We start from the raw sequence: 57,671 nt of genomic DNA on the forward strand, positions 1-57,671 counted from the left end.
AGGCGGTGGGCTTTTATCTTGCCCGCTTTGGTTTCTACGGTAGCCACGCCGCGGTAGGTAATGTTCATGTCAAAGACTTCATCGCCCAGAAAGCCCTGTACCCTGATGGTTTGGCCATTCCGGAAATCATCCAGGTTAAGGGCGCGCAGGTAATAGAAGCCGCTCACCATGTCCTGCACATTGTCTGGCACCTTATGGGTCACGTTCTTCTGGTTCTTGCGGCTGTCATTGACAATGACCTTGTTACTGATGTGGTCAAAGTCAGTGGTTTCCTTGCGCCGGTAGTTGCCTTCCTCAATGTTACGGTGAAACCGCAGCGGGAGCAGGGAGGCGGTGTCTATGTAAGAGGTCCAGGTGTCGCGCACGCGGTGGAAGAAGTCAAAGGAGCCGGTGGTCTTGCCAGACACAGTGGTCTGGAAGGTAGGCCGGTTGTTGATGCGGTGCAGGCTAGGAGATACCTGAATGGTGGCCTCGCCGGCATTAATGACGCCGTAGTGCACTTTGTATTGGAGCACCTCGCCGGTGCCGAAGCTCTCGTTTTTCACGGTACGCATGGTGTCATTGATGGCAAAGCCGCTCAAGACCAATCCTAACAAGGGTATAAGAAGTAGTAGTTGATGTTTTACACGCATAAGCCAGTCTTTCCAATATTCCTGAGGCCATTCAAATGTCGTACCAAACCTAACGGAGAAAGGAACGTGTACAAATTAATGTTTTTTCAGGAGGAACTCAACTTAAACAGAAACGGCACCTTAAAAGGTGCCGTTTTGTAGAAATTATATGAGTAATTATTCTCCGGTGTCTTCCAGAACGGCCGCCACTTTCTCTGGCTCGCCTTTCACAATTGCCCGGATTTTGTCTTCAATCTCTTGCATGAGCTCCTCGTTGTCCAGCAGGAACTGTTTCACGGCATCACGGCCCTGACCTAAACGGTCACCGTTGTAAGAGAACCATGAACCAGATTTCTGCACTACGCTCAGCTCCACCCCAAGATCCAGGATCTCACCTACCTTGGAGATACCCTCGCCGTACATGATGTCAAACTCCACTACTTTGAACGGAGGTGCCACCTTGTTTTTCACCACTTTTACTTTGGTGCGGTTACCGGTAATGCTGTCCGGGCCTTCTTTGATCTGCCCAATACGGCGGATGTCCAGACGAACCGAAGCGTAGAATTTAAGGGCGTTACCACCGGTAGTGGTTTCTGGGTTACCAAACATCACCCCAATCTTCTCACGCAACTGGTTAATGAAGATACACAAGCAACCTGTTTTGTTGATGGTACCGGTCAGTTTACGTAAGGCCTGAGACATCAAGCGTGCCTGAAGACCCATTTTGCTGTCACCCATGTCGCCTTCCAGTTCGCCTTTAGGCACCAGCGCGGCTACGGAGTCAATCACAATGATGTCAATGGCACCAGAGCTGATCAAATGGTCAGCGATCTCCAGGGCTTGCTCCCCGTTGTCTGGCTGCGCAATGAGCAGGTTCTCTGTGTCAATGCCTAATTTCTCTGCGTATGCTTTGTCAAAAGCGTGCTCAGCGTCAATAAACGCGGCAATACCACCTTTTTTCTGGGCCTCGGCTATGCAGTGCATGGTAAGGGTAGTTTTACCGGACGATTCTGGTCCGTAAATCTCTACCACCCGTCCGCGGGGAAGACCACCAATCCCCAGGGCAATGTCTAGGCCCAGTGAACCAGTAGAAATGGCGGGGACGTCCACTACCTGCGTATCATTCAGCTTCATGACAGTACCTTTACCATAGGTTTTGTCCAGCTTGTCGATGGTAAGTTGGAGCGCTTTTAATTTCTCGCTTTGTACACTCATGTTTGTGTTTTCTTTGCTTTTAATTTGTTGAATTTACAACTTCCTGAGCCAATCTGCAAACGCTTGCCGCGGCGTTTCAGCTGCTTTCCAGACTCATTCCGGAGGCGTATAAAGGAAACACCCAAAGTACCGGATTTGTGCCAAGAATTACTATTTTTTTTAGTTATTTTTTATCCCCAAGTGCTATTAAAAATAGCAAAAAGGTAAAGGGAAGAGAAGCAGGTAGTTGTAGCAATCTTTGCCCTCCAAGTCTCTTTTTCTCTCTTCTCTTGCAACAACATTTCCCGCGTTTTAGTTACAGGCAGGGCAGGTATTTCCCAAGATTTTAAGGGCGTTCCTTTTAAACCCGTTTTTGCCTACCTTTCGGTTTAGGGCAATAGCGGTTGGCAGAGGCAGATACCTTTTCGTGAGTTTTCATAGCGGCAACGCAAACCTTGTTCTATGCCTAAGAAGTGGCTATTACTGGCGACAGGCGCCTTTTTCCTGAGTCTATCGGGCTTTGCCCAACTAAGCAATACCGCCTTTGAAACCCGGAGGCCGGTAAAACCAGACCAGACCGGCGAGCTGCAGCTGGGCCTGAACGTGCTGGGCTACCAGAAAAACAACGAGTATTTCAATGACATCGCCGAAGGCTACACGCTGTTTGGATACCATCTTAACCCCCGGCTTATTTACCATGCCTCGCCCACGGTGCGGCTAGACGTTGGTGTACAGGTGCAGAAAGACTTCGGGACCAAAAAATACTCCCTGGTGCAGCCCACCTTCACGCTGCGCTACGAGGAAAACGGCAAGGCCCTGCTCCTGGGTACGCTGGAAGGCCACCTGAACCACGGCTATATTGAGCCCCTATATGACTTTGAGCGCGTGATCACCAACCGCCTGGAAAACGGCCTGCAGTTCCTGCTGAACAAGCCCGGGGCCAAAGTAGACGTCTGGATTGACTGGCAGCGCTATCTGCGGCGCCTGGACCCGTTCCAGGAAGAAGTGGCCGGGGGCGTGTCTTCAGAGATCACGCTCTACCGCACGCCGGTTTCGCTGGGTTTTTCTGAAAACACCTCTAAAACGGAAACCTACATTGGTTTGCCGCTGCAGTTCACGGCCCAGCACCGCGGCGGTCAGATAGATGACACCAACCTGCCCCTAGTCACGTTGGCCAACGCGGCGGCGGGTTTGGTGCTGCGCAAAACCTACGGCAAGAAAGTACTCAAGGCATTACATTTTCAGCCGTACGTGGTGGGTTGGAAGGATTTCTCCAATGAAAAGAACCGGGCCTTTCAACAAGGCGGGGGGCTGTACCTGAACGCAGGCGTAGATACCAAATACCAAAACGTGATGCTGAGCTACTGGCGCGGCAACGGCTATTACTCAGAGCTTGGGGGCAAGCTGTTTCCGTCGGTTTCCTCTAACTTCAAGACGGCAGACTATACCCAGAAAAACCGGCAGCTGCTCATTCTGCGGCTCATGCATGACATAAAACTCATGGACGGTCTGGACCTGACCCTTCGGCTGGAGCCTTACTATGACCTGGACCACCCCAAGCTGGAGTTCTCCAACAGCCTTTACCTTAACTTCAACTCTGATTTCTTCCTGGCCCGGCCCAAAAAGAGATAACCCCGTTTTGGGTCTGTTTTCTGAAAAACGGCTTTAAAACGCCTACCACAGCTGGGCTGCTTTATGGTCATGGCGCAGGAGCCGGTACACCTTTATGGGGCGCGAAGGAAGGTCTGGGGCTTCCTGTACCACAGGCGTATAGGTTCTGGAATACGAAAAACCGCAGCGCTCCGCCACACGCATGCTCCGGTCATTGCCCTCCGCGCAGCGCACGTTCACGCAGTCCATGCGTAGCACCTGAAACGCGTAGCGCAGCACGGCCTTCAGGGCCTCGGTGGCATAGCCCTTCCCTTCGGCTGCTTCGCTTAAGTAGTAGCCCACCTCGGCAAAAAGCTTTCCGCGGGCCAGGCGCCTGAGGGTGATATCCCCAATGTAATCTTGTTCTTCCTGGCGCCAGATGCCAAAGCTGTAGAGGTCGCCGGCCCGCAGTTGCAGGGCTATGAGCCTGAGGCGGCGTTCGGCATCTTTCAGGGTCTGCACGGCAGTGGTACGGTCTGGGAAATCTGATTTCAGGCGGGCGCGGTTTTGGTCCAGCAGCTGCCAGAATTCCTGGGCCATGCCGGGGCCGTAGGGCTTAAGGATAAGCCGGGCGGTGGAAAGCTCTGTGTGGGCAGCCGTGGAAGAAGATAGTTGCCGCATAAAGTTCTAATTCGTCTGGATAATGTGTACGAGGCAGGCCCGGCGCAGGTGCGCCAATTTCTGGTTTTTGTCTCAGTATTTCCCATATTATAGGTGCTCCGTATTTCTACTGGCGTTGGCTAAGTGGTTTTAGCAGGGGGTAGATAAACTCTGGCTTCGGGTTTGCCGTTAAGCACTTAGTTTAAAAGCACATGCAGGAAAGAACCATAGCAGAGTCATTGCAGGAATACGGCCGGGGTATTATTGGAGGCTTGCTCTTCAGTCTGCCCATGCTCTATACCATGGAGGTGTGGTGGACCAGCTTTCATATAGTGCCGTGGCAACTGGTGCTGTATATTTTGGTCACTTTTGTGCTGCTGCTGGCCTACAACACCTATGCCGGCCTTAGGCCATCTGCCTCCTGGAAAGAAGTGGCTATTGACTCTGTGGAGGAATTAGGGATTGGCCTGGTGTTATCCTTTCTTCTGCTATGGCTTTTAGGTCGCATTGATTTTGAGCAGATGCCCCTGGAGCGGATAGTGTACAAGGTGGTGGTAGAGGCCATGACCGTAGCCATTGGCGTGTCTGTGGGTACGGCCCAATTGGGCACCTCTGGGGAGGAAGAAGAGGAGGAAAGTAAGGAATCAGAGTCAGCGTCTGAGAGCCGATCCCTGGGGCCTAAGCAAGCCTCTACCCTGGAAGCCGTGCTGCTGGCCACCTGTGCCGGTATGCTGTTCGCAGCCAATATATCACCCACCGACGAAGTGGTAATAATTGCCGCCTCTGTGACTCCCCTGCAATTGCTGCTCATGTTTCTGGCCTCTCTGGGACTGTGTACGCTGGTGCTTTTCTACATTGGGTTTAGAGGCACATATGAGACCCCGGCCAATGAAAAACCCAAGCTGATGGAACTGCTCTGGAGCGTGAGCATTACCTACGCCACCGCTTTCTGCGTGTCTGCGGGTGCGCTGTGGTTTTCAGGGCGGTTTAATGATGCGGGCCTGGAGTTTTGCCTGGCGATGACGGTGGTGTTAGCCGTGGTCTCCTCTTTGGGCGCCTCGGCGGGCAGGTTCTTGTTTGACCAGGAATATAAAGAAGATCATGAAAAAAAATCTGCTTGAGTGGTCTGTCTTCGGGGCGAGTTTCCTCCTGATTCTGGCCTTGCTGGGATACCTGGCGCTAAAGTCCTTCACCTATAAAGATAGCCCACCAGACCTGAAGGTGGCCATTCAACCAGAGCCGGGCCGGCAGGACCAGAACATCTACCGCCTGGAGCTCAGGAACTATGGTGACCAGGCCGCCGAAAATATTCAGGTGGAAGTGGCCCTGGTTGTGCAAGGGCAGGAGCTGGAGACCGCCCAGGCCCTGTTCCCTTTAGCCCCCCATGAAAGCACCATGAAAGCCTGGGTCACGTTCAGAAGCCCCAGAGACAGCGGCCAGCAGGTAAAGGTGCACGTGTTGGGGTATAACCAGCCTTAGCGCATCATTCCCCATATATAAAGCAGAATCGCCGGCCTTATCTTTAAAAGATAGGGCCGGCGATTTTTTATACAAGGGAAGGTAAGCCCAGGGGCAAACTCCGCCAGGCTATTGGTTGAGGAACGGATAATTGTATTGCAGTGGGCTGTGCAGCTGCTGCAGGCGGGCAATCACCTCCATAGAGTGGGCAATCTCATTGAAGTACTCCAGCCGTCTAATAAGTTGCTCTTTCAGCAGCACGGTGCCTTCAGGGGTACGCAGGTAGGCCCGCTTGTTTTCCAGGATCTTGTGCAATACGTCCTGCACCTGCTTTCCTTCGCGCATGTACAGGTCATGGAACTCTACCAGCGACTCAAAACCGGGTTTGGTTACTTTACAAGGCAACCCGCCATGGGATAATACATCGCAAAGCAGATTCACCTCTAGCGGCATGGTGATCTCATAGGGCGTGGTGCGTACATCCAGTCCTTTTTTGATGTAGGAGAAGATGGTTTCCAGGTTTTGTTCAAAGCGTTGGTAAAGGGCTGCGGCTTCCATGCAAGTTTGGTTTTAAAGGAATCAGGGGCAAAAGTACACAATGCGTTACTCTTTTTCACCACTTGGTGTTATCTGCCAGTGCAAAGGCTTTCTGTTTTAGGCCTGTTTTCTGAAAAACAGGCCTAAAACAGGTGCAAAATTTCCTGGCTCAGGGCCTGGGCCTGTTCCCGGAGTTCTGGAACAGCGTTAGATTCCCAGAGTTCGCCGCGCAAGGCCGCCCCCAGTGTGAAAAGACCCGGACAGGGTTGCCCGTTGGCTTGCAGCACGCGGTAATGCTTATCGGCGCGCAGGCCCATGCCCATGGGGTGAGGCAGGAGCAGTTCTTGTGCCAGCATGGACTGCACCAGCGGGTCTGGCAAGGCGGCATACTGTAGTTGGGGGCCGGTACAGTTAACCACGCGGTCCGCCAGCACTATCTGGTACTGGCCTTGGGAGGTTAGCTGCACTTCCACCTGGGTGTCTTGCACCTGCAGTTGCTGAATGCGGCCCGGCATGATCTGTAAAAAACCGTCTTGCATGGCCTGCTTAATTTTGGCGTGTACCTGTGGCGGAAGCCGGTGCCGCGCCACTGCCCACAGGGAGCCCAGCTTCTGGCTGAACCGCTTTTTGTCTGCGTCTGAAAAGCGTTGCCACAGCGCCTGGGTTTGGCTGCGTACCCCATTGATCAAAGGCTCCCAGTGCTCAGCCCCTTTCTCTTGCAGCGCTTTCTTGAACAGACCTACCACCTGGCGCAGAGAAGAAGCCCCGGCAATCTGCACGCTGAACTCCAGGTCATGCGCCGAGCTGCGGTACGGGTAAGGAAGGTAGCCATTGGAAGAGATAGCGGTAATGGTGCCCGTAAACCCCTCAGAGCGCAAGGCCAGAATAATATCAATGCTGGTAAGCCCGGTGCCAATAAGAAGCAGGTGGGCCTTGGGCGGAAGGTTTTGCCAGGCCTCGGGCTTCCAGGGGTTATGGTAATACAGGGGTGGTGCCAGTTGCGGGCTGGTGCCGCGCAGCGGCGAAGGCTGGAAATTGCCCAGGGCCAGCACCACCTTGTGCGCAGGAATCTGTTGCCCATCCTGTAGTTGCAGCTGATAGGGGAATTCTGCCTTTTTTGTATGCTGGAGGTCCACCACGCGCTGATGTAGTACCTGGGCCGTGTTTTGCCCGGCCGGCTGGGCCAGGGCCTGGGTGAGCTGCTCTTCCAGGTACTGGCCGTAGACTTTTCTGGGCATGAAGGTCTTTTCCAACTCGTCTGGAGGCGTGGCCGCATACGCAGGTTGTTGGCGTAACCAATCCACAAAGTGGTGGGGCTGGTCTGGAAAGGCGCTCATGCGACCGGCATACACATTCAGCAAAAAGAGATCTGTGTTAGGGGAGTAGGCCACGCCTTTGCCTGTGGGGTAACCCTCATTCAAGAGTACCACATGCACGGGTGTCTGCTGTTGCCGGAGCAAGTGCACGGCCACCATGGTCCCACTGAATCCTGCTCCTACAATAGCAATTACTTGGCGCATGGCATCACTTCATTTGAAAACCAAATGGAACGGAATCGCTCCCTGACAATAGGTATCACGTGAACTGATTTTACTGAAAAAAGTTATAGGTATTGGGTGTCCGCGAAGGGAGAATTTTCTGTTTTGAGCCTGTTTTTGCGAAAACAGGCTCAAAACAGCTTATAAAAGCCCCTGGATAATCTGCTCTACAGAAACGCCTTCGGCCTCAGCCTTGAAGTTTCGCACCAGACGGTGGCGTAGAATGGGTGTGGCCACGGCCTGCACGTCTTCTATGTCTGGCGAGTATTTGCCTCTGATAAGGGCGTTACATTTGGCCCCCATGATCAGGTGCTGCGAGGCCCGGGGACCGGCACCCCACTCCAGGTACTGGGTAGCCTGCGGGCCAGCCATGTCTGTGTTAGGGCGGGTTTTGTGTACCAGGCTTACGGCGTATTCCACCACGTTATCGGTGACAGGTACGCGGCGCACCAGCTGCTGGAAGGCAGAGATCTCCTCGGCATGCAGGATAACGGTGGGTTTGTGCTGGAAGTCGCCGGTGGTGTTTTTGACAATCTGCAGCTCGGCCTGGTAACTGGGGTAGGAGAGAGCCACGTGAAACATAAAGCGGTCCAGCTGGGCCTCCGGTAACGGATACGTGCCTTCCTGCTCAATAGGGTTCTGGGTGGCCAGTACAAAGAAGGGCCTAGGGAGTTTGTAATGGTGCCCGGCCACGGTCACGGAGTATTCCTGCATGGCCTCCAGCAACGCAGCCTGGGTTTTAGGGGGCGTGCGGTTGATCTCATCTGCCAGTACAATGTTGGCAAACACAGGGCCTTTCACAAACTGGAACTGGCGGTTCTGGTCCAGGGTCTCAGAGCCCAGAATATCTGAGGGCATTAAGTCTGGAGTGAACTGTACCCGGTTAAAGGTAAGGTCTAGGGAATTGGCAATGGTCTGGATAAGGAGGGTCTTGGCCAACCCAGGGACCCCTACCAACAGACAGTGGCCCTGACAGAAAACGGCCGTGAGCACCAGCTTCACTACTTCCTCCTGGCCAATAATGGTTTGAGAAATTTCAGCGGTCAGGCGCTTGTAGGCCTGATGCAGGGCATCTGCGGCTTCTCTGTCAGAGGCAAAAGGAGGCATAGAGAGCGGTTTAGTCGTCTAAATTGCAGGACTTGAATTCGGGGGCCAGGTCTACAAAAACGGTGTCTTTGTTCTTCTCAAACCAGTCTGAGATGGCCCTGTTCCTTTTCTCACTCAGCGCCGCGGCCGCGATCTTCTGGTAATCGTCTTTCATGTTGGCCTGATGCGGAGGAGTCTTTGATTTAAGGTAAACGATGCGCATGGCTTCCTTGCCGTCTTCCATGCGGTAGGGCAGCGGTCTGCTGATATCCCCCACCTTTAACGTATCTGTCACAAAGAAGATGGCTGGGTCCAGCTTGTCTACCGGAATTTCGGTGGTTGGGCTGCCGGGTAGCGTGATCATGCCGCCGTTTCCTTTGGTAGACATATCATCTGAGAAGTCTTTGGCCGCCTTAGCAAACGAGGTACTGTCTTTCTGGATAAGGTTTCTAATGCTGTCTAAGAGCGCAGTGGTCTGCTGCAGGTCTACCTGGGCAGTGGCGGGTTTGATAAGGATGTGACGGGTGTTGAATTCTTCGCCGCGGCGCTCCAGCAACTGAATGATGTGGAACCCGAACATAGACTCAATCACCGGTGAGGTCTCCCCGGGTTGCAGTTTAAGGGCAGCTGCCTCATACTCTGGTACCAATTCCCGTTTTTTGAAGAAGCCCAGCACGCCACCGGCGGCGCCCGAACCAGGGTCCTGGGAGTACTGCTTGGCCAGAGTGGCAAAATCCTCGCCGGCTAATATGCGTTTTCTAATGGCTTCTAACTGCTCACGGGCTGCCTGTTTCTGGGCGTTACCAATCTGGGCGATTTTTACAATCTGGCCTACCTCTACCTCCGTGGAGAAATAGGGCAAGCTGTCATGGGGAATACGGTTGAAATACTGCTGAACCTCTTTTGGCGTTACCTTGATTTTGCCGGCAATCTCCCGCTCCATTTTCTGGGTAGTGAGCTGCTCCCGAAGGCTGCGCTTAAGATCACTTCTGATCTCGTTCATAGGTTTCTTGTAGTACTCCTCCAGCTTTTCCTCACTGCCAATCTGGGCCACGAAATTGCTGAGACGGCCTTCCAGTTCATTGTTAAGGGTAGATTCCTCCACAATCACAGAGTCCACCTCGGCACGGGCCAGCAACAGTTTGTTCTGCACCAAAGAGCGCAGAATCTCGCAACGCAGATTAGCAGACTTGTAACCCTGGCTTACCGCGTTGGCGTGCTGGAACTCCAGTTCAGAGCGCAGAATGATGTGGCTTCCTACCTTCGCCACAATATTATCTATCAGGGTGACTTGCTGGGCACGGGCGGTTTGCGTGAAAACACCTAACGCGCACAGCAGAAGAAGGCTTTTAAGGAAAGAAGAAAAGGGAATTCTGATTTTCATGGTATTCTTTATAGCGATTGCCTTTTATAGAACCGCTTCTCTTGCAAAATAGTATGGACGTGAACAGACAAAACTAGGCAAACGGCTTCATTAAAAGAAACTTCTGCCGGGCTTACTTCTTAATAAGCTTCTCTACCTCTGGCTGGTTCACGCTTACCGGGTATTTCTGGCGCAGTTCTTTGATCCATTCCTGCTCCAGATAGGTCTGGTAGTCTGAGATCACCACGCCCCGGGTTTCTGACAGTTTTTTAGGCGCCGGAGCCTCTACTTGGTCAATTTTGATCCAGAGGGAGCGACCGTCCTGGGTTACGTTGTAGGTGCCTGGTTTCCAGGTTACGCCATCCAGGGCTTTGTTTTCACCGCGCTGGAACTTGCGCGACGCAATCTGCAAGGCCAGCGGGCTGTTTTGGTTAAACCGGTCTGCCAGCGTTTGCGGATCTGTGGAATACACCTGCAGGGCGGCCACCCGGCGGGCCGGGCGGGTTTTTGGGGCTGCCGGCATTACGGTTACCTGTGCTTCTTCCACGCCTTTCTCTGCGAGATAATTCTTTACGGCCGTGGCCCGCCGCGAAGCCAAACCGGCATTCTTCTTATTGGCGGCCTCCCGGGTATCTGCGTAACCGGTCACCTCCACTACCAGGCTGGAATCTTGCTGCAGCGTAAGGGCCAACTGATCTAACTGGGCAATTGCAGCCTTGGAAAGGGCGGCGTTATCTGCAGTAAAGGTCAGGTCCTGCTGCTTTTGGCGCACCGACAGGAAGCGGCCCTGCGCCAGTTGCTCATGGGCCTGGGCCAGGATGGTAGGGTTGGCAGCACTGATGATGGTGGCCGTGGCGCGTTCTCCCCAGGTATATTTGCCGCGGTTAGCCTCAAAGAATTTTTGCAACCCTACGGTGTCTTCTACCGCCTTGGCCCAAACTTTTTCTTCCATGAGTTGGAACAGCAGGATACCGTCATGGTACTCATTCACCAGCATGCGGTAATCTGGGTGTTTTTCCTCCAGGTGGGCCCGCTCATAGTCCAGCAGGCTGGTTTCCACAAACTTGTCATAGAGCAGGTTCATGGCGTGGGCCGGGGACACGTTCTGCTTGGCGCGCTGATTGGCTTCTATATAAGTAGCAAACTGACCCACGGTATAGGGTTTGCCGTCAATGGTGAACAGGGTGGCCGCAGGCAGGTTCTTGGGCTCTGCCGGTACGGTGAACTTCCAGGTGCCGGCTGCCAGGGTAGAGTCTGCCAGTTTAAGGGTAGCCTCTTTGATAGCTGGAGTCTCCTGGAACTTGTTTTCTTTCTTGATGCGGCGCAGGAAAGCGGTCTTGTTCAGCTCTGAGCGCGAGTCTTTGGAGATACGGTTCCGGAGGGAAGTTTCCATCTCCTCATAGGGCGGAAGCTCTTTGCGCTCCAGTAATTTGATGACGTGCCAGCCGTAGGCCGTCTGCACGGGCGCAGAGATGGCGCCCGGTTTGTCTAGCGCAAAGGCGGCTTCCTCAAAAGAAGGAATCATACGGCCGGTGCCAAACCAAGGCAGTTCCCCGCCATTGTCAGCAGAGGCGGCGTCTTCAGAGAACTGGGAGGCCAATTTGTTCCAGTCTTCCTGGCGTTGCACGCGTTTGTAAATTTCGTCTATCTTCTTCTTGGCCACCAAAGAGTCTGCTTTGGGCAGCCCCTGCTGGGCGCGCACCATGATATGGGCCACCCGTATCTCGCCCTGGGCGGGGCGCACGTTATTTACCTTGATCAGGTGATAGCCAAAGCGGGTTCTTACCGGCTGCGAAATTTGCCCGGCCGGCGTGTTGTAGGCGGCATTCTCAAAAGGGTATACCATTTGCAGGGCCGTGAAATAGCCTAGCTGCCCCGCGTTGTCTCTGGCCGAAGGATCTTCTGAGAAGCGCTGGGCCAGGGTTTCAAAGGGCGTGCCACCAAGGGCCTGTTGTCTTAAGCCCATGATTTTCTGGTAGGCCGCCAGGGTGTCTTTGGGGTCTGCCTCGGGGTCAACGCTTACCAGAATATGGGTGGCGTTCACTTCCTTTTTCAGGCGCTCATAGGCTTCGCGCACCAACTGCTCGGTTACACTTTTTTCTGTGAGGTAGGGTTGGGCCAGTTGCTCCTTGTATCCGCCCAGTTCGCTTTTGAAGGCCTGCGTGGTGTCCAGGCCACGGCTTTTGGCCTCAGCTACCTTCAGTTTGAAATTGGTGTACAGGTTCAGGTACTCGTTTACGCTGGCGCTGGAGTAGGCGCTGTCTGCGTTGCTGTTGTTTTTCTCGTAAACATAGGCAAACTCAGAGGCGGGCACCTTTTCAGGGCCAATGCTAAGAAGTACAGGTTCTGTGGCTTTCTTGGGAGAAGTACACTGGAACAGGAGCAGGGCACTCAGGCCCACGTATAAGGAGGAAACTCGCATAGATGTCAGCAAAACGCAAGATGCCGGCACTTTCTCTGTGCCGACCGTATTGCAATTTTACTCATTTTTTTTGGAGAGAACAGGCTACTATCTAAAAACATAGCGCCTTAAAAGAGAACAAGGAGTAAACCATTTTCTGTTTTAGGCCTGTTTTTGGTAAAACAGGCCTAAAACAGGTTTTATTGTGCCAAGGGGCAAAAGCCTTGCCTTTTTAGGCCAATTGCTTGTACAGGCGGCAAATGTTGGTGTTGCCTTTCACAGAGTACTCTACCTTGTCCATGATCCGGTTGACCAGGGCTACGCCTACGCCGCCTTTCTTGCCGGTTCTAATGTTGTCATGGATATTGGGCTCAGTGTAATTGTCCTGCTCAAACGGGGTGCCATTATCAGCCAGCTCAAAGACAATCTCTTCCTGGTTATACTGGATGGTGAGGCAGAGGAATTTTTTGCTGTCTTCGTGGTTGGAGTGGATAATGAGGTTGGCACAGATCTCGTCTACCGCCAGAATGATCTGGTTTAACGTGATATCAGACAATTGCACAGCAGAAAGCGTATCCATCACAAACGTGCGGATAGTTTTAAGATTCTTTCTATCACAACTGACCCTAATCTTGTTAGTCATTGGCTATGGTCACGGCTTCTTCATAAGAAGAGACAATGGTCATTAACAGATCAAGGCCTAGAATCTCAAATACGTTACGCACTTTTTCCTGCATGTTGAAGAAGATCAGTTTGATCTGCGCATCTTCAAAGCGCTGCAGGTGGGAAATGAATACGCCCAGACCGGCAGACGAGATGTAGTTCAGGTTCTTGCAGTCCACCAGGATCTTGCCAAACATCATGATGCTTGGGTTGGAAAGCTCCTCGTCCAGCAGCACAGAGGAACTGGCGTCTAATTCACCATCTAAACTGATGGTGATGGTGTTGTCGGAAATGGTGTGTTTTATTTTCATCGTGGTTCTTTACGAGTCAATTTAGGTTAGGTTGACGCTGTTTAAACTTGATCACTAGTAGGGTTTGGTCATCATGCAGGATGTCGCTGGAGAAGTCAGACACGTCATTGATAATGGCGCTTTTGATGTCCTCGGCCTCCAGGTGGTAGGTCTGAGACAGCATGTATTTGAGACGCTCTTCCCCGTATTCGTCCTGGCGGGCGTTTCTGGCCTCCACAATCCCATCGGTGTAAATCACCATCACATCGCCGGGGTTATAGTCATAGTGCAACCGGTGAATGCGCTTGGCATAAGAGGCATCCCGCACAATACCCAGGCCCAACCCTTCTGTTTGGAAGTAAAACGTATCTTCCATCATAGAGTTATAGTAGAGCGTATGGCAATGGCCCGCCCGCGCAAAGGAAACCCCCTGCATTTTGTAGTCAATGATATAGAGCGCCGAGGTGATGAAGGAGGTACGCTCCAGACACCGGCTCAGGGCGCTGTTGGCCTGGATCATGAACTCATCTGGCAGTAAGTCCTGCTGCATGAGGCCATGGAAAATCCCTTTCATCTGGGCCATGTGAAACGCCGCCGAGATCCCTTTGCCGGACACATCCCCAATGATGATGGCAATGCGTGACTCACTCAGCTGCAGGTAGTCATAAAAGTCACCCCCCACTTCCTTGGCCGCCTGCGAGTAAGTACTAATGTCAAACCAGGTGTCGGCGGGAAAGTTTTTAGGGTTCAGGCGGTCCTGCACCAAACTGGCAATTTTGAGTTCTTCTTTGTAGCGCTCATTCTGCAAAGATTCCTGCATAAGGCGCAGGTTCTCAATGGTAAGCACGGTCTGGTTAGCAAACGACTGCACCACGCTTATAGTATCTGGGTCAAACCCCTGCTCTACTTCCTGCAACAGGTACAGGTGGCCGTATTTGCGTTTGGAAGAAGCCAGAGGCACCACCAACAGCGAGTTGAACGGGCTGTTGAGGCTCTTGAACTCTGGAACCAGGTGCAGTTCACCGTTCACGTAGGCGGCTTCCTTGGCCGTGGGGTTTTGCTCCACTATGAGGTTAGCCATAGACATGACCAGCGCCTGGGTCTGCTCATCTGGAGCGGTGCTTTTGTGCTGGAAGGAATTCAGGTGGGTTTCTTCACCTAGTTCCAGCCAGGCAGCGTCTGCGCCAGAGGCCTTGATGGCACTGTCAAACAACAGGTTATACACCTCTTCTTCGCTCTGCCCTTGCTGAATGTACTGGCTTAGGCGCTGGAAACTGAGCAAGTCTGCATTCTTGCGCTCAAATACCTTAGAAGTAGGCAAACTGAACAAGGCCACCAGCAAAGAGGAGAGGGCATAGAGGAAAACAAAGGCCAGCGACACCAAAATAAACGGGTTATCAGTGTAGTCTACTACCAGCTCTGGGGAGTCTGCGTACCGGAACAGGAAATTACCGAACAGCACCACGCTCAGCAGGATGGCCATGAGCAGGAAAATACTGCTCCACTTTTTATCAAGGCTTAGAAATGCCACCCACCGCAAATGAACGCACATGTACAGACTAAAGGCCAGCAAAAGAGCCAGGTCCAGAATCAGGAAGATGTGGTTCATGTACTCCACATTGAGCAGCGGCACCAGTAAAGACAGGTACACCAGAATCTCAAACCACTTCCACTGCACCTGCAGGTCTTTGGTTTTCTGGTACAGGATTAACTGCCGCCAGGTGTAGAAGGCCTTGCCCAGAAAGTACACCAGAAACCCGAACAGGAACTGATAAAAGATATCCAGCAGGTAGGGGCTGTTCACCCAGTGCAAATTCAGGCTGGGGTAGCCGATGTACAGCAGCAGACACACGTACGCGCCCATGCCCCCTTTGGCAAAGAGGGACCAGAGCGGAGTAGTAAACTCACCGCTGCGCTGCATCTGCACATAATGCCGCTGGTACAGGAAAACAGAAACAATGAAGATGGAAGACAGCAGGTTGTTGAGGTAGGGCGAAGCCGCATTGGTTTCGCCTTCATATAGCTGCCGGGCCAAGAACAACACATTCACCAATAGCAGCACCCAGCTCACGCTTCCGGTAAATAAAGTCAACCGTTTGATTGTTTTATCTTGGGGCATTGGAAAGGGTAACAGCTGCAGAGGTTAAGGTTTTAAGTTTGGGTTAATACGTGATTTGTCTAAAAGTAACTAAAAAAATCCAGATTCTTATCTGCTGTAATTTGGCGCCTCACGGGTAATCTGCACATCATGCGGATGGCTCTCTCGTAAACCTGCTCCCGTAATTTTTACCATCCGGGCTTTTTTGAGGACCTCAATGTCTGGGGCACCGCAGTAGCCCATACCCGCCTTCAGGCCGCCCACCAGTTGGTAAAGCACCTCGCCAGCCAGGCCTTTGTACGGCACCCGGCCCACAATGCCTTCGGGCACCAGTTTTTTCACGTCATCCTCGGCATCCTGGAAATACCGGTCTTTAGAGCCTTCGCCCATGGCCTCAATAGAGCCCATGCCGCGGTAGGTCTTAAACTTACGACCCTCAAAGATCTGCATGTCACCAGGGGCTTCCTCAGTACCGGCCAGCAAAGAGCCAATCATAATGGTGCTGGCACCGCCCGCAATAGCTTTCACTATGTCGCCGGAGAATTTCACGCCGCCGTCTGCGATCACCGGCACGCCGGTGCCTTCTAAACCTCTAACGGCTTCTATCACCGCGGAAAGTTGGGGAACACCGATACCGGCAATAATACGGGTGGTACAGATAGAGCCCGGGCCCACGCCCACTTTCACGGCATCAGCTCCTGAGTCGGCTAAGGCTTTGGCGCCTTCGGCGGTGGCTACGTTGCCGGCAATAAGGTCTACGTTAGGGAAGGAGGTCTTGATTCTGCGCACGGCTTCCATCACGCCTTTGGAGTGCCCGTGGGCGGTGTCTACGCTAATCACATCTACGCCGGCTTCCACCAGGGCGCCTACGCGGTCCAGCACATCGGCGGTTACGCCTACGGCGGCGCCTACGCGCAACCGGCCAAACTCGTCTTTGCAGGCGTAAGGGCGGTGCTTGCGCTTAAGAATGTCTTTGTAAGTAATCAGGCCCACCAGCACCTGGTTTTCATCTACTATGGGCAGTTTCTCAATCTTGTACTCCTGCAGGATGTCCTCGGCCTTGTCTAGTTCTATGCCTTTGGGAGCAGTGATAAGGCGGTCTTTGGTCATGATCTCAGACACCTTGATGGCGTAATTCTTCTCAAACCTAAGGTCACGGTTGGTGATGATGCCCACCAGCTTTTTATCTGAAGAGAGCACCGGGATGCCGCCAATCTTGTGCTCCTTCATGAGGGCCAGGGCCTCGCCCAGGGTAGCGTTTTCATGCAGGGTTACCGGGTCCAGGATCATACCGCTCTCAGAGCGTTTTACCTTGCGCACCTGTTCGGCCTGCTGCTTGATGCTCATGTTTTTGTGGATGAACCCGATGCCGCCTTCCTGGGCCATGGCAATGGCCATGTCGGCTTCGGTGACGGTATCCATGGCCGCTGAGACCAGCGGAATGTTCACCCGTATGTTGCGGGTTAACTGGCTGGAAGTGTTAGTGTCTTTGGGAAGTACCTCTGAATAAGCAGGTAGGAGGAGAACGTCGTCGTAGGTGAGACCTTCAAAAAGGATATTGGGAGCGTGAGGCTGCATGGCAAATAGCATTAATGGTATTTGCCACGTAAAATTAAGGGAAAAGTTGAGTATTGCATTGTTTCGGTAAAAACTTTCTTAAAAAAGCTATGCTGTTTCAGGGTAGTTTTTGTGAAAACAGGCTCAAAACAGGAACGCCTTTTAGTACACCGGAAACGTAGGATCTACCTCCAGCGCCCAGGCATGGATGCCGCCCTTCAGGTTTAGCAGATTGGTGAAGCCGTGGCGCTGCTGCAGGAACATAAGCGCCTGCGCGCTCCGGAAACCGTGGTGGCAGATAAGCACCAGGGGCGTGTCCTTGTCCAGGCGTGGGGCTGCCTTGGGCAAATCACCCAGGGGAATAAGCTCGCCGCCTAAATTACAGATGGCCCATTCCTCGGGCTCCCGCACGTCAATGAGTTGCAGCGGTTCCTGGCGGTCTAGGCGTTCTTTCAGTTGAAGGGGCGTGATTTCAGGCAGCATGCGACAAAGATAACGTAAAATATATGCCGGTAAAGAAGCCCCAGACCATGGATGCTACCGGTAAGCTCCTATTTTTGTAGCGCATACACCGCTGGCTAATTCCCGTTTTGGGCACGTTTTTGAGAAAACAGGCCCAAAACGCAAAAGCCGCCAATTGTTTTTCTATGGATTTTCTTTCGCCCAGTGCCTGGAATGTAGAGACCGTCACCGAGGTGGTGGGCGTGATTACAGGTCTGCTTTGCGTCTGGCTGGCAGCCCGCCAGAATATCTGGACTTTTCCCGTGGCCTTGGTAAGCGTGCTGCTCTACATCATGGTCTTTTTTGACGCCAGGCTTTACGCCGACATGGGGTTGCAGGTCATGTTTGCGGTGCTCAATATTTACGGGTGGTATATGTGGCTGCACAAGGGAAGCCAGCGGGCCGAGCGGCCGGTTACCCGCATGACCAAAAAGCAATGGGGCTGGCTGCTGCTGTTTGTGCCGGCGTTCACGCTAGTGCTGGGCCTGTACCTGCACCATAACACCAACGCCGACCTGGCCTACTGGGACTCTGCCACCACCGCCGTGAGCCTGGGCGCCCAATGGCTCATGAGCCGGAAAAAGCTGGAGAACTGGCTGATCTGGATAGTGGTAGACGCCGTGTACGTGCCCATTTATATTTACAAAGAACTGTACCCCACGGCACTGCTGTACTTCCTGTACCTGGCCCTGGCCTGGTGGGGCTACGTTGACTGGAAGAAGAGTCTGAACGCAAAGGTGGCCAACGTGCAGGCCTGAGCCCAGGCGTTTCAGAAAATGGTAGTATACAGACAAATAACTTGAAAATACGCTGAAAATAGAGGTGGGGCTGGCATGAATGGCCTTTTGACGCTTGTTTTGCGATCATTCACCATTCGTCACGCAGTGACAGTTCCCCCTTATGATTAAAAAGGTCTTTCTCTTGTTATTGTTGGTGCTGACCCTTACCGTACCGCGCGCCCAGGCTCAGAACAACCGCCGACATGATACCAATTACAACGGCTGGTTTATGTACTTCGGGAATCACCGCCTCACAGATAAATGGGGCCTGCACACCGAGTTCCAGCTGCGGCAGTACCAAGTGATCTCCAAACAGCAGCAGTTGATGCCCCGGGTGGGTCTGACGTATAACCTTTCAGACCGGGCCATGGTCATGGGCGGCTATGCCTATGTGCATACGTATCCTTACGGAGACAACCCCGCGGCCAGTGATTTCCCGGAGCACCGCACGTTCCAGCAATTGCAGCTGAAAGATCAGCAGGGGATGTTTGGGTTGTCGCACCGGTTCCGGTTGGAGCAGCGCTGGATCAAGTTTGCCAATGCCCCAGCGTATACTTACCTGAACCGGGCCCGGTATCAGTTCCGGGTGACTGTTCCGCTCCAAGGCCCCACACTGGAGGACCAGGAGTTTTACCTGGGCGCCTATGAGGAGGTATTCCTGAACTTCGGGCCGAACGTGACCACTAATATCTTTGACCAGAACCGCGTGTATGCGGCCGTGGGGTACCGGTTCCACAAAGACGCCACCCTGGAGGTAGGGTACCTGCACCAGCACGTGGCCCAGCGCAACGGCCTCTGGTTTGAAAGCAACCACACTCTGCAGGTAGGCCTTGCCTATAACCTTGACTTCCGGAAACCAGCGCAAAAGACCCCGCAATAGATTAGCTTGCCGAAGGGAAGGAACACCAGCCTTTTTCGCCGCCAGCGGAAATTTCTTGTCTGATAACCTTTTGCCGGTTTACCCATTATTCTGTTTTGGGCCTGTTTTCTTGAAAGCGGCCTTAAAACGCCCTGAAACTCCCATGCCTGAAAACTGTATGCCGTGCTGAAAATAGCCATTACCGGTCCCGAGAGTACGGGCAAATCTACCCTGGCCGCCCAACTGGCCCACCATTACCAGGCTCCCTGGGTACCCGAATACGCGCGTACCTATCTGGAACAGCTGGACCGGCCCTATGAAGCCCATGACCTGGACCAGATTGCCCAGGGGCAGCAAGAGTTATGGGCCGCCCAGGCCGCCCTTGACCCTGCGCTCTTAATCCTGGACACCGAGTTGCTGGTGCTTAAAATCTGGTCTGAGCACGCCTACGGTACCAGCGCCCCGTCTATTCAGGAGGGGCTTCAGAAACAAGCCGTAGACCTGTACCTGCTCCTAAACGTAGACCTTCCCTGGGAACCCGATCCGCAGCGCGAGCATCCTCATCTGCGGCAGTTTTTCTATGACTGGTACAAGCGGGAGCTGGAGGGGTTGGGCGTGCCGTACGTAGAGATTTCCGGCTCAGAGGAGCAAAGAGTACAGAACGCCATTCAAGCCATTGACCGTATAATACAGCGCTAACTTTACGTCTGCCATGAATACCACTTACCTTGAAAATGAATACGTACGCGTAGGCGTAAAGCACCTGGGAGCCGAACTCTGCAGCTTTGTGAAAAAGGACGGCAACCGGGAATATATCTGGCAAGCCGATGCTGCCTTCTGGAACCGCCATGCCCCGGTGCTGTTCCCTATTGTAGGGCGCCTGCCTCAGAACCAATACCTGCATGAAGGACGGATCTATACGCTGCCCCAGCATGGCTTCGCCCGTGATCTGCCGTTTGAGTTACTGGACCGGACGGAAAACCAGCTGATCTTTGAACTAAGGGCTACGGCCCAGACCAAAGAAGTATATCCCTTTGATTTCGCGCTGCGCCTTCTCTACACTTTGCAGGACCAGACCTTGACCGTCACCTGGCAGGTAGAGCACATGGGCGAGGGCGAGATGTTGTTCTCCATTGGCGCGCACCCCGCGTTCAACGTGCCGTTGCTGCCAGGTGGCACCTTTGAAGACTACTACCTGGAGTTCTCCCAACCCGAGACCCTGGCCCGTTACCTGCTGGAGGAAGGCACCGGTCTGCAGAACGGCCAAACTGAACCGGTGCTGGACAACATGGCCGTACTGCCGCTCCGCTATGCGCATTACAAGAAAGACGCGCTGGTGTTCAAGAGCTACCGCTCTGAGCGCGTGACCCTCAAATGCGATTACCACCCGCACTTTGTGCAAATGCAGCTGGAGAACTTCCCGTTCCTAGGTATCTGGACCAAATGCGAAGGTGCCCCGTTTCTCTGCATTGAGCCCTGGTACGGCATTGCCGGCAGCGCCGGTGCCCCCCTGGAACTAAGCGAAAAAGAAGGCATGCAGTCACTGGGCACCAGGGAGGTGTTTGAGGCGAGCTATGCCATTACAATTGGGTAAGAGTTAAGAAGCCAAAGTTTAGCTGCTACCCCTGTTTTGGGCCTGTTTTTCTAAAAACAGGCCCAAAACAGGGGTAGCAGCTTTTACTAGCATTAACGTAAGTGTAGCGATTGCTTGAAACCCAGAACTCAACGTAAAATGAGGAGTATCATAGGGAAGGGATATGTTTCGCAGAGGTTCTGCCAAAACAGTTTGATTTCTTTACAGGTTACCTAAGTAGAACAAGGTAATCACTTCTTTTATGCTCTGGAAAGGACCTGGTGAGTCAACTGGAGACGCCTAGACTCCTTGTCGTTCGCTATTAAGATTCTTGCACGAGGATGAGGAAAATATACTAAATTTATTTCAGTGCGCTTATTTAGCGGACTACGTGTACTGGCCTGGGGTATGAAAAAACAATTTCCATTTTTGGTTGTGCTGGCCTTGCTGCTGATTTCCTGTTCTGAGGAGCAGGAGCGGGTGAAGCCCCGGGTAAGTTCCATTGCAGAGTCTGTCTACGCCTCGGGTACGGTAAAGGCCGCGGACCAATACACTGCCTTCCCCAAAGTGAGCGGTCTGGTGCAGGCCATTCTGGTAAAGGCCGGCGATACCGTGAAAGCCGGGGACCCCTTGTTCAGGTTAGAGAACACCACCGCGGCTTTAAATGCCCGCAATGCCCAGCTGGCGCTGGAATTGAGCCAGGAGAACAGCCGCAGTAACTTCGGGCGGCTGCAGGAGGCCCAACTGGCCCTGCGGCAGGCACAGGACAAGTTTCAGTTAGATTCTTCTTTATTCCAACGCCAGAAGCGCCTGTGGGCACAGAAGATTGGCACCCAGGTAGAGTTTGAGCAGCGGCAACTGGCGTATACCTCCTCGCGCAGCAACTTTTTGTCAGCGAAGGCCAACCTGGCGCTGTTGAACCGGCAGTTGCGCAATGAGGTGCAGCGCGCCGGCGTGAACTATGATATCAGCAAGCAACTGCAGAGTGATTTTGTGGTGCGGGCCAGCATCTCGGGGAGGGTGTATGATGTGCTCATGGAGAAAGGCGAACTGGTGGGACCCCAAACCCCGCTGGCCATCATTGGGCAAACCCGAAATTTCCTGCTGGAGCTGGCCGTAGACGAGAACGATATTGTGCGGGTGCAAGTGGGCCAGCCCGTGGAAATCAGCATGGACAGTTACAAAGGGCAGGTGTTTGAGGGCGTGGTGGAGAAAATCTATCCCATCATGAAGGAACGCTCCCGCACGTTTCAGGTAGATGCCCGGTTTGTGAACCCCCCGGCCAAACTGTATCCCAATCTTTCGGCGGAAGCCAATATTGTGGTACAGACCAAGAAAAACGCCCTGCTCATACCCCGGGAATACCTGGTGGATGGCCGGTTTGTGCTGGTGGCCCCTGACCAGAAACGCGAGGTGAAAGTAGGCCTGCGTGATTACCGCAAAGCCGAGATTCTGCAGGGCCTGGACACCACTGAGTTTGTCTATAAACCCAAGTAACCATGAACTTCAAACTGATCCTGAGCATTGCCGTGGGCCTGTTGCGGGCGCGTGTTAAGCAGTCTGTGGTAGCGGCGGCGGGGGTCACGTTTGGGATTGGGATGTTCATTGCCCTGGTCAGTTTCATGAACGGCCTTAACCAGTTGCTGGACGGGCTTATCCTTAACCGCCTGCCCCACGTGCGGCTCTACAATGAAATAAAGCCGTCTGCCGTGCAGGCTGTAGAACGTGCCCCGAAATACAACGGCTATGAACACTTTATCAGGTCTGTAAAACCCAAGGACCGGGGCAAGGAAATCTACAACAGCCAAGCCATTATCAAAGCCCTCAATCAAGACCCCCGAGTGATGGGCGTGGCACCCAAGGCCATTACGCAGGTGTTTTACAATACGGGCACCATTGAGTTAGGCGGCGTGATAGACGGCATAGACGTAGCCATGGAAGAACAGCTGTTTTCGTTGAGCAACTACATTATTTCCGGTAACCTGCAAGACCTGAACACGGTGTCTAACAGCATTATTTTGGGCAAAGGCATAGCTGAGAAAATGATGGTGGATATTGGTGACGTGGTACGCATAACGGCCCCCAACGGGCAGCAGGGCACCTTAAAGGTGGTAGGAGTAGTGCAACTGGGCATCATGGAGATAGACAACATCCAGAGCTACGCCTCCATTGAAACAGTGCAGAAACTGCTGGGCCAACCCTCGGCGTACCTCACCGATATACAAGTGAACCTCACTGACCTGAACATGGCGCCGGCCGCCGCCAAAGAATATGCCGCCCTATATGGGCTGGAGGCCACTGACATCCAGACGGCCAATTCACAGTTTGAGACGGGCAGCAACATCCGGGGCATTATTTCCTACGCCGTGGGCATTACGCTGCTTATTGTGGCGGGCTTCGGGATTTACAATATCCTTAATATGATGATCTATGAGAAAATGGACGCCATTGCCATTCTCAAGGCCACTGGTTTTTCGGCGCAAGACGTACAGAATATCTTTCTCTCCCTGTCTATGATCATTGGGGTGGCCGGGGGCGTGATGGGCTTGCTGCTAGGGTATGTTATTTCGGTTATTATAGACAATGTGCCCTTTGAGACGGCGTCTTTGCCTACCATCACCACTTACCCGGTTTATTTCAACCCGGTGTTCTATATCATTGGCATTACGTTCGCGCTGGTGACCACGTATTTTGCCGGGCTGTTTCCGGCGCGCAAGGCCAGCAAAACGGACCCGGTCAGTATCATAAGAGGCAAGTAAAGACCATGGCAGAGAAGGTTCTGAAGGCGCGTGGCCTCAACAAGTATTTCCATGACCCGGTCAGGTTCCAGGTTCTCAGCGATATCACGTTCAGCATCACGCACGGCGAGTTTATATCTGTGGTAGGGAAATCTGGCTGCGGAAAGTCCACGCTGCTCTACATTCTCTCCACCATGGACACCGACTATGACGGTGACCTTTACCTGGACGGCGAACTGATGCGCGAGCGCACGCCCAAACAACTAGCCCAGATCAGAAATGAGAAGATTGGCTTCGTGTTTCAGTTTCACTACCTTATCCAGGAGTTCAGTGTGCTGCGCAACGTCATGCTGCCGGGCATAAAACTGGGCAAATACTCACAGCAAGAGGTAGAGGAGCGGGCCATGAGCTACCTGCGCACGCTGGGGGTAGACGACCAGGCCCTTAAAATGCCCAACCAGTTGAGCGGGGGCCAGAAACAACGGGTAGCCATTGCCCGGGCGCTTATCAATGACCCGGTTTTGATCATGGGCGATGAACCCACTGGCAACCTGGACAAGAAGAACTCAGACATTGTGTTTGACATCTTCCAAGAGCTCTGCCAGGAGAAGAAACAGACGCTGCTCATTGTCTCGCATGACCCAGATTTTGCCCAACGCACAGACCGCACCATTGAAATGGAAGACGGCAAGATTATAAGCGGGTATTAGAATATAGGGGGGGCGCTTTGGCTTAAAAAATGGGTGCTCTCTAAAACTATACGGCCCAATGCAGGTTATCTTTTAGTTAAATAAGGAAACATTTCATTATTTCTAGACATGATTGCCTAGCTTTCTGGAAATTACCGAAATACTGATCTCTAAAGCCGTTGGCTTACTATTTTTAAAATGCGCCTAGAACAGCAAAACTCCTTTGGGAGAACCTTTTATACCATTGAGTACAACCCTTCCTTAGACATTGTAGATACCGTCTGGACAGGGTTTGCCTCGGATAATGACTTACGGCTTGCCTGCGAGGTGGGTCTCAGGCTGCATGAAGAAACAAAGTGCGCCTTTAAATTGAATGATAACTCAACTTTCACGGGGTTGTGGAGTGAGTCTGTTACCTGGCTGGAGACCGAGTGGTTGCCCAGAGCTATGGCTGCCGGGGTAAAATACCTGGCGCATGTGGCCAAGAAAAACTCCTTTGGTGCGGCGGCCGGGGAGGTGATGGGCATTAGCAGTATTGGCCAGCAGTTACAGTATTGTCATTTTGCCAGCCGCCAGGAAGCCTTGGCCTGGTTAGCCATCTGCCAACAGCAAGAGGCTCCGGTTTAGGAGCCGTTTTCGCCAAAAGAGCCCTTAAACGTCTTGGGGGGTTGCCCCACTTCCTCTTTCTGGTTGGCCTCTGCTCCTTCATTCACCATAAATAAGGTACGGGTAGGGTAGGCGAACCCTATGCCACGCTTTTCAAACTCCTCAAAAATCCGGAAGTTGATGTTCTGGTGAATGTCCATGTAGGTGTTATACTCCTTATCCAGCACGTAATACACCACCTCATAGTCCAGGCTGGATTCACTGTAGGCCATAAAGTGGGCGCGGTCAAACTGGACCGGGTGCTGCTCTTTTACAATGCCTTCCAACAGGCGGGGTATCAGTTTTAAATTCTCCAGGGAGGTCTGGTAAATCACGCCCAGCTTAAAGGTAACGCGGCGGCGCATGAGCTGTTTGTAGTTATGGATGCGGGAACTGGTAAGGTCACTGTTGGCCACCACCAGCTGCTCGCCAGACAGGCTTTTAATACGGGTAGTTTTGATGCCAATGTAATCTACCGTGCCAGATTTGTCATCAATCACTATGTAGTCGCCGGTTTCAAAGGGGCGGTCAAAGAAAATCACGAAGTAGTTAAAGACGTCGCCCAGAATGTTCTGCGCGGCCAGCGCGATGGCAATACCGCCTATGCCCAGCCCCGTGATAATGGTGGTGACGTTGTAGCCCATGTTGTCAAAGAGAAACAGCAGGCCCACCATCCAGATCACAGCGTTAATAATGAGCATGAGGCCACCCAGCTGTTTCACCTTCTCCTCGCCGCGTTCCTGTTTGCGCACGTAGGTTTTAAGTAGCAGCAAAATGGTGGAAGAGATGAGGCGCACAAACAGAAAGGTGATCACCATGGTGGTGGCAATGTCTAACACGTTCTGCATTCTCTCGGAGAGGTTGAGGTAATGGAGCCCCAAATAGATCACGGCATAATAGAGCGCCGGCAAAAGAAACCGCTCTACGCCTTCCACCAGAAAATCATCTAGATGCGTTTTGGTGTTCCTTACCCAGTTTTTGACTCTTTTCAGAAAAACGTGCTTAAAAGACCGGACCAAAACCAGCCCGATGACAATGATGCCTAGCGCCACCAGGTAATCAAAAACACTGTTATTATAGTATGTCCTGAAAAGTAAATCATTCATAAAGCCGAAGGGAAATAGCCAGCCCTGCCGGCGGCGAGGAATGGACGGGGTTGCATGTCCATTACTCATACGGCCTTTTTAGGGAAGGTAGTTATACCCAAAATTTCTTGGGGAGCAGGAAAGATGAAGTGCCGGCTATTGGAAGGAAGAGGGAGGTTTAGAGGGGAATATAGACGAGTTTTCTGTGGTAATGCATTGTGGCGCAGTTAGTTACTTTGCTTTAGCGGCCTGTGCGGCTTGGAGGTCACAGTTCTCTTTGCGGCGGGTATCTGCAATGGAGAAGATCTTCCAGCCGGTAGGGCTGCGGTATAGCTGGAAGGCGTCTACCCCGCAATGGATGAAGGTGTCGCCCACGTAAAAGGCGTACTGGCACCAGAGGGTGGCCAGGTCGCCGTCAATAGAAACTTTTACGTCCCAGATGCGCTCATCCAGTACTTGGGGGTGCTTCTGCCCAATCATTTCCACAAATTTCTGGATAGGCGTTTCACGGGGGAGAACCGTGCCTTCCTTGTTGGCGGCCACGGAAATAAGCCGGGCATTGGGCGCCAGCACCGACCGGGCCAGGGTGCTGTCACTGGTGCGCATGGCATCAAAGAAAGTAACCACGGCTTGTTCCACAGCTTTGGCCTCTGCGGTTGTTTTGGGCTGAGGGGAAGGGATTTTTTTTGTTTGGGCCAGAGTGGCAAAACTCACCAAGAGGCAAAGGCAAAACAAGAACAGAGTACGCATGGCAGTATACAGCTAGGGAAAGGTAAAATAATAGAAGCGGGGCAAAGACAGACCCTTTTAAATGAACACCAGTCGGTCCTGGAGCAGGGTGCGCAGTTCGGGCGGAAGCCCAAAGTGGGTATCCATGAAATCATCCAGAACCTGGCGGGTGTGCGGCGAGATCAATTCCTGAATCTCTTCCATGGCCTGGCTGCTAATCATGTAGGGCATGTAGGTGTAAAGCAGGTCTTTGCCGTCGCATTGGGCGTACATCTGGTACTCAGTGCAGGTTTCACGGGAGGCGCCAGTGACCAGACAATGAGACAGCCAATGGTCCAGCTGAAAAGGGTTGGGTAAGGCCAACAATGCCTCCCGGCGGGCCACCAGGTTCACGTGTTGCTGAAAGTAGGCATCAATCCTGGTCCTGGACTCCACAGAAAGTTCTTCCCGCAGTTGCTGCGCACAGTCCATGCACATAGCATACTCAAAGATCACATCCTGCACTTTAGCATCTGGATAGTTGCGCACGGCCTTCTCCACCAGGTAGGGCACCCCGTTTTGCAGCAGAAACCCCTCGCAGGTGATACAGGCATGAAACGGCTTGCCCGTGGCTACTGAGTGGAACTGGGCAGGGATAGGTTCAAATTCATGGTCTAGGTGCAAAGGCGGTAACTCCATGGCATAGAATACTAAAGGAAAAACAAGACAGGCCTAAGATACCGGTTTTCTGGTTTGCATGGAACGGCCCCTTCCTGTTTTGAGCCCGTTTTCTGAAAAACAGGCTCAAAACAGGAACACGGCGCTGCAATAGATCAACCGGAAATTGCCATATTTGGCGTCTTTACTTTCTTCTGCCTTTGCCATGAAACAACTGTACGCGCTGTTCTTCTTTTCTGCCCTGCTGCTGGCTTCCTGTACCTCTAACCCGTATGCCACCACCAACAAGGCGTATAAAAAGAAAGCCAAGGCCTACGCCAAAACCCTGCGGGCCACGCCCGTCACCAATCCCGGCGAGGACAGCCTAGTGCAGGGCGATGCCTGGGTAGGCACCACCAACTTCAGCATGCGCAAGCCCAATTACGTGGTTATTCACCACACGGCGCAGAACAGCACAGACCAAACCCTGAAAACCTTTACCATGCCCAAAACGCAGGTAAGCGCCCACTACGTGATTGGCCGCGACGGCAAGGTTTACCACATGCTCAGCGATTACCTGCGGGCTTGGCACGCGGGTTCCGGCAAGTGGGGCAATACCTCAGACCTGAACTCTTCTTCCATTGGCATTGAGCTGGACAACAACGGGTATGAGCCGTTCCAGGAGGCCCAGATCAATAGCCTGCTGCAGGTGCTGGCGATTCTTAAGAAAACCCATGGCATACCGGCCGCCAATTTCATAGGCCACTCAGACATTGCCCCCAGCCGCAAGGTAGACCCCAATCCCACTTTCCCCTGGAAACAGCTGGCCCAGGCTGGTTATGGGATCTGGTATGATGAGGAAGCCGTGCGCAACTCCGTTTTTGAAACCGTTATCCCGACTTTTACAGATTCTACGGCTGCTGTCACGGTCCCAGATTCGGCGGCTCAGATAAGGATAACGGCCGTGCCCACGGTGGGCGTTCCTACCCCAGTGGTGGCAGTAGACACTATTCCGTTATCCTTCCAACCCAAAGACGCGCTGCGCATTATTGGCTATGACGTGCAGAATCTGGAGGCCGCCATTAAGGCGTTCAAGCTGCATTTTATCCAGAAGGAAGTGAATGGTGTGCTTTCTGATGACGACAAGAAGGTGCTCTACCACCTGTACAAGAAAAGCCTGTAGGGAATTGATTTGCCCGTTTTGCGTGTTGCGCCAAGAACGAACAGGTTCTGTTTCAGGGCCGTTTTCCAGAAAATAGGCTTAAAACAGAAAGCCCGCTTCTGGAAACCCCACACTTTCCTGTACCTTTGTAACGTTTTGAGAAGGGCGCATATGGCCCGTGAACAACCGCATGCCAGAAGAAATAGAAATTACCCCTTCCCGTACTAAATTCAACAAATGGATAAGAGCCCTCTGGAAGCTGTTTGGCTTGGGCGTGCTTTTCATTGTCGCCTATTTTATAGCCGTAGACCTTAACCTGTTTTACCTGTTTGGGGCCTCGCCCGGCTTGGATGAGCTGGAAAACCCACGCAGCAACCTGCCTTCAGAGATCTACACCGCCGACGGCCTGCTAGTGGGCCGGTACTTTAGAGAGAATCGGGATCCTGTTCCCTTTGACAGTATTTCACCCATAATGGTGAAGGCCCTGGTGGCCACTGAGGATGAGCGTTTCTACGAGCACCAGGGCATTGACCCTATTTCGGTGCTGGCCGCTGTGAAAGACAACCTGAAAGGAGATTCCAGGGGAGCCAGTACCCTAACCCAGCAGCTAGCCAAGAACCTTTATAAAACCCGTACCAAAAACACCAAAGGGGTATTGGGGTATATTCCGTTGGTTTCTACGGTGGTGGCCAAGACCAAGGAATGGAACACCTCCATTAAGCTGGAGCAGCGCTACACCAAAGACGAGATCCTGGGCATGTACCTGAACACGGTAGACTTCGGAAGCAACGCCTTCGGGATAAAAGTGGCCGCTAAGACGTTCTTCAGTACTACCCCAGAGAAACTGAAGCCTGAGGAAGCTGCCATGCTGGTAGGTGTTCTCAAGGCCCCTACCACCTACAACCCCAGATTCAACCCCAAGAACGCCCTGGCCCGCCGCAACGTGGTGCTCCAGCAGATGGCGCGCAATCAGGTGATCACCCCGGCCCAGGCCGATTCACTGAGCCAACTTCCCATCACGCTTAAGTACCAGGTAGAACAGCATTTGGACGGCGTGCCGGCCTACTACCGCCAAGCGGTGAATGAGTTTGTGCGCACCTGGGCCGACAAGCACGAACTGGACATGTATTCAGATGGGCTTAAGATTTACCTCACTATTGACTCGCGCATGCAAAACCTGGCCGAAGAGGCCCTGCGGGAAAAGATGAAGACCCTGCAGAACCGGTTTGAGGGACACTGGCGCGGCCGCAACCCATGGGTGGATGACCAGGATAATGAGATTCCGGGCTTTATTGAAAGTGCCATCAAGCGGACCGGCGTGTACCAGTCGCTTAAGAACAAATACGGTAATGATACCGCGGCTATCAACCGCGCGCTCAATGAGCCGAAGGTCATGACCGTTTTCAGCTATAAAGGGCCAAAGGAAATGACCATGAGCTCCATGGACTCCCTGCGGTACTACAAACGGTTCCTGCGCGCGGGCATGATGACCATGGATCCTTTCACCGGGCACATTAAAGCCTGGGTGGGCGGCATTGACTATGAGAACTTCAAGTATGACCACGTAAAGCAGGCCAAACGGCAGCCGGGTTCTACCTTTAAGCCCTTTGTGTATGCCGCCGCCATTGACCAGGGGTACTCGCCCTGTGACAAGATTCAGGACCAGCGCGTGACCATTAAGTACGTGGAAAACGGCAAGCCTATGGAGTGGACTCCTAACAATGCAGACCATTCTATTTCAGGCCGGCAGATGACGCTGCGGCACGCCATGGGCCGGTCGGTTAATACGGTGACCGCACAATTGACAGAGGCCATTGGGCCTGAGTCCGTACGCAAGTTTGCCCGTAAGTTAGGCATTACCAGCCCCATGCAGGCGGTTCCTTCCATAGGGCTAGGATCTAATGACGTGAGCATCTATGAGATGGTGAACGCCTACAGCAGCTTCGTGAACAACGGATTCCTGAACAAGCCCATGTTGGTGCTGCGCATAGAAGACCGTAGCGGCAATGTGATTGAGCAGTTTAACCCGCAGCAGAAAAGGGTGATTAGCGAAGAAACGGCCTTCCTGATGGTGCATATGCTTAAAGGCACCATGGAAGAGCCCGGTGGTACGTCACAGGCCCTCTGGGAATATGACCTCTGGAAAAAAGGCAACCAGATAGGCGGTAAAACCGGAACTACCTCCAATTACTCAGACGGCTGGTACATGGGCGTTTCTAAGAACTTGGTGACGGGCGTGTGGGTAGGTGGCGAGGACCGCAGCATCCACTTCAGGACCTCCGGTACGGGTGAGGGCTCTAAGACGGCACTCCCTATCTATGGGCGGTTCATGGAAAAAGTGTACAAAGACCCTAACCTGGGAATTAAATTGGGGCCTTTCCCTAAGCCTGCTGTAAAAATCAATAAGCCATATAACTGCATTACGGTGCTTCCGCGCAAGCCCAAAGTGGTAGACTCTACAGCCGTAGACAGCATGCTACAGCAAATGAACGACAGCATTATCTCTGCGTTTTAGGATCACACATTTTAAAGCAACCATAAAATAGAAAGGCCCGGTCACTTATGAAAGTGCCGGGCTTTTGCTGTTGGAATGCACCTTCTGCAGAAGGGTAGTTGGAACGGAAAGGGTTTAGGCAGGCGGTGTGTAGTGAAGGCTGATGTAATGGGGTTTAGGCGTATTTCAGCACCTCATTCACCATGAATTCTGTGGTGTCAATGCAATTTTCCAGTAGCCTTTTCCTGTTGTTGGAGTACTTTTCCTTGCCTTTCTCCTCCTGGAGTATTTCTACCCCTTTCCGGATGGCCCGTTCCTGGTCTTCCAGGCTTTCACTGAAGTAAGAAACCAGACCGTACTTATCGCCTTGTTCATCTGTGTAGCCCAGCCGGTTGTTGTTGATGAAGATGGCCGGAATACCCAGCACGGCCGCCTCAGAGGCCATAGTGCCGCTTTCCCCAAATAAAAGAGAGCTGTAGTACAGGGCGTCATGCATCTTATGGAAAGGGATTTTTATCCTGAGTTTCTCCAGGTCCTCGGGCAGGTGCCCCTCAGAGGAAATGAAGACCCGGGCGTGTTTGGAGAGCTCTGTGATGGATTTTCTTTTGTTCTCCAGAGACATGCCTGCATGGCCAAAGTCATGCGCCGCGGCCCAGGAGACAAACCGCACTATCACAAACTTCTCGTTTTCCTTTACACCAAGAATATCCAGGATAGACGGGTCTGGCTTAAAGTAATTGGGGTGCAGGTAGGCCAACTCCATGTAGCTGTTAAACCGATGTTGTTTCTGGCCCAGGTCAATGGTGTAGCAGGCGGGGGTAAACACCTTGGTGGCATACGGTACCGTGAGTTGATGGTGGAGTTTGGCATGCTCAGAATCACTGAACACCAGGGAGGTCTTGTTTAGAATTTTGGCTACCTGAGAGGGGTACGGGTGCAGGAAGTTGAGGAACAGGTCTGGCTTGAATTTCCTGGAGATGTACAGAAGCTTTAGGTCTGCATAGAGCAGGTAAAGGAACTTACCTATTTTACCGTTCTGCCCTTTGCCCCGGTCCATATAGGGGATATGGTAAAGATCTAGGAGTTTGTGCTCTATTTCTTTGTTTCTGGAGACAAAAAGAATTTGATGGCCCTTCTGGGTCAGGATCTGGTAAAGGTTCCTGAAGTAATGGACGTGCGCAGGGTGATTAATGTCTATTAGAACTCTCATTGGGGCAGCTTAAAAAATCTACATCACTTTCTAATCTCAGGTAAACGGGAAAGGTACGGGGGTACCTTTGCGGAAGAGGGACTTGACTCCTGGGGATAGTTGTAAGAGTATAATTAGTTCAAAGGGCGACAGAAATTGAGAGGTTGGGAAAGGCCGGCTGTTGTTAAAGAAAATTATGCCTGGGCGTTACTCAACTGCTGCTTTCTTAGCTGGGGAATAGGAGCGCGTCTGTTTGCTTTAGGTTTAAAGGAGTTAACGGTGTAGAGGTAAAGATTACTGATGCGTTTGGCAATGGTCTCGGCGTCTAGTTGGAGTTCCTGAATGCGGGCTTCCCCCTTTGTTCTGCCGTGGGTTTCTGAGAACTCCAGCGCTGATTTTAGTTTCTGGGCAAAGTCTTCAGGGTTAAATGAAGACACGTAGCAGCCTTCGGTTTCACCTAATACCCACCTCACATCTCCCATGTCTGTGGTTACAATGGGGCAATTACAGGCCATGGCCTCTTTCACCACGTTAGGAGAGCCTTCCATCAAGGAGGGCACCACCAGCACATGCACGGCGTTCAGGTACTTGGGTATCTGTTCATGGGCCACGGGGTAAGGGTTAAGGAGTTCCACGTCTGGAAGGTTAAGTTGGTCCAGAGCCTCTTTCACCAGGGCGTAATTTTTCCTGATATTGGCTTTGCTCCCTAAAAAGAGCACTTGCTTTTTGCTATTGTCCAGCCCAAGTTCTGCCCGGTAATCTTGGGGGGCAGGGTAGAATTTAGCGCGGTTGATACCGTTAGGAATGATAAAGGATTTATGCTTCAGGTAAACGTAGTCTTCAATGTTAGCAGACTTGGAGATAATAACCTTGGCAAACGGCTGAATAAGGTAGGTTAACAGCGTATTTAGCCGGCTGCTGAACTGAATTTTATTTACGCCAATGTATTCCCCGTAGGCGTCACTGCCCATTAAAGATAGGATCACTGGGGTTTTGCCGGCGCCTATCACCGCCGTCCACCCAGAAAGCGTAAAGTGGGCATGGATAAGGTCATAGTGGTTTGTCTTTAGGTACTCCTTAAGCCTGCGCCCTGCCTTCAGATACCCCATCAATCCCTTGCCTATGACCGGAAAGTAATCTACCTGGTAACCCAATTGGCGAAGTGACTCGCCTTGTTCTTTGATAAAGGGGACAATGGCAAAATTCTGGCTATTACCACTGCAAACAAAAAGAACTTTCATAGCCTAATGATAAGGGTGAATATTTAGGGTAACCCTGTAGGGTACCTTTGCAGGAACCTAAAGTCTTTGGATCAGGTGAGAAGCTGTTGGTAAAAATGGTTGTTCTGCCTCTTCGCTGTTTTGCGGTTCAGGTAAATCAGAAGTCTGGTGCCCGAATTTAACTGAGGCCAGCAGCAGCAAAAGAAAAGGGGCAAACGTTAGGGTTCCAATAAAGCGGCCCGGTAGTAACACAATAAGGAACATGATCAGGAGCGGGTAATAGACCTTTCTGTTCTCTGGCGCTATGTGCCGGTTTCCGGTAAAGAAGTAATGAAAGAAGCAGGCAAAGAATAGCAAGAGCCCTACTAATCCGGTGCTGTAAAACATCATGTTGATATCACTGTGAATGGGGCGGTCATGACCAAAGTATCGGATACCAAAGTCAAAGGTGTCAAACAACTTTACCCCAAACAGGATTTCTGCCACGCTCTGGCTTTTCTCATGGTACTGCATGATATAGAGGGTTTCCAGGTAGCGGCCTTCTTCCTCATAGGTGTCCAGGTTCTGAATGCGTTCCCGTTTCTCCAGCTGTGCCGTAAGTCTTTCTTCATACAACGGATAGGCTAATACAAGGGCAATGACCACAAACGCGCTGAAGGCCACCATCTTGAAGATAAGCTGCCGGTTCAGCAAGGCATAGACAAACAAAGCTCCAAAGAGCATTCCCAAGGCGGTTCTTCTGGTATTTATCATCAGGATGCAGACGTTTATTAAAATAAACACCACATCATTGGCTCTAAGCAGCCAGCTTTTATTCTTGTTGACCAGAAAGTAATGAATGGCCAGCATGACCACAATTGGGATGATATAGATTCTGGAGGTGACCAAAAACCCTGTAGAGAAAGCTTCTGTATAGGATTCGCCTACCTTGTATATATTGGCATACACCACGTACAGGGGCAAGGCCACCAATAATATTCGGTTGTACACTTCAAACTCCTTAACGAAATCAATGCTTTTGCCAAGGTGTTTCCCCACCGGAATCATAAGCAGGGTAATAGAGATGGCCAGCAGGTTTCTGGTGGAAGCCAGTGAGTCGCCTCGATTAATCACCCATAAAAAAACCAGGTAGACAAAAAGGACAGCCAGAATGGCGTCATGGGTTTTAAGGGCTTGGTATCGTACTATGTACACCAGCAGAATCCCCAACGGGATAAAATACCGAAGAGCTGCAAATATCTTGTCATCTTTATAGAAGCCGTCAAACATGTCAAAGAACACGAAAAACAAGACCAGGGATAAGATGGACGCTTTGAAATTATAGAAGGCGGTTATGATTAGGAAGGCGGCGAAAGCGAATAAGATCATAGTAAAAGAGGTATAATTTAACCTAGATCTAAGTGCTGCAATAAGCTTTCTGCCGTTAAGGCAGGGGTACCTTGGGTTGAGATAACATATTTGTTTTTACAACCTGAGCTTTGGTAAAGCTGGAAAAGGTAGCCATTGTGCTTGTTCAATTCTTCCAGCCGTTTGCTGGCTTCCATGGTGTCAAACCTGCTAAGAAACGTGCCCCTGTGCTGGATTCTTTCAGCAGCAGTGGGCATGTCAACGTCCAGGTAAAAAATGTAATCGCACTTAAAATGGAAGGCTTTTAGTTTGGTAGCTAATTGTTGGTAAGAAGTACTTTTAAAGATAGTGGCAGACCAAAGTTCCTGGATGATCCATTGTTCCAGCAGTACCAGATCAACCTCCTTGCTGCTCATGAGTTTGGCTAGGGCCATATCAAAGACAGAAAGCCTTGCCAAGCGGTAAAGAGAAGAGAAACTGAAAAGACCATGAGCCGCCAAAGTAGTGGTGAACAAGAGCAAATGGCGGCCCCTTGCGGCAAAAGTATGGACCAAAAGAAGCAGTTTACTTTGCCAACTCAGTGCCTGTATATAGTCTTTTATGTCTTGCAGGGTCAAGACTTTCACTTTCTCTTGTGCAAGCCTGTCTACTACCTGATTACAGGTTGTAGTTTTCCCTGCGCCAGGGGGGCCAGCCAGTTCAACAATGAGCGGTTGGTGCCTATGACCAGGTTCCGAGGGGCTTTTTTTTCCGGGCTTGGGGTGTATTTCAGCATCGGCAATCATATCAGTCTTTCATTTTCTTCGCTAGGCATAGGCCTCCCATATTTCTTTTTTAATGGCTAGGAGAACCTCCTCCAAGGGTTGGGAGGCGTCTATCACAACTACTTTGGTTTGTTTTGGGAAAGTGAGGGCCTTTATACCTTCTATTTTATTCTCCAGCATTTGAAGTGATGTTTCCCCTGGTTTTCTGGCTTCCACCACCCGGGCATCGGCGATTAGTTTAAAGGCAATGTCTGGAGAGCTATTGGCTATTTTAGCATAGAGGCTGCCCTCATATCTGGCTAAAGCCCTAAACAGAGGATTGCCAGAAAAACGCAGGTGATGCAGCAAAGGCCCATCATTATAGCCCATAATCTGGTTTTGGGGGAAACGGTCACAGATAACCAGCATACCCATCTTTTTGGCTTCCTGCATTCGGTGCAGATTTCGTTTCTTTTCAGCGGCCACCAGAAGAGCCTGCATGCACCGGTACAGATTCGCTACGAACCCTCTTTTGGGTTTAGGGTAAAGGTTTCCCGGTCCACGGGTCATTCCTTTTTTAGGAGATGCGCCTACCAGGGCCCTGGCTTTTGCCAGTACTTTTCTGGGCCAGGAGGAATTGCCGTCTCCTCTGCCAAAGTATAAACTATAGACATCCAGCTTCTGTTGAAAGGTTTTCCGGAGGTTACTGGTCACCGTAGACTTTCCGGAACCATCTGCCCCTACAATGGCTATGGTTAGACCACCCCGAGGGTTGATTCTTCTGGAGATAATTGGCCGGTTGAGAAGGCGTGGTAATTTGCTTAACGTCCTTACCATGGCCTCCCGGTACCAGCGCAATAACGAAGCGGTAACTGGGTGATATAGCCTGCTTTCCCTGAATTCTGCCCGTACCAGGCGTGCCAATTGGAACAATCCTTTCCGGTTAGTGCCTTCCAGAATTAATTTCAGGAAGGGGGCATGATTTGGTACCAAACCCTGCAGGATGATTTCTATCTGGGCTTCCGTGGCATTTTCCTTTAGCCATTTGTGCTCCTGCAGGATTCTTCCGGTGTATTGGGTTCTGTTGAACAGATAAATCATGATGATATCTCTGGTCCTCAACTTAAAAGCCTCCCTGAGATACAGCAGAATCAATTCAAAGGAGGGGTTGGTATGGTAGATGCCATATTTCTCATGAAAAACCCTGGTTGCCAGAATATGATTTTCAAAATTGAGTTGGTAGCCTTTCAGGTAGTTTTCGCCCATAGTTAGCTTGAAATGGGCATGCAGGTGCACTACCTTTCCTGTTCCTGCGTCAAACCCAATGTAATCCTCAATGTCTTGGTATTGCTTAGATTCAATGGAGGTAAACTTTCTGAAATCAAGTTCCCTTAGCAAATACTCTATCTTTTCTTTCTGGCCTCTGTCAAACAGCACGTCCAGGTCTGAGTCTCCTAGCATAGAAGCTCCCAGGTTCTCATTACTCTTCCAGTGGCAATACAGAATTTCCTGTTCATGGAAGGTGGCGAGAAGGGTATCAATGATGCTAAGCGAGGTGGCAGGCTCAACTAGGTCCTTATGCGGCGGGTAATTCTCAACTAGGCTTTCCATGCGGCTTATATCTTTTCAGGGGACAGGTGCTTCTTGAATTTCTGGGTAATCAGTTTGCCAAACAGGCTTTTGAGGTCATCACTTATGATAAGTGTTGGAAGGTACTTGAGCAGAATTAGAACCGTTAAGACGGTGGCTGCCGCATTGAGGAAAAGAGTTAGCATAGGGGAGTGAAAATAGGTTCTGCAGGCAGTTACCAGAAAGTAACTTGAGGAACCTGTGATCACTCCTAGTAGAATTCCGTGCAGATGAACCTTTACCATCTCCAGCCAATGAATGCCGGTGAGGGTAATGCTTAAATGGGCCATCATAAGAAAGTTTAAAACCAAAGTTATGGCCACCCCCCAGGCTACCCCTGTAAGCCCCCAGAATTGGCCTATATAGGAGCCAACCACAACCAGAACGGCGTACAATACCTGGCGCCACGCTCTTTTGTAGACAGCGCCGGTGGCCCGTGCCAGGGAGTCACTCATTTTATAGCTCATTCTAAAAAGGAGGCTACACGCCAACACCTGGAAGGGTAGGATCACATCTGCCCATTTGGCTCCCAGCAGAGTTAAAACTATTTCAGGGGCCATTAGCACAAACTCAATGCTTAATGGAATAGAGATGAGGGCAATGAGACTTACGCCGGTGAGGTAAGCTCTGCCCAAGCGCTCTTTGTCATCCTGCACCTTGGCCATGGCCGGAAACAGGGATTTGTCCAGGGCATTTCCAAAAAGGCCGGCGGGCATGACCATGAACTGGTAGGCGCGCCCATAGATACCCAGGGCTGCGGCGCCCAGCATACGGCCTACAATGAGGTTATCTCCCTGGGTAGCTAAAAAATTACCCACTCTGGCCATGGTCATGCCCCCGCCAAAGGTAAGCAGCTCCAAGAATGCCTTCTTTTCAAAGCCTGGTCGTTTAGGAAACGGTTGGGTAATGACCAGGAAAATCACGTTCAGGACTGCCTGTAAAAGATGTGCCGTCACCAATGCCCACACGCCCCAGCCTATATACGCCAGGAATATGCCGGCTATACCAAAGCCTATGGCATAAGAGGAGACTTCAATGGCCGCAATGGTCTTAAACTTCATTTCCCGCTGCATGAGCGCCTGGGCAATGAGGGTAAAGGAATCTATCAGAAAGATGCAGGAGATAGCCCTCAGTACAGGCGTTAACCCCTCCATTTTGAAGAAAGTGGCAATAAGAGGCGCTGAAATAAGAAGACCCGCTGCAAAAAAGAGACCCATTGCCAGGGACATGGTAAACCCTGTGGTTAGGTGCCTGTCTTCCAATTCTTGCCGCTGCACAATAGCGGGTCCCACCCCCATTTGGGTAAACATTTTGGAGAATTCTACCACTATCACGGCAACTCCTACTAAGCCAAATTCCTGGGGGCTTACCAGTCTGGCCAATACAGCCAGTACTCCCACCTTAAGTACCACCTGGATTCCGCTTCCGGTAATAAGAAACAGGAAACCAGAGAAGGTTCGCTCCGTCAGCCTTTTGTCTTTTGAAAGGGGGGCACTCTCTATTGGCAAAGCAGGCGCTTGTTGTAAAAAATCAGACATTGGGGTAAAGAAATGGTAAGGCAATAATTACTGAGAATGGCACAACTGATATGCTGTTTTTGGCCTTAGGTAATGGGGCTTAGTGGGGGATTTCCTCGATATGAAGCTCTGCTACTTTTTCAACGGGGTAATACCCCTTAAACCATTCCGTGAATTTTTTTAACCCATACTGGATGGTGGTGTTGGGCTTGTAATTGAAGTTGTTGATCAGGTCATCAACATTGGCCCAGGTAGAGATGACATCACCTGCCTCAATGTCTTTCATTTCCATGATGGCCTTTTTCTCCATACAGTTCTCCAGTTCCTTTATGAAGGTCATGAGTTCTATGGGTTTGTTATTGCCTATGTTGTAAATGCAGTAAGGTGCAGTGGAGCGGGAGGGGTCTGGTTTTTTGGCATTCCAGGTGGTAAGTGGTTCGGCCGGTTTGTCCATGACGTTGATAATGCCTTCCACAATGTCATCTATGTAGGTGAAATCTCTTTTCATCTTGCCATAGTTGAACACCTGAATTGGCTTGCCCTGAAAGATAGAATCGGCAAACAGGAAATAGGCCATATCTGGCCTACCCCAAGGGCCATAAATGGTGAAAAAGCGCAGGCCTGAGGTAGGAATCCTGTAAAGGTGGCTGTAGGTATGAGCCATCAGTTCATTGGCCTTCTTGCTGGCGGCGTATAAAGAAACAGGGTGGTCTACCGCATGTTTAACAGAGAAGGGCATGGTTTCATTCAGGCCATAGACACTGGAGGAGCTGGCATACACCAGGTGCTTGATTCTGGTATGCCTGGCGGCCTCTAAGACATTTAGAAAACTAACCAAGTTAGACTGTGCATACGCATCTGGGTTGGTGATGGAATACCTGACCCCTGCCTGGGCCGCTAAATGCACGATCACATCAAACCCCTCTTTGGCGCAAAGTGACAGCAGTTCGTGCTTGTCCTCCAGGTTCATTCTCATAAAGCGGTAACCCGGGTATTTCAGACTTTGGACTTCGGTGTGCCATTCCACAAGGTCCTCTGCAATGCCACTTTCCTCTAACCGGGCAAACTTAAGTCGGGGGTCATAGTAATCGTTGATATTGTCAATCCCTACCACTTCATCGCCTCTGGAAAGCAGTTGTTTGGCTAAATGAAAGCCAACAAATCCGGCTGTGCCTGTAACTAATACCTTCATGTCTATTTTTAAATTAGTAGTTGTTACTGGATGGTGGAAGTAGTATTGAAATGCTTTTTATAGCGGGCAATTGGGCTGCTCCAGATGCTTTTATAGGAGCCGAAAGGCGGGACGAAGAGAAAGTAGCGCTGTGAACGAACACTCCTTTCCAGGGTAGTAATCTTGGTATTGGAGACTAGGTGCTGAAGGCTGGGGATGTATTTCAATTTCCTACACTGCCAACGCTACAGAACCACTAATGGCCTACAGAAGCCAATACCTCCACTTGGGTTTTAGGTACCTCTGCATACATGGTAAATCCCAGGGTTGGCAGGGCAACTTTGAGGGTTTTGTTTTTAAAACCGATCACGGTACCTTCTTTGTCAGCCAGCGATCCTGCATTTACTTTTATTTTGTTGTAAAGGGCTACTTCTGTGCGTTCTACCAGCACATTGGCGTAGCAGGCCAGGAAGTCTTTAATGGTGGTTATTTCTTCTTCCCTAATTTCGGCGGGCTGGCCTAGCCAGTACACCAGATGGAGTACCCCGTCTATCTTTTTCAGGTCATTCAGTTGTTTTTCAGAGGCCCGTACAAAAACATAAGAGGTGAACAAGGGCTCCATAACCGTCTTCTTCCGGTCACTCCATTGCCTGGTTACTCTGTTTAAGGGACAGTAATGGACAATGTCTTTTTCTGAGAAAGAGGAAGCCACTTTCTTTTCCCAGCGGGGCTTGGTATAGACCGCGTACCATTTTTCCTGCATAGCCATAGCGCACATAGACAACAAGACGGACTTTTAAACACAAAGCTTCGCTTTCCTCAGTCACAGGTGGTGACCGGGTGCAATTGTTAGAGGGGAGTTCAATATTCCAAGCGCTGAAAGTGCTTAGAAGGCGGAGAGAATGTAAGGTGATGTAATTTCCTTAGGCTTTTGCCCTGGTTTTATAGGCCTGATAAGCTTTTTCACCATAGTTGTACTCGTGCCCGTAGCCGTAGCCATAGCCGTAATGTTTGTCAAATAACCCTCTTGGCTTCACGCCATTAAATACAATGGCCACGTTGTTCAAGAGTTTTATTTTATTGCTCATGGTAAGGCCCTGCAAGATCCTTTTTGGGGTATAAGAATGCCGCATGACCAGAAGCGTAATGTTGCAGTACTCAGCTAATAATGAAGCCCCCGTTACAATATCAATGGGGGGCGTGTCTACCAGAATATAATCAAACTCCATTTCAAGGTAGGCGAACAAACTCTCCAGTTGGCCATTCAACAGGAGCTCGGTGTGGTCTCCGATCTCTACCCCGGCGGGCACTACAAACAGGTTGTCATAGTGGGTGGGGTGAATGATGGCCTGCGGGGTGATTTCTCCTTTCAGGAATTCAATTAGGCCATATTGCTCTTCCAGGTCAAAGCGGGCGGTGGTGGCGGCCTTCATCAAGTCAAAATCCAGGAGCGCAACTTTCTTGCCTGAAGTAGCCAGGCTATAGGCCAGGTTGGTGCTGACAAAGGTCTTGCCCTCGCCTGGGATGTTGGAAGTGACCATGATCTTCTTTTTGCTGAAGGTTCGGCCGTACAGGCCCAACGAAGCCCGTAATTGCCTGAACTGTTCAATAATGAAAGCTTCTGTAGGCGCTTGAAACGGCCCAGGCGTGGTGTTCTTTACAAAGGCCAGTTCAGCCACAATAGGAGCATTGGTATGCTTCTCAATCTCTGACCTGAACAGTAACTTGCCTTTGACTAACTCACTGCCAGACACAAGCGCTACCCCAGCAACACAGGCCATCATGGCCGCTATCAGGTACAGGTACAGCGGCCTGGGGCTTACCGGACCCATGGAAGACTGCGCCATGTCTACTATCCGGGTATCTTCGGCGGTAGGGGCATAAGACAACACCGTTTCCTCCCTCTTTTGCAGAAGGAAATTATAGGCGTTGTTTTTGGTCTCCAATTGGCGGCTTATCTCCAGTAATTCTCTTTCTTTTTTGGGTATGGTCTGTAAAACCGCATTGTATTGACTGCTGGTGCTGGACAGGTTGGCCCGGCTAGCCTGTAATGCTATCCGCTGGTTCTGGATATTCTCTAAAATGCTGGGCCGCAATTTCTCAATCTCATCTACCAGAGAGACCAGAATGGGATTGCTCTCGCCGGTAGTCATTTTCAGGCGCTGGTACTGTGTTTCGGCTTCATAAAGCTGGTGTAAAAGCTGTGAGAGCACCGGGTCATTAATGCCTAAAGTAGACGGTACTATGCCATCTGAGTTACCTTTAAGAAGGATGTACCGGTGTACCTTGTCCAGCACCGCCAGTTGTTGGTTGATCTCTGCTATACTGCGGTCATTCTCCCCTACATTGTTAAGAAAAACCTTTCCCTGCTCACTCAGGTTAACTACCCTCTGCGTGGATTTGTACCGGACCACCTTATTCTCCAGCTCAGCCAGCTCTTTGCCTACCATCTTAATCCTTTTCTCTACAAAGTCCAGCGTGTTGGCAGCCAGTTTATTCCTCTTGATAATAGCCACCTGGTTGTAGGCCTCTATAAGGTTGTTGAGAATAGCTTCCCCACGCTCAGGAGAAGCATCCTTTAAGGAGAAATTGACGGCAGTAGATAATTTGTTTTCCGCTTGTATAGTCAGGTTGCGGCTTATCTCGTCAATGGCCCTTTTGGGGGCTATGATGGAGAAATACAGCGGGGCATCTGTGGAGGAGGTCTGTTTGGCGTTTCTGGTGAATTTCATAACCCCGTAAGGAGTAGTAACCCACCCGCCCAGCGGGTATTTCTTGGTATTGATTTTTACCCTGTTTTCTGAGGGAAGATACGTGAAATGGACCTTCTCCCTTTCCTGTACATGCTCGGGGTTTCTTACCTCTATTTGAATGGGTGAAGTGGCATAGGCGGGAATGGCCCTGAACTTCTGTTCCTCATAAATCGGGGCGTAGAGGTTAAGCTTGTCTACCACCTGTTGCATCAAGGCCCTGGACTGAATAACCTTTATCTCATTCTCTACAATGTTATTAGAGGTGAAAGCATCAATGGACTGGGTCATCCTGGACTCATCTACCCCTTTCTTCTCATCTTTGATAATGATAGTGGCCGAGGTCTCATACAGCGGTACCGCAATATAATGCAGGTAAGCCCAGGCTCCAGCTAAGGAAATGGTGATCAAAACAGCAAACAAAGGCCAGAAGGGAATGAATTTATGCGCGAAGGAAGCGTGTAAATTCTCCTCTTGGTTGGGTGAAGTACCAGTCATAAGTACCTGTCTTAATGTGAATCAATTCAATAAACGGTCCATTGCTACTATCACTACGGTAAGCCCGCTAAAGACTAAAGGCAGCCATTGTCTGACTGGGTTAGCCGAAGCCACCTTCGCTTTGTCTGGTTCTACATAGACAATGTCATTTGATTGCAGGTAGTAGTAAGGCGAGGTTAGGAACTCTTTTGAATTCAGGTTAATCCGTTTCACGATCCTTTTCCCCTCTTCCTCCCTGATTACCATGACATTGTGCCTCTTTGCATAGATAGTGAGGTCTCCGGCAAGGCCCAGAGCCTCTAATAGGGTAATTTTTTCGCTGGGCGCGTTCACCACTGTAGGGTTGGCTACCTCGCCCAGCACCGTTACTTTATAGTTTAGGTACCTTATGTTAATAATGGGGTCTAGTAAAAGCTTCCGGTTAACCAGGTTTCTGGAAATCTCGTCTCTCAGTTGTTTCTTAGTGAGGCCTGCGGCCTTGATATTGCCTAAAATCGGGAATTGGATATAACCATCTGAGTTCACCAAATACCCAGAAACACTTGTGCTGCGACCCGCCGCCATGTTCACAGATTGCGCATCGCTCTCGTTGGGGCTGTTGAATATTTTACTGGCTTCTGGGTTGAGGCTACTAACAGAAATGCTTAGCAGGTCGTTTCTCTGGATTAAGGGTTCTATTGCTTTAACTTCTGTGGGAATGACGGAGTCTTCCACGTCATTAAAATAAACCACGTTTCTACTGTTTACGCAGGCTGTAAAAACAAGTAAGGATAAAATTGGAAAGAAAACATTTAGTTTTACATTCTTTACGCCTGGGTTCATATCCTGCTGCTGGTTAAGTAGATGGCACTTATGTTTTGACAGTGTTTATAGGTTTTCACCCTTTTGCTGCAGCTGTTGCCTGGTTAGGTGCCTATTGCTTACAACAACTGGTAGCTACTATTTCACAAGCAAGAGCCTCAACGTTTTGGACGAGGCCGCTGCCTGAAGCCTTACAAAATAAAGGCCCTGGTGCAGGTGGTCTCCCTCTACAGAGGCCGTGATCTGATCTTTGGGAGCGGCAGTCCCTTCCTTGAGAATGCGTATTGTTTTGCCTACCCCATCATAGAGCGAAAGAGTATAGGGCCCGCCTTCTGGCAAGGAGAAACGAACGGAAGTGCTGGTGGAAAACGGGTTTTTGGAAGCCGTAAACATAAGGTCACTTTTGGCTTGTGCCTCCTGCCTGGTCACGGCCAGTTGGTTAGAGGTGGCCTGAGCCGTAGAAACCCCGTCAGAAACCAGCCAGCCCACCGCCTTAAGGCTAAGGGGTGCCGCCACGTTGGTCACCAGAATCACCGCTTCTGAGCTAAGGTTTTCCTTGCTGCTGGAAACGTAGTTATAGAGCCCTTTTATAAGGGTGAACGCTCCCCCGAAGCTAATAGCGGAGGTAGAAGATTCTTTGTACAGGATATCCCCGCCGTTTTCTACCGAGGAATAAACAATCCTAAGTTTACCCGTTGTCTCATTAAGAATAACGCAGGGCCGGGTTCCGCCGTCATTGGTTACCTCATAGGCATTGTCCCAGACACCATTTGGCCGGCGTACCAGCAAAACCAGTTTGGGGTAGCCCAGGGTCTCATAGCTCGTCTTCACGGCGCAGTACAGCGTACCATCTGCGGCCACCTTTATATTCAGGTGGTCATCGGCGAAGCCAGTGCCAATGTTGAGCGCCGACTGGGAAGCGGGCACCTCATCTGCGGTCCAGATGGCGGGGTCTGTGCCATTGGCGTGGGTCCTGAACCCAAACTGCCTGGCGTTCTGGTCAGACCACAACACGCCTATTTTGCCGGGCATGGCGATGAGGGTGCAAATGTCATCATCCTGAATGCCAGAGGCGAGGGTGATAGGTTTGCTCCAGTTGGTATAGGGCGAATCACTCCAGCGCACCAGCACTGTGCTGGAACTGTCTGAGGCAATCCACATGCGGCCGTTCCCGTCCAGGTCCAGCGTGGCGGTCTCTGTGCCTTGCTCAAAGGTAAGTGAAACCCGGGCCGGCTGGGTTTGCCAAAGTTGGTACGTACCGGTAGCCGCCACGTACTGGATGGTTACCAAATAGGAAGTGTTGTTGCCCCTGAACAGCAGGATATGGGTAAGATCGCCAACCTTTTTGCAGTCAGCGCGGGCAGAGGTTCCAGAGGAGACCTTTAATTGGCGGGTCCAGGAGGTGCCATCCAGGCGCCACAGGTAAATGCCAGCGCTGTCTGGTAAAACAGCCCATTGTTTGCCCCCGTGCATCCAAGTCTTGGACTGGGGTTTATCTGCGGTGTTGGTGGAGATAGAAAGCGGGGTAAGGTTGGTGATGGAGGCAAAACCCGGCTGGGTGGTGACCGGCTGCTGAACGGTATATGCTTGCCCGCCGGTGAAGCCCCCATTAATAGTGTTCCCTGCCATATCTTTTATGCTGGTGCCGGAAGGCTTCAGATCCAGGCGAAGGGTCCCGTCACCTGATACGCCTGTCACGGTCACATCATAGGTGCTGTTGTCTGAAGTTACCGCCGTTGAAGTGGAAACCAGGCCGGTAGCCGAGCCGGTAAGGCTAAGGGAAAAATCTGTTGGGTCTACGCCTTTCACCTTTTCTGAGAAAGTGGCCCTGAAGGTGAGCTGGGTCTCTGAAGTGGTTGCCGTGGAAGGGCTTTGCCGGTCAATACTGACCACCGTGGGGGGCGTTTTGTCCTGAGAGACCAATTCCAAGTCAAAGGCCATGTCTGAGGTATTCGCTTTGCTTTGATGTATCTCTACGGCAACCAAATTCGCCCCGGGCACCAGTACTAAGCCACTGAAAGCGAAGCTCTGGATTTTAGTGCCGCTGTCAGAAGCGTCTTTTGAGGCCAGGGTATTGTAGGCTATGGAACCGGTGGGCATGTTGTTGCGCAGTACCTCGGTGCCGTTCACGTAGATCACCACCCCGTCATCGCGCTTCACGTTGGCGGTGATAGTGCCCAGGACGACGGGATCTGTCACAGAAATGACCTTACGGAAGTAGGTGGTAATGTATTTAGAGCTGGCAGGACCAGAGGTGATTTGTGTGGCAGCGTCCCCAATGCCATACCCAAATTTCCCCACTCCCGTTTTCCAGCCCGATTCATCAAAGCTACCTTGGGGCGCAGGCAACTGACTTCGCCAGGCAGTACCCTGATTAGAGCCATTGTCCAGGTACCTCCAGGAGGAACCAAAGGAAACCAACGTAGTTTGGGCAGTCACCTGTAAAGATAACAACCAGGCCAAGGCCAATAAGAAAGTAAAATTAGCTCGCATAACCACTTCGTCTGCGCGTAAAGAGAGTAGGGCTTGGGGCTCTTCCAAAGAAAAGGAAGCCCATACTGCATGCTTATTTACCTAACAGGCAACCGTTAAATAAACAACTTAGAACAACTATTTCCTGCTTTGTGACCAACGATGAACCTCTTGCGGGCTAACGTTGGAAAAAGCATCCGGGGAAGCGGGTTATCTATGTGTTAAGAGATTTAAATTAATATAAAATATAGAATAAACCAAATTAAAATTTAACATTTATAATAAAATTTATTTCTTATATACCTATTTGAATATATTTTGTTTCCTGTATTGCAATTAAATTTTAACAATTGGCTCCTATCTGTTTCGGGCCTGTTTTCTGGAAAACAGGCCCGAAACAGATGGGAGCCAAAGAGAGCCGTTCTTATATTAAAGCCAAAAATTTTGTTAGGTCTAGTGGTGATTAATGAAGGCATAGGGCCTAGCTTTGACAAGGAGGGCGCAACTAAGCAAAGGTGCTGGTTACCTAAGGCCAAAAACCCTGGTGTCTGTTTTGAGCCTGTTTTTTGAAAAACAGGCTCAAAACAGACCTAACTATCTAAACTAGCCAAGGCATGGTGCTTTTGAGTAAGACGCTCCTACCCAAGGCGTTAACGAGTGCGCACCAGCTTCAGGGTCTTGCTCTCTGCGGCACTGACCAACCGGACAATGTAGAGGCCTTCTGACAGGCTGGAACCGTCAAGGGTGACAGTGGCATTTTCCCCGGCCTGTGCTTCCCCTTCTTGCAAGAGTTTTACCTGGTGTCCATTCCTGTCATATAAGGCAATGGAATATTCCCCGCCCTTAGCAAGGGTGAAGTTGAGGATATTGGTGCCGGTAAAGGGATTAGAAGTTGCAGAAAGTCTGGTAGCAGCCGGCGCCACCTGACTGCTGGCCCCTACTGTTGTAGCGGAGGTTCCATCATGAAACAGCCAACCCACCGCTTTTTCAGTGTTTGAAGCCAGCACCACGGTCTCTGTATCATAAGGGTCCTTGGCGCCGGTCACGTTGTTGTATTCACCCTGCAATAGGGTGTGTGAAACCCCAAAGGAGATGTTAGAGGTAGAAGACTCTTTATAAAGGATGTCTCCGCCGTTTTCTACCGATGTATAGAACACGCGCAGTTTGCCGGCCGCCTCATTTAGCGTGACCATGCCACGGGTGCCGCCTTCCGGGCCATCTGTGGTGACGGTGTAAGCATTATCCCAGCTGCCCGAGGGCCGGCGCACCAGCAGAATTACCTTGGCATAACCGGGTGTGTCATACCCGGTCTTCGCGGCACAGTACAGCGTGCCATCTGAGGCTACCTTCATGTTGAGGTGGTCATCGGCGAAGCCAGCGCCTTTATTGAGCGCCGATTGGGAGGCCGGTTTCTCATCTGCGGTCCAGGTGGCGGGGTCTGTGCCGTTGGCGTGGGTCCTGAAGCCAAACTGCCTGGTGTTCTGGTCAGACCACAGTACCCCAATCTTGCCGGGCATGGCTATCACGGCACAGATGTCATCGTCGGTGAGGCCTGAGGCAACGGTGATGGGGTTGCTCCAGGTGGTATACGGCGAGTCGCTCCAACGCACTTCTGCGGCAGAGGAGTTATCAGAGGCTATCCACATGCGGCCATTCCCATCTACGTCCAGCGTGGCGGTCTCAGCGGTAAGGTTTAAATTAAGGGTCACCCGGTTTGGTTGGGTTTGCCATAACCGGTAGGTGCCAGTAGCAGAAACATACTCCAGGGTGACCAAGAAGGAGGTGTTGCCTCCTCTGAACAGGAGAACATGGGTGAGGTTGCCCACTTTCTTGCAGTCTGCCCGGGCGGAAGACCCATATATTTTCAACAACCTGGTCCAGGAGGTGCCATCCAGGCGCCACAGATAGGTGTCGCCGTCTGAAGAAAGGATAGCCCATTGTTTGCCCGCGTGGGTCCAAGCCTTGGATTGGGGCTTTTCAGCGGTATTTTTAGAGATAAGCACCGAATTCAGCGCAGTTACGGTAGCGGTGCCCGGTTGGGTAGTGGCTGGCTGGATGGTATAGGTCTGCCCGCTGGTATAGCCCCCGCTAATGGTATTGGCGGCCATGTCCTGGATGCCGGTACCAGAGGCTTTCAGGTCCAGGCGAAGGGAGCCTTCACCGGAAACGCCGGTTACCTGCACGTCATAGGCTTGGTTGTCTGCATTGATGGCAGTAGTGGTGCCAATAGAGCCTATGGCGCTACCAGTGGCGTAGAGCGTGAAATCATCTGCGCTCACGCCCTGCACTTTCTCTGAGAAGGTGACCCTGAAGGTAAGTTGGGTGGCACTGGTGGTGCTTTCACTGGGGCTCTGCCGGTTGATACTATTCACATAAGGGGCGGTCACATCTCCTGGGGTGGAGCCTCCGGAGGCTTTTAACTCCAGGTCAAAGGCCATGTCTGAGGTGTTGAGTTTTTGTTGATGTATCTCTACGGCCACCAGGTTATTGCCTTCCACGAAGGCAGTGCTGCCAAAGGTGAAGCTCTCTACCCGATAGCCGTCTTTGTCTGCGCTCACCGCGGCCAGGGTATTGTAGGCGATGGGGCCGGTGGGCATGTTGTTGCGCAGCACCTCGGTGCCGTTCACGTAGATCACCACCCCGTCATCGCGTTTCACGTTGGCAGTGATGGTGCCCAGGGCCGCCGTGTTAGACAGGGCTATTGTTTTCCTGAAGTAGGTGGTGACGTATCTGTCCTTGCTGGTGGTGCTATTACTGACAACGACCGTGTTGGCATCAGTGATGCCGTACCCAAATTTGGCTGTACCCGTCTTCCAACCGGTTTCATTAAAGGAGAGGGTTTGCCAGGCAGTACCTTGGTTGGAGCCGTTGTCAAGGTATTTCCAGGTGGAGCCCATAGAAATGAGGGTGGTCTGTGCAGCGCTTTGGAAAGTGATTAGTAAAGCGAGTGCTGAGAAAAGAATAAGTTTTTTCATAAAAAGGCGGCTTTCAGGTGAGGGTACTTCTTTCTAGACCTTGATGAAAACTAAAAAAGGCTCTTCCCCAATCATAAATTGGGTGCTGTGCCTTTGGTTGAACCTATGGAAGGCTTGGTTTGTATTACTGCGCCTCTGCCTTTGTACAGGCAAGGGTAGATTTACAGAATATGATGGTCAGGCTTCTCTATTTATTGGAAGGTTGATGAGTGTTGGAGATTACGCACACGTTGGCAGCCATTCTTATTCCTATAAAATACAGATAGTGGTAAGGGCAAGTAATCTGGTCCAAAAGAATATCCTCTGGAAAGCAGACAGTTGAATGGGGGACGAAAAGCAGAACTGATTGAAAATTATACGAGATCCATTAACAGGAGGTGTTAAATAGGATAGAAATAATGATGGGTATGATATTTTGGTACTAAAAACCTGCTGTTGTTGGTATTTTGACCAAAGGGTTAGTATAAATACCCGTGTAGTAAGGGCTCTCTTCTGGTGAGACTGCTTTAACACCTGGGCATTTACCTTCTGGACACTCTAAATCCTTTTAGCTCCTACCAATTGGTAGCATCCTGGTCAGGCCTAAATTCTCAGACACAGCCAACTTCCTTTCGCTTTCATCCTTACTCCGTGCTCTTACAACTAAGGTTAACTCTATTAAAGGGTTCACATTTTGGTGTACGGAAGAATCTGGACCTGGCATCTTCCTACAGGATGCTTTCACTGCCCATCCTGGATAAACTAAGGTAAATACATGAGATTGGAAGAGAAGAGGCCGGCAAAACGATAAGTCAGAAAAGTTATTGCTTTTAATTAGTTAAAATGCTGTCTGGTAATTTAAAAAATAGGCGGTAATTACGCTTAAATAAGCTGAAATGTTAAAACTATATATATGGTATTAACACTTGATATATTGCCTATATTATTTACTTTTTTTAGCTGAATAAGATGAGAGTAAAATAGAGAAGGGAAAAATGTGGCAAACTAGACTTTAAAGCGGGTTTTTGGCCCAAAAAAGGGCTAAAATATTAAAGATGTGTAATCTATAAAAGATTGAATATAATAATATAAATAAAATTGGCCTTAAATGATATAAATCTAAGAACTACGTAGGATTTTTTAAATGGTTTCGGATTTGGTAAAAAAATTGTTTCTAAGTTTGTACTACGAGATTCATTTACAAACAGTTACAAACTTTTTTTAAAAACAATGAAATTTAAAATCAATCGTGCATTACTTCCCATTTTTATGGGTGCAATTTTCTTTTCATGTGAAAAAAATGAGCTAGATGAATTAAATGTAAATTCAGAAAATGCTAGCTTATTAACCAGCTCTAATTTGATATTTGAGGAGACAATGGAAGGTTCAAGTCCTTTTTCTGCTGCCCACAGTATAGAGGTAGGTGACTGGGACTATGCCTTGCAATATGTGTCTAACCCACTGTTTCAGGGTTCAAAAGTAGCCCGCTTTGAAATTAGAGAAGATCAGCCCCTAGTGAAGGATGGCAAACGCTCTGAAGTGACTATTGTGAAAGGTGCTGACGGTGCCATCACTAAGAACGCCTGGTATTCATTTGCCGCTTACTTCCCAAGCAAAGGGTTTGAATATGACTCTGAGCGTGAGGTGATCAACCAGTGGTACCAAAATGGTAGCCCTGCCACTTCTATCCGTATCCATAAAGACCGTATTATTCTGGAATCTGGTAATACCGAAGACTCTAGAAATCAATATGACCTGGGTGCCGTTCCTAAAGACAAATGGACTGAGTTTGTTCTACACTTCGTTCACTCTTATGGATCTGACGGTCTGATTGAAGTATGGTTGGATGGTACTAAAGTGAAAACCTTGAATGGTGGTAACATGTACAATGACGTGCTTCCTAAATGGAAAATAGGTCTTTACAAGTCGGCCTTCAAATACGGTACTTCTGATGTAGACTACAGAGTTCTTTACGTGGATAACGTTCGGGTAGGCGGTGCCAATGCCACTTTCGCAGACATGACTTCTAATGCTTCTGCCACCACCAGCACTACTACAGGCACTACCACTACCTCTGGTACTACCAGCACAAGCGGTACTACCACAACTTCCGGCACTACCACCACCTCAGGTACAACTACTGCTTCAGGTACTACCACTACTTCTGGTACCACTACTACCAGCAGCACACAACAGCAAGTGGTAAGCTTTACGCTTGTGAACTCCAGCACAGATAAAGACATTATGACTATCTCTAACGGAGCCACTATAAGCATGGGAGCCTTAGGTGTAAGCAAGTTCAACATTAGAGCTAACACCAACCCAGGTACAGTAGGAGTGGTTAAGTTTGACCTGACTGGCGCGGCCACCAAATCCAGATTGGATGACGTAGTACCTTACGCCTTGTTTGGAGATGACAGAAACGGTGACTATAACAACTGGAGCCCAACTGTAGGATCCTATACCCTTACAGCTACTACTTACGCTGGTAATAAAGATAAAGTAGGGGCAGCCACAGGACCGGCTTATACTATCAAGTTCTCTATCACCAAATAGTATAGCCCAAAAGTAAGATTGCCACTTTTAGTTAGCCTAACCAATCGCCTCGGATTTTCTTTAAAACTAAGGCAGAAGTGAAGGAACACATTAGAGGCAATTTACCAAAGAAGAAGCCCTGCTTAGTGCAGGCATAAAAAAAAGGAGTCGCTCTTAGTAGCGGCTCCTTTTTTTTATGCCTTATACCATTTGCCCATGGTTCCACTTTCGGTATTGGCAAATTGAAGGGTGATGATCTAATCCCGCAATTTTACCTTTGGATTTAGGGCCAGGCCGCTAGTTACTTTTACAGAAAACCAGTATATTAATAGAGTGTTAGGTGTATAGTGCTATGCGTAGAGTTATTCCCTTAATCTTTATTAGCTGCCTGGGAGCCTTAACTGGCGCCCAGAAAATAAAGGGTACTGCCCAGCCTGGTCGCCAAATGCCTTCAGAGCAGATAAAGCTTAGCTCTCCCTTACTTTTTGAGGAGACCTTTGAAACGGGAAAGCCTTTCTCTACAGCCCATGGCATTGAAACCGGTTCCTGGAAATACGCTTTAACCTACGTCTCCAAACCTGTTTTCAGGGGGAAAAGGGCCGCCCGCTTTGAAATTAGAAAGGACCAGCCCTTGATCCAGAATGGGAAAAGGTCTGAAATTACGGTAATGGGAGCGGCTACCCATAAGCATAGGTGGTATTCCTTTGCTACTTATCTTCCGGCAGAAGGCTTTGAGAAGGATACCGAGCGGGAAGTAATCTCTCAATGGCACCAACGGCCAGATTACCACCTTGGGGAAAAACCTTCCAGCCCCGCTACTTCATTACGGGTAAGCAAAGACCGTTTTGTATTAGACACCGGTTTTAATGCTGACCTGGTGTCTGATGGTGTGACCGCAGAATCCAGACAGAAAATTGACCTGGGCCCGGTGACCAAAGATACCTGGCATGAGTTTGTGTTCCATTTCATCCATTCCTATGGTCCAGACGGACTGCTGGAGGTATGGCATAATGGTAAAAAAGTAGTGAGCCTGCAGGGAGGCAACATGTACAACAATGAAGCTATGCCCAAATGGAAAATAGGCTTGTACAAAGCCGCCTTCAAAACCGAGAAGTCTATCGTGACCAGGAGGGTTATTTACTTTGATAATATAAGGGTGGGAAGTGAAAGAGCATCTTATGCAGCTATGGCTCCAGGCAACGGTTAAAGTATGTAGCCCAAGCCTGGTTGCAGCCAGGTTACTCACTATAAAAGCCGCAGAAAGGCCAGAGGCGTTTTGAGCCTGTTTTTATGAAAACAGGCTCAAAACGCCTCTGGCCTTATTGGGTATATGGTATGACCACTACTTTACAGTGAAAGCAGTTACTAACTGCCTGGACAAATCACCATTCATGTAGGAGCCGCACCGTAGATTCTCCTTCAGACTTCGTGCGAAGCCTCACCAGATAGAGTCCCGCTGAAAGGAGAGACCCATCCATTTCCACCAGGTTTACTTCCCCAGGTTGGGCGGTGCCGGCTTTAGGGGCACCCATTATCACTCCTTTACAATCATACATACTAATGGTATAGTCGCCTCCTTGCTGCAACACAAAACTTACCACGGCCTTGGTTAAAAAGGGATTAGGAGCTGCTTGCATAGCCAGGCCTTTAAGGGAGGGACCGTCTGTGGCCAGAAACGTGACCGCCTTCATATTAGGCGAAGCCACATTTGTGGCCAGAAGGATCACTTCCTTGCTGTAGGTGGTCTTGGTGGTGGTGACATAATTATAGAGCCCCTCTATTAAGGTATAGGGCTCGCTGAATTCCAGTTTTGAGGTAGAGGATTCCCGGTATAAAAGGGCCCCGCCACCTTCATTGGAGCTGTACACCACTTTCAACTTCCCTGCATCTTCATTTAAGATCACAATGGGGCGGGTGCCGGACTGAGACACCTGGTATAGCTTGTCCCAGGAACCATTGGGGCGCCGTACCAGAAGGGCGAGTTTGGGGTGGCCTGGGGTGTCATAGCTTGTCTTCACCGCGCAGTACAAGGTCCCGTCTTTACCGGCTACCATATTCAGATGGTCATCGGCCATGCCCATGCCAATATTTACCGCAGACTGGGCCGCCGGCAGTTCCAGTGCTGACCAGGTGCCTGGGTCTGCGCCGTCTGAGTGGGTTCTTAAGCCAAAGCGCTGGGTAGTCTGGTTAGACCAAAGCACCGCTATTTTTTTTAAGGAGGGCAACATGATAATGGCACACATCTCGTCCTTCTTTCCGCCGGAACCCAAGGTGACGGGGGCGCTCCAAGCAGTGTAGGGAGAATCACTCCATTTTACTTTTGTTTCCCCGGCGGCAATATAGGCCATCCACATGCGGCCCTTGGTGTCAATATCTATGGTGGCTACATCTGTGCCTGCGTCAATAGCAATGGCTACCTTCTCTGAGCTTTTCTTCCATAGAAAGTAGGATTTGGCAATAGGGTTATATTCTGCAGACACCAAGTAGGTAGCATTGTCACCCCTGAAAAGGAGAATATGGGCCAGGTCATCATTGATCTTGCAATCTGCTTTGGCATAGTTCCCTACGGCAACCTTCAGGTTCTTGGTCCAGGTGGAGCCGTCTAGGCGCCAGATAAAGGTTCCTTCGTTGTCTGTGAGCACAGCCCAGTATTTGCCGGCATGGCTCCAGACTTTTGACTGAGGCTCATCTGAGGTGTTTGTGGCAACAGGAAGAGGATCAAGGTTGCGGACAGTGGCAAACTGAGCCTGTAAACTAAATGGGATGAGCCATACGCAAAATAATATTAGGGTAATTTTTTTCATTTCAATACCGGTTTAGAGCATTTTAGGGGGTTAATGAAGCAAAGCAGACATACAACCGGCATCTGGGTGGGAATACCGATAATATGTATTGATGGGGGACGGGCGCTTATCCGGGTTCTTACTAAAGCACAATTTAACTTTAAGCTAAAAGGCAGTGGTGTGTACTTTTCTACTGAAGATGGTGAGGAAGATGATCTTGATATCCAACCACAAGGACCAATTCTCTACATACCATAGATCATGGGCGGTACGCTGCGCCTTTTGCTCCTTGGTGTCTGTGGGGCCTCGCCAGCCGTTCACCTGGGCCCAACCGGTAATACCTGGCTTGAAATAGTGCCGTACCATGTATTTGTCTTCGCTTTCCTGGAACTGTTGATTAAGAAAGGTGCGGTGAGGTCTTGGGCCCACCACGCTCATATTGCCAATCAAGACATTGATAAACTGCGGAAGCTCATCCAGGCTGTACTTGCGTAACACCTTGCCAATGGGAGTTATTCTGCCGTCGTTTACTTGGGTAGAAAGTGTTCCGCCGGTAGCCGTGTCATTCTCCCGCATGCTCCTGAACTTAAAGACCTTGAACGGAGAACCAGATTTACCGATTCTTACCGGGCAGTAAAACACCGGGCCCGGAGAGTCTAGCTTAATGAACAGGGCGATGATTAGGAAAACCGGTGACAAAAGCAAAAGCGCAAAGGTGGCGAAGACTTTGTCAAAGGTGTTCTTAAGCAGAAAGGCAAATGTCTCATCCAAGGGCAGTTGGCGCACATGCAGTACATCCATGTTGCCATGCCGCTTTATCTTATAGTTTTTACCAAAAACACTTTCATAGTCAGGAATGTACTTCACCCTAATACCGTGGTAGTCTGCAGCCTCCAGAATGCTTTTCATCTTTTTGGAGGGTTTAACGGGCAAGGCAATCACTATCTCATCTACGGGGTTGTCCCGCAGGTATTCCTTCATGCCCTTGAGTTTGCCCACTACCTTTTCATTTTTGACCTGGCATTCTTCCTTCTTGCATTTAATAAAGCCTTTTATCTGGCAGTCAGGGTCATGGTCTTCATAGTAATGGTCTTCAATGTTTTTGGCGATGGATCCTACCCCTGCAATAAGAGTATATTTCTTGTGGCCTTTTTTGGCAGTGCGTCCTTGACTGGATTTCTGTTTGGGATCTGGGTCGTCCTCGTTTCCTGGGGCAGATATGGTTGGGTGGGAGTTTAAGGTGAGAACGGCGTCTTCCTTGGGCCAAAGGCTACTCCCGGGGGCACCATTCAACTTAAGGAAGAGGAGGTTGTTACAAACAGAGGCCACAAACAGGCTAATGGAAAAAGCCACCGCAGAGTGCACCACGGGCACCGCGAACGCAAATAAGGAATAGGTGAAAAGGGTGAGCGCTATAAGAATGGAATACCTGATCTTCTTCCTCTGTATTCTGGAGGTAACAAGGCTCCCAGTATATGATTTGTAAAGATCAAAGCATTGGTCTGCCAGTATTCCTATAAAGGCCAGTTTGGCTATAAAGAACCAGACAGGCTCTTGGTGCCGGGTATTTTCCAGAAAGTAGAAGGTGAGCAGAAATAAAATGGTGACAGTGATTAAATGCCTTCCGGAGAATGTAGGCGGCCGCTTGTGTATCAAGTTTTCCATAGCCTTTCAGAGTGAATAGAAAATAAATTTTAGCGCTTCCCTTACCATAAACCAATAAGGGAACTCTAAACCTTCGCCTTGCCAGGGGTGCTCACTACACAGGAGTTGAAATAGAAAGGATAGGAAAGGCCCTGTTGCCAGAACCAGTTAGCGTATATTGCCAGAGAACGTGTTTTCCAGACCTTTACCTCCTGCCCATAGTGGCAGCTGTTTTCCGTTTCAGGTAGATGCAGGATTTCTCCACAGCTTTACTGCGGCCTCATCTGTCTGTAGGAGTAATTGTCAAGTAGCCTTTAGGAAGGCTTTGTTTAAGAAAAGGTGACCATGGTTGCATTCCATTAGCAAAATGCGGTCTTGTGCCTACTTGTGCGGGAAAAACCTGCCAGACACTGAAGGCGCTACATGTACAGGGCTATCAGAATGCGGTCACTTTTAGGAATGAAGGAAATGGTTTCCTTTCAGTTTAGTTCTGCAAGAGTGTTTGAGGCTTATCTTCAGCTGTCAGGTGGTATCTTTGCGCTTCATACTCTTTCCAATTTGATTTACTAGGCACGCGCGTCTGGAAACTTGAGAAAATACAGGCCCTTTATCTGTTGGCTGGGGGAGAACAGATAAATATCAGAAGAGAATCAACTGCCTACATATGGGGGAGAGCTAAAAACGATACGTTTAAACCTTTAGTTTGGGGGAATAAGGGTAATGAGTCTATCCATACGCTATCTAATTAATTGAGACCCTACTCACGCACTTAGAGGGAAGCGCCAGCAGAAATTAGTCTTTCCCGAAAGCCGGAGTATTAAACTTTAACACTTTTACGATAGAATAACCCAAAAAGATAAATAAAAATTAAAATTTTTATATGGAATAAAGTGAATATTTCAATTTAACAATATATTATATCATTATTGATTTAATTGTCCTAATGACGGGTTTTATAGATTAGACCAAGGTAAAGGTAGGATCTAAAGTTGATGTAAAGTGTAACACGCTTATTTACAAGTGGTTGAGGAGGGTGCTCTATTTTGGCTATCCTAAGATCATAAGTGAAGATTGATCAATAGGAAGTAGAAAATACTTCACTCCTTTGGTAAAACTAGAAAGCTGAGCTTCTACAAGCTGGATATAGAAAAAAGTTAGGTGTGCTTTTAGCCGAATTGGCTGGCAACCGAAGAGGGAGGGGAAGGCTTTTTATTGATGAGCAACCCATAAATCAAAGGAAAGGGCCAAGCCCAGCCAAGGTCTCCTAACTGTTTGTAAAAAGAAAACCTCACCCTTGGAGGGGTGAGGTTCCTACTATTTCTTTCTGAAAAGGTTGGTTAGCTGTTTTTATCATACAGAGACTCCAGGGCTTCCGGCAGGTAGTTATATTCATAGGTAAAGCCAGTCTGCAGTACTTTGGTTGCGCTCACGCGGCTACCACCCAGTACTATCTCGCTCATCTCACCCATCATGAGCTTAAGC

The 57,671-nt window shown here is 50.4% G+C and carries 47 protein-coding genes (2 of these 47 only partly in view); 15 read left to right on the forward strand and 32 right to left on the reverse strand.

Annotated features, from left to right (window positions below; translation table 11 throughout):
- Positions 1-632, reverse strand: the 5' portion of a protein-coding gene (locus ACYVJQ_RS03470) for a DUF3108 domain-containing protein (protein WP_460891664.1). The gene continues 178 nt to the left of window position 1, outside the view; the window shows 632 of its 810 coding nt (coding positions 1-632); the start codon lies at positions 630-632; the stop codon falls past the left edge of the window.
- Positions 633-788: 156 nt separating this feature from the next.
- Positions 789-1,826: a recombinase RecA gene (recA, locus tag ACYVJQ_RS03475; protein ID WP_460891665.1), complete on the reverse strand. Its 1,038-nt coding sequence runs from the start codon at positions 1,824-1,826 to the stop codon at positions 789-791.
- Positions 1,827-2,267: 441 nt separating this feature from the next.
- Here recA and ACYVJQ_RS03480 point away from each other — a divergent pair, with 441 nt between their 5' ends.
- Complete coding sequence (locus tag ACYVJQ_RS03480; protein WP_460891666.1) at positions 2,268-3,437, forward strand: hypothetical protein; 1,170 nt, start codon at positions 2,268-2,270, stop codon at positions 3,435-3,437.
- A 42-nt stretch (positions 3,438-3,479) separates the two neighbouring features.
- Here the strand turns inward: ACYVJQ_RS03480 and ACYVJQ_RS03485 are convergent, their stop codons facing one another.
- Positions 3,480-4,076, reverse strand: a complete 597-nt coding sequence (locus tag ACYVJQ_RS03485) for a GNAT family N-acetyltransferase (protein WP_460891667.1) — start codon at positions 4,074-4,076, stop codon at positions 3,480-3,482.
- A gap of 191 nt (positions 4,077-4,267) precedes the next feature.
- On the opposite strand from ACYVJQ_RS03485, the gene ACYVJQ_RS03490 reads away from it, so the two are divergent.
- Complete coding sequence (locus tag ACYVJQ_RS03490; protein ID WP_460891668.1) at positions 4,268-5,176, forward strand: TIGR02587 family membrane protein; 909 nt, start codon at positions 4,268-4,270, stop codon at positions 5,174-5,176.
- A complete protein-coding gene (locus ACYVJQ_RS03495; protein WP_460891669.1) occupies positions 5,157-5,534 on the forward strand; it encodes a hypothetical protein in 378 nt (125 codons plus the stop codon). Before ACYVJQ_RS03490 ends, ACYVJQ_RS03495 begins: the two co-directional genes overlap by 20 nt.
- Before the next feature lie 108 nt (positions 5,535-5,642).
- Here ACYVJQ_RS03495 and ACYVJQ_RS03500 read toward each other — a convergent pair whose 3' ends face one another.
- From ACYVJQ_RS03500 to ACYVJQ_RS03545, 10 genes are all read right to left on the reverse strand, one after another.
- Positions 5,643-6,071 carry a hypothetical protein gene (locus ACYVJQ_RS03500; RefSeq protein WP_460891670.1) on the reverse strand — a complete coding sequence of 143 codons (429 nt, stop codon included), beginning with the start codon at positions 6,069-6,071 and terminating at the stop codon, positions 5,643-5,645.
- Between the two features lie 122 nt (positions 6,072-6,193).
- Positions 6,194-7,570 carry an FAD/NAD(P)-binding protein gene (locus ACYVJQ_RS03505; protein ID WP_460891671.1) on the reverse strand — a complete coding sequence of 459 codons (1,377 nt, stop codon included), beginning with the start codon at positions 7,568-7,570 and terminating at the stop codon, positions 6,194-6,196.
- A 159-nt stretch (positions 7,571-7,729) separates the two neighbouring features.
- Positions 7,730-8,695 carry an AAA family ATPase gene (locus tag ACYVJQ_RS03510; protein WP_460891672.1) on the reverse strand — a complete coding sequence of 322 codons (966 nt, stop codon included), beginning with the start codon at positions 8,693-8,695 and terminating at the stop codon, positions 7,730-7,732.
- Positions 8,696-8,705: 10 nt separating this feature from the next.
- Positions 8,706-10,058: a peptidylprolyl isomerase gene (locus ACYVJQ_RS03515; protein ID WP_460891673.1), complete on the reverse strand. Its 1,353-nt coding sequence runs from the start codon at positions 10,056-10,058 to the stop codon at positions 8,706-8,708.
- A gap of 112 nt (positions 10,059-10,170) precedes the next feature.
- Entirely contained in the window at positions 10,171-12,459 is a 2,289-nt protein-coding gene (locus tag ACYVJQ_RS03520; RefSeq protein WP_460891674.1) for a peptidylprolyl isomerase, read from the reverse strand.
- Positions 12,460-12,670: 211 nt separating this feature from the next.
- A complete protein-coding gene (locus ACYVJQ_RS03525) occupies positions 12,671-13,081 on the reverse strand; it encodes an ATP-binding protein (protein WP_460891675.1) in 411 nt (136 codons plus the stop codon).
- Positions 13,074-13,412 carry an STAS domain-containing protein gene (locus tag ACYVJQ_RS03530; protein ID WP_048919375.1) on the reverse strand — a complete coding sequence of 113 codons (339 nt, stop codon included), beginning with the start codon at positions 13,410-13,412 and terminating at the stop codon, positions 13,074-13,076. Before ACYVJQ_RS03530 ends, ACYVJQ_RS03525 begins: the two co-directional genes overlap by 8 nt.
- Before the next feature lie 16 nt (positions 13,413-13,428).
- Positions 13,429-15,510, reverse strand: a complete 2,082-nt coding sequence (locus ACYVJQ_RS03535; protein WP_460891676.1) for a GAF domain-containing SpoIIE family protein phosphatase — start codon at positions 15,508-15,510, stop codon at positions 13,429-13,431.
- 87 nt (positions 15,511-15,597) lie between these two features.
- Complete coding sequence (guaB, locus tag ACYVJQ_RS03540; protein WP_460891677.1) at positions 15,598-17,067, reverse strand: IMP dehydrogenase; 1,470 nt, start codon at positions 17,065-17,067, stop codon at positions 15,598-15,600.
- A 141-nt stretch (positions 17,068-17,208) separates the two neighbouring features.
- Complete coding sequence (locus ACYVJQ_RS03545) at positions 17,209-17,529, reverse strand: rhodanese-like domain-containing protein (protein WP_460891678.1); 321 nt, start codon at positions 17,527-17,529, stop codon at positions 17,209-17,211.
- 164 nt (positions 17,530-17,693) lie between these two features.
- Between ACYVJQ_RS03545 and pnuC the strand changes: the two genes are divergently transcribed.
- The 8 genes from pnuC to ACYVJQ_RS03585 all read left to right on the forward strand — a co-directional run bounded on the left by pnuC (position 17,694) and on the right by ACYVJQ_RS03585 (position 24,812).
- The gene (gene pnuC, locus ACYVJQ_RS03550) at positions 17,694-18,305 is read left to right on the forward strand and encodes a nicotinamide riboside transporter PnuC (protein ID WP_460891679.1); all 612 of its coding nucleotides are present in this window, start codon (positions 17,694-17,696) and stop codon (positions 18,303-18,305) included.
- 142 nt (positions 18,306-18,447) lie between these two features.
- A complete protein-coding gene (locus ACYVJQ_RS03555) occupies positions 18,448-19,206 on the forward strand; it encodes a DUF2490 domain-containing protein (RefSeq protein WP_460891680.1) in 759 nt (252 codons plus the stop codon).
- 162 nt (positions 19,207-19,368) lie between these two features.
- The gene (locus ACYVJQ_RS03560) at positions 19,369-19,884 is read left to right on the forward strand and encodes an AAA family ATPase (protein ID WP_460891681.1); all 516 of its coding nucleotides are present in this window, start codon (positions 19,369-19,371) and stop codon (positions 19,882-19,884) included.
- A gap of 13 nt (positions 19,885-19,897) precedes the next feature.
- Entirely contained in the window at positions 19,898-20,779 is an 882-nt protein-coding gene (locus tag ACYVJQ_RS03565; protein WP_460891682.1) for an aldose 1-epimerase family protein, read from the forward strand.
- 387 nt (positions 20,780-21,166) lie between these two features.
- Positions 21,167-22,255, forward strand: a complete 1,089-nt coding sequence (locus tag ACYVJQ_RS03570; RefSeq protein WP_460891683.1) for an efflux RND transporter periplasmic adaptor subunit — start codon at positions 21,167-21,169, stop codon at positions 22,253-22,255.
- A gap of 2 nt (positions 22,256-22,257) precedes the next feature.
- Positions 22,258-23,517, forward strand: coding sequence for an ABC transporter permease (locus ACYVJQ_RS03575; RefSeq protein WP_460891684.1), 1,260 nt, complete (start codon positions 22,258-22,260; stop codon positions 23,515-23,517).
- Between the two features lie 5 nt (positions 23,518-23,522).
- A complete protein-coding gene (locus ACYVJQ_RS03580) occupies positions 23,523-24,206 on the forward strand; it encodes an ABC transporter ATP-binding protein (RefSeq protein ID WP_460891685.1) in 684 nt (227 codons plus the stop codon).
- A 177-nt stretch (positions 24,207-24,383) separates the two neighbouring features.
- Positions 24,384-24,812 carry a hypothetical protein gene (locus ACYVJQ_RS03585; protein ID WP_460891686.1) on the forward strand — a complete coding sequence of 143 codons (429 nt, stop codon included), beginning with the start codon at positions 24,384-24,386 and terminating at the stop codon, positions 24,810-24,812.
- On the opposite strand, the gene ACYVJQ_RS03590 is transcribed toward ACYVJQ_RS03585, so the two are convergent.
- The 3 genes from ACYVJQ_RS03590 to ACYVJQ_RS03600 all read right to left on the reverse strand — a co-directional run bounded on the left by ACYVJQ_RS03590 (position 24,809) and on the right by ACYVJQ_RS03600 (position 27,322).
- Positions 24,809-25,936 (reverse strand): mechanosensitive ion channel family protein, encoded by a 1,128-nt coding sequence (locus ACYVJQ_RS03590; RefSeq protein ID WP_460891687.1) that lies wholly within the window; start codon positions 25,934-25,936, stop codon positions 24,809-24,811. The two genes, ACYVJQ_RS03585 and ACYVJQ_RS03590, sit on opposite strands and share 4 nt — an antisense overlap.
- A 210-nt stretch (positions 25,937-26,146) precedes the next feature.
- Complete coding sequence (locus ACYVJQ_RS03595; protein WP_460891688.1) at positions 26,147-26,554, reverse strand: nuclear transport factor 2 family protein; 408 nt, start codon at positions 26,552-26,554, stop codon at positions 26,147-26,149.
- A gap of 168 nt (positions 26,555-26,722) precedes the next feature.
- Positions 26,723-27,322, reverse strand: coding sequence for a hypothetical protein (locus tag ACYVJQ_RS03600; RefSeq protein WP_460891689.1), 600 nt, complete (start codon positions 27,320-27,322; stop codon positions 26,723-26,725).
- A 184-nt stretch (positions 27,323-27,506) separates the two neighbouring features.
- Here ACYVJQ_RS03600 and ACYVJQ_RS03605 point away from each other — a divergent pair, with 184 nt between their 5' ends.
- On the forward strand, positions 27,507-28,463 hold the full coding sequence (locus tag ACYVJQ_RS03605; protein WP_460891690.1) for an N-acetylmuramoyl-L-alanine amidase: 957 nt from the start codon (positions 27,507-27,509) through the stop codon (positions 28,461-28,463).
- Between the two features lie 169 nt (positions 28,464-28,632).
- Positions 28,633-30,957: a penicillin-binding protein 1A gene (locus ACYVJQ_RS03610; RefSeq protein ID WP_460891691.1), complete on the forward strand. Its 2,325-nt coding sequence runs from the start codon at positions 28,633-28,635 to the stop codon at positions 30,955-30,957.
- Between the two features lie 154 nt (positions 30,958-31,111).
- Here ACYVJQ_RS03610 and ACYVJQ_RS03615 read toward each other — a convergent pair whose 3' ends face one another.
- The 13 genes from ACYVJQ_RS03615 to ACYVJQ_RS03675 all read right to left on the reverse strand — a co-directional run bounded on the left by ACYVJQ_RS03615 (position 31,112) and on the right by ACYVJQ_RS03675 (position 49,248).
- Positions 31,112-32,146, reverse strand: coding sequence for a DUF354 domain-containing protein (locus ACYVJQ_RS03615; protein ID WP_460891692.1), 1,035 nt, complete (start codon positions 32,144-32,146; stop codon positions 31,112-31,114).
- A 173-nt stretch (positions 32,147-32,319) separates the two neighbouring features.
- A complete protein-coding gene (locus tag ACYVJQ_RS03620; protein WP_460891693.1) occupies positions 32,320-33,366 on the reverse strand; it encodes a glycosyltransferase family 4 protein in 1,047 nt (348 codons plus the stop codon).
- A gap of 57 nt (positions 33,367-33,423) precedes the next feature.
- Entirely contained in the window at positions 33,424-34,713 is a 1,290-nt protein-coding gene (locus tag ACYVJQ_RS03625; RefSeq protein WP_460891694.1) for a hypothetical protein, read from the reverse strand.
- Between the two features lie 17 nt (positions 34,714-34,730).
- Positions 34,731-35,126 (reverse strand): hypothetical protein, encoded by a 396-nt coding sequence (locus ACYVJQ_RS03630; RefSeq protein WP_460891695.1) that lies wholly within the window; start codon positions 35,124-35,126, stop codon positions 34,731-34,733.
- 372 nt (positions 35,127-35,498) lie between these two features.
- Positions 35,499-37,046: a nucleoside/nucleotide kinase family protein gene (locus ACYVJQ_RS03635; RefSeq protein WP_460891696.1), complete on the reverse strand. Its 1,548-nt coding sequence runs from the start codon at positions 37,044-37,046 to the stop codon at positions 35,499-35,501.
- Positions 37,047-37,051: 5 nt separating this feature from the next.
- Positions 37,052-38,602 (reverse strand): lipopolysaccharide biosynthesis protein, encoded by a 1,551-nt coding sequence (locus ACYVJQ_RS03640; protein ID WP_460891697.1) that lies wholly within the window; start codon positions 38,600-38,602, stop codon positions 37,052-37,054.
- A gap of 79 nt (positions 38,603-38,681) precedes the next feature.
- Positions 38,682-39,773 (reverse strand): NAD-dependent epimerase, encoded by a 1,092-nt coding sequence (locus ACYVJQ_RS03645; protein ID WP_460891698.1) that lies wholly within the window; start codon positions 39,771-39,773, stop codon positions 38,682-38,684.
- Between the two features lie 23 nt (positions 39,774-39,796).
- A complete protein-coding gene (locus tag ACYVJQ_RS03650; protein WP_460891699.1) occupies positions 39,797-39,979 on the reverse strand; it encodes a hypothetical protein in 183 nt (60 codons plus the stop codon).
- Between the two features lie 29 nt (positions 39,980-40,008).
- Positions 40,009-40,530, reverse strand: a complete 522-nt coding sequence (locus tag ACYVJQ_RS03655; RefSeq protein ID WP_460891700.1) for a UpxY family transcription antiterminator — start codon at positions 40,528-40,530, stop codon at positions 40,009-40,011.
- Between the two features lie 145 nt (positions 40,531-40,675).
- Positions 40,676-43,000, reverse strand: coding sequence for a GumC family protein (locus tag ACYVJQ_RS03660; protein ID WP_460891701.1), 2,325 nt, complete (start codon positions 42,998-43,000; stop codon positions 40,676-40,678).
- Positions 43,001-43,021: 21 nt separating this feature from the next.
- On the reverse strand, positions 43,022-43,732 hold the full coding sequence (locus ACYVJQ_RS03665; RefSeq protein WP_460891702.1) for a polysaccharide biosynthesis/export family protein: 711 nt from the start codon (positions 43,730-43,732) through the stop codon (positions 43,022-43,024).
- Between the two features lie 207 nt (positions 43,733-43,939).
- On the reverse strand, positions 43,940-46,264 hold the full coding sequence (locus ACYVJQ_RS03670) for a hypothetical protein (RefSeq protein ID WP_460891703.1): 2,325 nt from the start codon (positions 46,262-46,264) through the stop codon (positions 43,940-43,942).
- A 659-nt stretch (positions 46,265-46,923) separates the two neighbouring features.
- A complete protein-coding gene (locus ACYVJQ_RS03675; RefSeq protein ID WP_460891704.1) occupies positions 46,924-49,248 on the reverse strand; it encodes a T9SS type A sorting domain-containing protein in 2,325 nt (774 codons plus the stop codon).
- Between the two features lie 1,356 nt (positions 49,249-50,604).
- On the opposite strand from ACYVJQ_RS03675, the gene ACYVJQ_RS03680 reads away from it, so the two are divergent.
- Both ACYVJQ_RS03680 and ACYVJQ_RS03685 read left to right on the forward strand, forming a co-directional pair.
- Positions 50,605-51,783: a polysaccharide lyase gene (locus tag ACYVJQ_RS03680; RefSeq protein ID WP_460891705.1), complete on the forward strand. Its 1,179-nt coding sequence runs from the start codon at positions 50,605-50,607 to the stop codon at positions 51,781-51,783.
- 424 nt (positions 51,784-52,207) lie between these two features.
- Complete coding sequence (locus tag ACYVJQ_RS03685; protein WP_460891706.1) at positions 52,208-52,969, forward strand: polysaccharide lyase; 762 nt, start codon at positions 52,208-52,210, stop codon at positions 52,967-52,969.
- A gap of 175 nt (positions 52,970-53,144) precedes the next feature.
- Here the strand turns inward: ACYVJQ_RS03685 and ACYVJQ_RS03690 are convergent, their stop codons facing one another.
- The 3 genes from ACYVJQ_RS03690 to ACYVJQ_RS03700 form a co-directional block, all read right to left on the reverse strand.
- Positions 53,145-54,566: a T9SS type A sorting domain-containing protein gene (locus tag ACYVJQ_RS03690; RefSeq protein ID WP_460891707.1), complete on the reverse strand. Its 1,422-nt coding sequence runs from the start codon at positions 54,564-54,566 to the stop codon at positions 53,145-53,147.
- Positions 54,567-54,710: 144 nt separating this feature from the next.
- Positions 54,711-56,210, reverse strand: coding sequence for an exopolysaccharide biosynthesis polyprenyl glycosylphosphotransferase (locus ACYVJQ_RS03695; protein WP_460891708.1), 1,500 nt, complete (start codon positions 56,208-56,210; stop codon positions 54,711-54,713).
- A 1,316-nt stretch (positions 56,211-57,526) separates the two neighbouring features.
- Positions 57,527-57,671, reverse strand: partial view of a TIGR01777 family oxidoreductase gene (locus ACYVJQ_RS03700; protein ID WP_460891709.1) — the final stretch only. The gene runs 770 nt beyond the window's last position; the window shows 145 of its 915 coding nt (coding positions 771-915); its start codon lies beyond the right edge, outside the window — the gene reads right to left on this strand; its stop codon occupies positions 57,527-57,529.

The organism is Rufibacter soli (genome assembly GCF_054781795.1).

What these genes read in the sequence shown, in the direction of transcription:
- recA (WP_460891665.1), bottom strand. Translation starts at nt 1,826, where the DNA reads ATGAGTGTACAAAGCGAGAAATTAAAAGCGCTCCAACTTACCATCGAC.
- ACYVJQ_RS03480 (WP_460891666.1), top strand. Translation starts at nt 2,268, where the DNA reads ATGCCTAAGAAGTGGCTATTACTGGCGACAGGCGCCTTTTTCCTGAGT.
- ACYVJQ_RS03485 (WP_460891667.1), bottom strand. Translation starts at nt 4,076, where the DNA reads ATGCGGCAACTATCTTCTTCCACGGCTGCCCACACAGAGCTTTCCACC.
- ACYVJQ_RS03490 (WP_460891668.1), top strand. Translation starts at nt 4,268, where the DNA reads ATGCAGGAAAGAACCATAGCAGAGTCATTGCAGGAATACGGCCGGGGT.
- ACYVJQ_RS03495 (WP_460891669.1), top strand. Translation starts at nt 5,157, where the DNA reads ATGAAAAAAAATCTGCTTGAGTGGTCTGTCTTCGGGGCGAGTTTCCTC.
- ACYVJQ_RS03500 (WP_460891670.1), bottom strand. Translation starts at nt 6,071, where the DNA reads ATGGAAGCCGCAGCCCTTTACCAACGCTTTGAACAAAACCTGGAAACC.
- ACYVJQ_RS03505 (WP_460891671.1), bottom strand. Translation starts at nt 7,570, where the DNA reads ATGCGCCAAGTAATTGCTATTGTAGGAGCAGGATTCAGTGGGACCATG.
- ACYVJQ_RS03510 (WP_460891672.1), bottom strand. Translation starts at nt 8,695, where the DNA reads ATGCCTCCTTTTGCCTCTGACAGAGAAGCCGCAGATGCCCTGCATCAG.
- ACYVJQ_RS03515 (WP_460891673.1), bottom strand. Translation starts at nt 10,058, where the DNA reads ATGAAAATCAGAATTCCCTTTTCTTCTTTCCTTAAAAGCCTTCTTCTG.
- ACYVJQ_RS03520 (WP_460891674.1), bottom strand. Translation starts at nt 12,459, where the DNA reads ATGCGAGTTTCCTCCTTATACGTGGGCCTGAGTGCCCTGCTCCTGTTC.
- ACYVJQ_RS03525 (WP_460891675.1), bottom strand. Translation starts at nt 13,081, where the DNA reads ATGACTAACAAGATTAGGGTCAGTTGTGATAGAAAGAATCTTAAAACT.
- ACYVJQ_RS03530 (WP_048919375.1), bottom strand. Translation starts at nt 13,412, where the DNA reads ATGAAAATAAAACACACCATTTCCGACAACACCATCACCATCAGTTTA.
- ACYVJQ_RS03535 (WP_460891676.1), bottom strand. Translation starts at nt 15,510, where the DNA reads ATGCCCCAAGATAAAACAATCAAACGGTTGACTTTATTTACCGGAAGC.
- guaB (WP_460891677.1), bottom strand. Translation starts at nt 17,067, where the DNA reads ATGCAGCCTCACGCTCCCAATATCCTTTTTGAAGGTCTCACCTACGAC.
- ACYVJQ_RS03545 (WP_460891678.1), bottom strand. Translation starts at nt 17,529, where the DNA reads ATGCTGCCTGAAATCACGCCCCTTCAACTGAAAGAACGCCTAGACCGC.
- pnuC (WP_460891679.1), top strand. Translation starts at nt 17,694, where the DNA reads ATGGATTTTCTTTCGCCCAGTGCCTGGAATGTAGAGACCGTCACCGAG.
- ACYVJQ_RS03555 (WP_460891680.1), top strand. Translation starts at nt 18,448, where the DNA reads ATGATTAAAAAGGTCTTTCTCTTGTTATTGTTGGTGCTGACCCTTACC.
- ACYVJQ_RS03565 (WP_460891682.1), top strand. Translation starts at nt 19,898, where the DNA reads ATGAATACCACTTACCTTGAAAATGAATACGTACGCGTAGGCGTAAAG.
- ACYVJQ_RS03570 (WP_460891683.1), top strand. Translation starts at nt 21,167, where the DNA reads ATGAAAAAACAATTTCCATTTTTGGTTGTGCTGGCCTTGCTGCTGATT.
- ACYVJQ_RS03575 (WP_460891684.1), top strand. Translation starts at nt 22,258, where the DNA reads ATGAACTTCAAACTGATCCTGAGCATTGCCGTGGGCCTGTTGCGGGCG.
- ACYVJQ_RS03580 (WP_460891685.1), top strand. Translation starts at nt 23,523, where the DNA reads ATGGCAGAGAAGGTTCTGAAGGCGCGTGGCCTCAACAAGTATTTCCAT.
- ACYVJQ_RS03585 (WP_460891686.1), top strand. Translation starts at nt 24,384, where the DNA reads ATGCGCCTAGAACAGCAAAACTCCTTTGGGAGAACCTTTTATACCATT.
- ACYVJQ_RS03590 (WP_460891687.1), bottom strand. Translation starts at nt 25,936, where the DNA reads ATGAATGATTTACTTTTCAGGACATACTATAATAACAGTGTTTTTGAT.
- ACYVJQ_RS03600 (WP_460891689.1), bottom strand. Translation starts at nt 27,322, where the DNA reads ATGGAGTTACCGCCTTTGCACCTAGACCATGAATTTGAACCTATCCCT.
- ACYVJQ_RS03605 (WP_460891690.1), top strand. Translation starts at nt 27,507, where the DNA reads ATGAAACAACTGTACGCGCTGTTCTTCTTTTCTGCCCTGCTGCTGGCT.
- ACYVJQ_RS03610 (WP_460891691.1), top strand. Translation starts at nt 28,633, where the DNA reads ATGCCAGAAGAAATAGAAATTACCCCTTCCCGTACTAAATTCAACAAA.
- ACYVJQ_RS03615 (WP_460891692.1), bottom strand. Translation starts at nt 32,146, where the DNA reads ATGAGAGTTCTAATAGACATTAATCACCCTGCGCACGTCCATTACTTC.
- ACYVJQ_RS03620 (WP_460891693.1), bottom strand. Translation starts at nt 33,366, where the DNA reads ATGAAAGTTCTTTTTGTTTGCAGTGGTAATAGCCAGAATTTTGCCATT.
- ACYVJQ_RS03625 (WP_460891694.1), bottom strand. Translation starts at nt 34,713, where the DNA reads ATGATCTTATTCGCTTTCGCCGCCTTCCTAATCATAACCGCCTTCTAT.
- ACYVJQ_RS03630 (WP_460891695.1), bottom strand. Translation starts at nt 35,126, where the DNA reads ATGGCCCTAGCCAAACTCATGAGCAGCAAGGAGGTTGATCTGGTACTG.
- ACYVJQ_RS03635 (WP_460891696.1), bottom strand. Translation starts at nt 37,046, where the DNA reads ATGGAAAGCCTAGTTGAGAATTACCCGCCGCATAAGGACCTAGTTGAG.
- ACYVJQ_RS03640 (WP_460891697.1), bottom strand. Translation starts at nt 38,602, where the DNA reads ATGTCTGATTTTTTACAACAAGCGCCTGCTTTGCCAATAGAGAGTGCC.
- ACYVJQ_RS03645 (WP_460891698.1), bottom strand. Translation starts at nt 39,773, where the DNA reads ATGAAGGTATTAGTTACAGGCACAGCCGGATTTGTTGGCTTTCATTTA.
- ACYVJQ_RS03655 (WP_460891700.1), bottom strand. Translation starts at nt 40,530, where the DNA reads ATGTGCGCTATGGCTATGCAGGAAAAATGGTACGCGGTCTATACCAAG.
- ACYVJQ_RS03660 (WP_460891701.1), bottom strand. Translation starts at nt 43,000, where the DNA reads ATGACTGGTACTTCACCCAACCAAGAGGAGAATTTACACGCTTCCTTC.
- ACYVJQ_RS03675 (WP_460891704.1), bottom strand. Translation starts at nt 49,248, where the DNA reads ATGAAAAAACTTATTCTTTTCTCAGCACTCGCTTTACTAATCACTTTC.
- ACYVJQ_RS03680 (WP_460891705.1), top strand. Translation starts at nt 50,605, where the DNA reads ATGGAAGGTTCAAGTCCTTTTTCTGCTGCCCACAGTATAGAGGTAGGT.
- ACYVJQ_RS03685 (WP_460891706.1), top strand. Translation starts at nt 52,208, where the DNA reads ATGCCTTCAGAGCAGATAAAGCTTAGCTCTCCCTTACTTTTTGAGGAG.
- ACYVJQ_RS03690 (WP_460891707.1), bottom strand. Translation starts at nt 54,566, where the DNA reads ATGAAAAAAATTACCCTAATATTATTTTGCGTATGGCTCATCCCATTT.
- ACYVJQ_RS03695 (WP_460891708.1), bottom strand. Translation starts at nt 56,210, where the DNA reads ATGGAAAACTTGATACACAAGCGGCCGCCTACATTCTCCGGAAGGCAT.